Genomic DNA, 55,610 nt, shown 5'->3' with positions numbered 1-55,610 from the left:
CCAATGCTGGGGGAGTTTCCGACATCACCGACGTTAATCATCTTGTGTCTGCCCGTTTGCTGGTTCCACAAAGTCCCGATAAATCAAGACTCTTTACCGTCATCCAGTCCCAAGCCATGCCACCGGATCAGGCTTTGTCGGCCAATGACATAGAGACTCTGCGCCAGTGGATTCTGGCAAACAAAGCACAGACTCCAGTCGTGACTCCACCACCAGTCACCCCACCGGAAGTGACACCTCCGACAACAACGCCACCGACACCACCGGTGGCTGGACCGGAGCCCACGTTTAAATATATTTCGACTGAAATTCTTGGACCCAAGTGCGCGGGTTGCCACCGCCAAGGAAATGCCAAGGGAGGATATGCTTTTGACACCTACACCTCTGTTAAAAAGGCCGTGTCGCTGACTAAACCCACCAACAGCCCCGTGTATCGCGAGGCTCGTGATGGGTCGATGCCGCCTCGTCCGCGGCCTCAGCTGAGCTCCGCCGAATTGAATCTGATTCTTGATTGGATCGAGGCTGGAGCATTAAACAATTAGAAGTCTCAAGGTGAGATTTTTTTGACAGTGCTGTTGACCCCAGTGTGGTTCTTAAGTTCCGCATTGATCAGAACCAGGGAGCTTTGCACCAGTACCGCATCCTGGACTGAGCCACCCACAACAAATATGCGGCTTTGGGTGGATCGAATTTTTCTGATCTTTGAGAACCCACAAAGTACAAGGTCACTGTGAACCAATTGAGAATCATCGATCGCTGCGACCTCGTCCGCAGCCCGCAGAACCACGCGGCTGTGGACCAGAGAAAGTGAAGACACTTTTCCGACAATGGAGTCTAATTTTTCCTGCACCAAATGCATCGTCTGACTTTCACTGTATCCAGAAGCTCGTTCGCTGTCCTGGCAAAGCGCCACAATCTCGGCGATCTCACCTCCGCTCATTGCCGGAGGCTCTTTGTCTGGAGCCCCTGTCCCTGCTCCTGGCTGAGCATTATCAGAGTCTACCACCAGCTGTTCGGAAGGCATCACCACCTCGGAGGGAAGATCCAGAGACTCCCCCTGGAATTCAACTGCATTATGTCCGATTTTGGCGCAGTTCTGGAAAGAAACCACCATCAAACCACTTGCCACTATAAGCATCCAGCGACCTTTTAAAAGCAGCATTCGCCCTCCCCGCAATCAAACATAGCTTTACATACACTATGCAATATCGGTGCATCCCTTCTTTGAGTGAAGTCTAAAACAAGTTGGCTTTCATGTGTTTAACTTGGCTAAATCGCCCAGAAGTTCATCGTACTAAAATTGTATAACTATGATGCCTAAATATCAGCGCTGTAATGTCCGCTCACTTCGTTGCATGAAAGACGGTGTTTTTGTTTCAATAGAACACTGTGGCTCGGAACCAAGACAATGATTCCACAGAGTTGCGGTGACGCTTTGAATCTCTGACATCCTTGTATGTCAAAGAAGCAGACACCCGATATAATTTAAATCTGAGACTGATGGATCGAAACAAGATTTCTTGTGAAATAAAAGCGAATGCCCTCAAAAACTTGGCAGTTCTTGAGGGCTAAAAGGTCATTAACGAATCTATAACTAGCGTACGTTCACACAGTTGATAGCAATCTTCTCATTGCCTCTGACTGGAATGTGGTAATCGATTGTCCCGCTATAAATATCACTGGGTTTGTCAAGGTTACTGATTCTGATTTCAATGTTCCATGGATTATAGAAGAATACTGTCTCTTCACCCTCTTGAACGATGCTTGAAACTTTACCTCTCAAAATTACTTTGTCGGGATTGTTGTTTGCATTATCATTCATCACTAACATGACCGAGTTGTTTTCTTTGATCAGTTTAAATGCCTGCATCGGTGTTTTACAGCTGAGTGTACTGGCAAAAGAGGTCGTAACAGATAATAGCGTTGCCAGTGTTACGATATAGAATTTCATAGCCTTGCTTTCCTTTTTTTTAGGTTTACTTTTGACTCTGCATGCCCGAGTTGACTGTCCTCCAGCATCACAGAACCCTGTTTTCACACATTTCTAATGTCAATCTCGTCTGCCATTCTCGTACCAGTCCAAATTTCCATTTATTTTGAGCTGACGAAGGTCGTTTGTTTAAATAGTGGTCAGAACTAAGACCACTTGAGATGAGATATCGATAAGTTATCGCGTTTTTATCGAGATACAGCCTAAAGTGACAAATTTTGAAAGGAAGTGCTCAAATATTACCAAAAAGATCGCTTTTCCCTTCAGAAACTGGTGAGCCGACAGGGCGTGACTCTTCTATTTGGGAAATGGAACTCAAGGTTTTTAAAATCGCATCCGGACTTAAAGATATACTGTCGATCCCCTGCTCGACCAAGAAAGCCGCAAACTCTGGATAGTCACTTGGGGCCTGCCCACAAATTCCAATCTTGCGGCCCTTGGCCCGAGCCACACGGATCACATGCGAAATCATTTTTTTGACAGCAGGATTTCTTTCATCAAACGCAGATGCCACAAGCTCTGACTCCCGATCGACCCCCAAAATAAGCTGAGTCAGATCATTCGATCCGATGGAAAAACCATCAAAGATCTGCGCAAACTCTTCTGCCAACAGAACATTACTGGGGATCTCACACATCACATAAATCTCAAGCCCCTGATCCCCTTGGTGCAGCCCATTCAACTCAAGCTCAGCAATCACCTTTTTAGCTTCTTCCACTGTTCGACAAAAAGGGATCATCACCTTCACGTTACGTAGGCCCATGGTTTCGCGCACCAACCTTATTGCCGCACATTCCAGTGCAAAGCCCTTTCTGTACCTGGGGTCATAATAGCGGGAGGCTCCACGAAAACCGAGCATGGGATTTTCTTCCTTGGGTTCAAAAAAAGACCCACCCAGAAGGTTTGCATACTCATTGGTCTTAAAATCACTGAATCGAACAATGACGTCTTTGGGATAAAACGCCGCCGCGATCATCCCCACCCCTTCGGCAAGCTTGTCGACGAAAAAGTCAGATTTACTTCGGTAGCCGGCGGTCAGCCTGTGAATTTCAGACCGCAAGCTGTGATCCTGCAGTCGTTCATACTCGAGCAGTGCCAGGGGGTGAACGCGGATCTGGCTGCCAATAATAAACTCCAGCCGCGCCAAACCGACTCCGTCGTTGGGTAGCATCGACAGGCGAAGGGCTTCGTCGGGATTGGAAACATTCATCATGATCTTGGTCTGAGTTGCAGGAAGAACCTGCAGGTTTATCTGTTCAACTGAATACGGCAGGTGTCCTTCATAGACGTGTCCCTCCTCTCCCTCGGCACAGCTTACGGTCAGCTTCTGGCCGGTGGATATTTTAGAAGTCCCATCCAACGTTCCAATGACTGCGGGGACTCCCAGTTCACGACTGACGATGGCGGCATGGCAGGTCCTTCCCCCCCGATTCGTGACAATGGCCGAAACCTTTTTCATCGCAGGCTCCCAGTCGGGATCAGTTCGATCAGTTACCAGAATATCACCGGGCTGAACATCCCGCAGGTGAGAGATGTCTGCAATAATCCGGGCGACCCCATGAGCGATATTAGATCCGACACTTCGGCCTTTCACCAAAGGACTGCCGGGCCGGTCCAAGTGATAAATATCCAAAGTCTGCTGTTCTTTTTGGGAATGTACGGTTTCCGGGCGAGCCTGAACCACATACAGATCCCCTGTCACTCCGTCCTTGGCCCACTCGATGTCCATCGGCGTGTATCGCCCATATTTTTCCGAATAAAGTCTTTCAATTTTGCAGGCCCATTCGGCAAGAGTTAGTACATCAGCGTCGGACAATGAATAACGGATACGGTCCGTCTCCGCCACAGACAACTTTCTGACGCCACCCCCGCTACTTTCATAGATGATCTTGGTTTCTTTGCTCCCCAGAGTTCGTCGCAAAATAGGCCGATAGCCCTGCTGCAAAGTTGGCTTGAAAACCACGAACTCATCCGGATTGACAGCTCCCTGAACAACACTTTCCCCCAGACCCCAGGAAGAGTTGATCATCACAACATCCTTAAACCCCGTTTCCGTGTCGATGGAAAAGATCACGCCGGCAGCCCCAAGGTCCGACCGAACCATCAGCTGAACTCCTATGGAAAGAGCCACTTGAAAGTGATCGAACCCCTTTTCCGTGCGATATGAGATCGCCCGGTCTGTGAACAACGACGCGTAAGATTTTCTACAGGCCTGCAGAACAGATTCCTCCCCTTGTACATTCAAAAATGTTTCCTGCTGGCCAGCAAAACTGGATTCGGGAAGATCTTCCGAGGTAGCGCTGCTTCGAACTGCCACGGCCCGAGGTCGTTGCAGATTCTCCAACAGAAGTTTGTAATGCTGACGAATCACTTCAGCCAAATCCTGGGGAATTTCAGCCTGCAAGATCGCACTTCTGATCAGAGCGCCTTTCGTCTGAAGACTTGCGATATCGCTAACATCAAGGTCCTTCAGAAGATCATGAATTTTTCGATCCAGACCGTTGGATCTGATGAAATGTCGATAAGCCTCGGCAGTGATAGCAAAGCCCGTCGGAACACGAATGCCCTCCCCGGAAAGTTCGCGAATCATCTCACCGAGGGAGGCATTCTTGCCTCCGACACGGGGGACATCGCCAATACCGAGATCTTGAAACGAAACAATGTAGACACTGTCCTTTGCAATCATATCCGGCACCAGTCTACCGACTGACAAATTTAACAAAGTCGGTGTCAGTGATAATTCCCACCAAATGACTTCCTTCAACTACAGGCAGACAACTGATCTTATTATCCAGCAGTATCGTTCCCGCCTCTTGCAAGGTCATTTCGGGTGTTGCTGTTTCAGGTGTTTTGGTCATGATGCTAGAAACCCGCTGATGACTCCAGGACTTCTTCACGTCTTCCTCGGTGATCCAGGAACGATCCGTCAAAAAAACACACAGCAAATCGCGGTCTGAAATGACCCCTTGAATATCACCCCGCTTGTCCACGACGGGCAGATGTCTGATATTGTTTTCAAACATCAATTGACTGGCGACATCGAGGCCCTCTTCAGGCCGAATCGCCACAGGACTGTCCTGCATGACTTCGGCAACCAAAACAGCATTGAAAGATTTAACAGTACTTGAGGTCGCGGCTCTGGCTGTTTGCATCCGCCCTTGCGTAACCCGCTTCATATCCTCCATATCCTTTTGACAGGTCAGACAGTAACGAGCCTCAGGGATGGCCTCAAGGCGGGAAGCAGGAATTTTCTCTCCACAACTCTGGCAGATTCCAAAGGCGCCCCGCTCAAGCCTCTCGAGGGCGTTCTCAATTTCCTGAATGCCTTTAAGGTTCTTCTCAAGCAGAGAGTCCAAGGTTTCCGCCTCTTGCTCGGGCCCTGCCAGGTCCGCCGGGTGGATGCTTATTTTGGAGATGTCGCCCGCCTCTGCCAAAGACAAATCCTTTAGTGTGTGTTTTTTCAGAAAGTCCCCGGCCTGAAGAAAGCTGTCCCTTCGCTGCTTTAAACGGTTTTGCCAGTACAAAGTCTCATCGTTTGATAGCTCATGATTTTCAATTGCCATAAGTGACTGCCCCATCCTTTGAAAAGATTGTGGCAGCATTTGCCTAGAAATTCGCCAAGTCCTTTGACAAGAGAACTTCGATAAAGTCTGATCTTCTGCAAAAATCCCCGACAGCCCCACAAAGTCCAAAGTCTTATAATGAGACAACAGCTCATCCCAGTAGTTCAATTGTCTTTGCGAACGCAAAAAAAAGATGCGGCATTCAGGCCACCTTAAAAGGTGCCGAAACCTAGACTATGAAAAATCGCCAGTGGAAACTACTTCAGCAGTCCGATGGAAACACCCTGATCATGGTTCTGATGGGGCTCGGGCTGACGACCCTGATCGCTTTGAGTTTGGCTGATGTTTTCGCAGGCGCCTTTAAGACAAACAGATCCATAACCCAAGCAGTCGAAGCCGAGCAGATTACAAACTTAATTCAGTTGTCGATGTCAAAGAAGGAGGCCTGTGAACAAGCCTTGCTGCTGGATGCCGCTGGAAATCCGCTCCCCTCCCGCACGGTCACTGAGATCAAAGGTTCCTTCTCGTTGACGGATCTAAGAATTCCTCAGGCTAGTGGAGGAAGCGTATCTTTAGTTAAATCCCTGACGGACGCCGACTGTCAGCTGCCTCAGAATGCGGGGGCCTGCAACGGAACCGTCGTTTCTTCAATCGAAGTTCGACCTAAGAAAGATGCTGCAGGCAATGATATCTCTTCTATATCAAATGACTATCTGATTGGAGAAATTGCGGTTACATATCGCAAGACAGGAGCCGTCACGGGAGCCTCAACCCTTACTCGTGTCATCCCAATCGGCTTCAACATAGACCCCGCCACACAAAAAATCATTTCTTGCCAGGCCGGCGGTGGATCTACAACTGTGCAAGTTCCGGGGACCAATCAGCCGACCAACTCCAATCCCAAACGTCGATGTGCAGCTGCCATCTACGCCGATCGCCCTTGGGCGAAAGAAAGAATATATTGTAAAACGCGCTGGGGTGGCGTCGCGGTGCTTTCTTGGGCTGGTGATAATTTAAAGGGACTGTCTAATTCGATTGCCTACTCTTCTCCGCATGGGGATAAGCCTATGACTATCATTTACGATTCCTCAAGCGGGGCTTTTCGGGATGCTCAGTGGGCTGATGATGGGGACGCCGAATCCTGCGTTGGAAAAAACTTAAAACAAGTCGCGGTGGATGCAGAAAATCAGTGTGTGGATTAAATGAGCCCCACAGAACGAGTCCAAGATCCACATTTATGCGTGTGGGCCCGTATTTCATCCGACAATCCTGTTAAAATACGCAAACCCCTTTCTGGTCGCCGGGAGCTGGGTTGAATATTCTAAAAAAGAAGACTTGGAGCCGCTGACTTCACCCAATTTGGAAGGGGGATTTTATGGCACACATTCTCATCGTTTACGAGTCGAAATACGGTCAGACAGAAAAAATCTCTCGCTTCATTGCGGATAAAATAAACTCTCGTGGACACAGCGTGGACCTTCTGGAGGCTCATGCCAAAAGCACAGACCTGTCGCCCTATCAAACCGTCATTGTTGGGGGCCCCGTCTATGCCAATGGCTATCCTCGGGCTTTAAGCAAATGGGTAAAACATCATTCAGATGCTTTAAACATCAAACCAACGGCGTTCTTTTCAGTTTGTTTGGGGGTTATGCAGAAGGACCAGACAGTCCAAAGAAGTGAAGCCAAAATCGTGCAAGGGTTCTTTCGCAAAACAAATTGGCTGCCAAAGAAGTGGGTGATCTTTGCCGGAGCTCTAAATTATTCGCGCTACGGATGGTTCACAAAAAGAATCATGCACAACATCGCGAAGCGAGCGGGCGCTGACACGGATTGGACCCGGGACTATGAATACACTGATTGGAAGGAAGTATCCCAATTTGCCGACGATGTTCTCGCGGTACAAAATGAGGAACCCGTGAATATGAACCTCGTCTTTTAGGACAGGAAGTTCCATGTCTGGAGCCTCTAGTACCTAAAGTAGTCTTCAATCAGAGGATACTTTTTATGATTCAATCGTTTTTCCTTTTTGAAAGCAGACTCAACCTTAGGCAAAATCATCTGATACTTTTTATTTAGACGAAAGTATAAAGGGTTCGCCACGGAAATACCCTTGTTAAACTTCAAACTTGAGTAACGACTGTCCTTTTTCAGACTATCAAAAACGCGTCCCTCTAAAATAGCATAGTCCGCTCGTTTCGAGATGACCATGTCCAGAGCTCGCTCCATCGATGGTACTCCCACCAACTGTAATTCCAGCTCTTTAATAAACTTCTCAACCCCACCTACATTTAAAGGTATCACACCTTTCATATTGCGGATCTTTTGTCTATCAATCTCTTTTCCGTCTAAATGTACAACACCATAGAGAGAAATAAGTATGGGCTCTGATGTCTCAATGAGATTCTCATACTCCCCTTGGACAAGATGACTGCGAACCAGTTCTCCATCCAGAAGGCCTTGATTTGCCATCAGAGCTCCTCGAGCCAAAGGCAATGACACGTATTCCACTTGTATATTCAATTGTTTTAACGCCTCTTGAGCATAATTCATTGTCTCAATATACGGGGGCGAATTATGAAGTTCGTCATGCGTGGCAATTTTTAGCGTAAGCCCAGAGACAACGACGCCCTGATTTAAATCGAAAGCAAAAATAAGATAAAAAAGACCTTTTTTGTTTATCATAGAGCACCACAGTCATCGTACTCCCCGCTCATCCCATTACCAATAAAAAGTATCGTTACGCTGTGACCACGCTTGTTGCTGTCAAAGAACACCTGGTCAGAACAAGAGGACGCATTACATACTTTGTACAAGTACTGTGCTTCGACGTACGAAAACAAATCATAATAAAAACATTCGTACCCATAAAGGAGTTCAAGATGCCCCACTATGTCGATGGATTTGTAATTCCCATGCTCAAAACCAGTGTCCCAGCCTATAAGAGAATCGCCACGAAAGCCGGAAAAATCTGGTTGGAATATGGCGCACTTCAATACGTGGAGTGTGTGGGCGATGATCTTGTCAAAAATTTTGGCCTTCCCTTTCCAAAGCTTGCGAAACTTAGGCCCGGTGAAACTGTGGTGTTTTCGTGGATTGTGTATAAATCCAAAGCCCATCGCGATCAGGTGAACAAGAAAGTCATGGCTGATCCCCGTCTTGCCAAGATGGGACCTGAAATGATGCCGTTTGACGTAAAGAAAATGTCCTATGGCGGATTTAGAACAATTGTGAATCTTTAGGAGACCTACGACTCTTCTGGGTTCATCTTTTCAGGAACGCGCCTATGGGGCCTGCACTTCGGTGTTCTTGAAAGAACTTTTCTGCAAAAGCAGGAAACTCTTTTGTCTCAAAATAATCTCTTTTAAATGTCGATACTTTCTTTTCTGCAATAAATCTAAACGCGAATCGTTGAATCAAATCACATTCAGGACAATTCACCACTTTTGTCTTTAGCCCGAATGGGCGAGTTCCGACTAGTTATGGGTCCTTACAACAATTCAGGAGGAAGAATGAGTTATCTACGATTGGCACTGGCAGCAATGGTATTTAGCGGGTTGGTCAGTTGCGCGGAGAAGATCGACGAACCCGTCAAAGTGGTTGGCAGTCCTCTGCCTGTGGTCGATGTTAAATGCGGCGAAAGCTCCTGCCTTTAGGATGAGGTGTCTATGAGAAAGTTAGCTTTTCTAAGTCTGGCAGCCTTGTCTTTGCCAATAACTTTATCGATGAAGTCAGATTTTTCCGGGTACTCTGTCGCCGGCCGTTTGCGTGCAACTGAAAACAGCGTATTACAGGTGCAAAAGGCTATGGCTGCAACCGTGCTGGATCCAAGTACTATGAATCTGGGAACTGTTGGTGGTCGTGCTGATTTCATCCGCTTCCTATATTTTATGGTGGTGGGCCCGACGGCGGATTACTCCATTCCGAATGGGCCGGGACCTGAAGGGCTCGTTGGAGTGATCAAACAGCTCATGGGATCTCAGGGAATTGGCGGGGCCCTTTATCAGATGGGGTACACTGATTGCGCTTCTATTCCGAGCAGTGGCTCCACCTCAGCCACAGAGGGGGCCGAGACCTTCACCATTAGCTTCGGCACTCCTGGCAAATCCATTCCGGCCCACCATGGTTCACATGGGGGTGGAAGCTACAGCAAGTCCGTGAGTATCGCCGTGAATTCCGTGCCGATGCTAAAAACAGAGTTCAACTGCGAAAGCGCGGGGTTCAGTTCCGGCTACGTGCGCTTGACGGCGGCGGAGGAAGATGGAGCCCGCGACATGGAACTCTATTTCCTGCGGGATACAACGGCGCAAGATGGGTTCCTTGATTTTTATATGAGTTATACAGGCAGCACTTACACTGAAAAAGCGGCGGTCCAGTTCAAGACCCAGGATGAGACCAACTATGATCTCTTCCTGTTCAGAAACCAGGATAACAGTGCCGGCAATGATGAAGGCTCCGCCTTCGGTTTGCAGGGAAATGCCTCTACAGGGCTGGTCAAGGTCCACTATATCTTTGATCAGGGTGACGCCACTCTGGACAACACTACGGCTATTGCCTCTGGTAGCAGTGAGTGTATCAGTCTTGCCACCAACAACACGAGTGCTGGGTGTGGTAACATCGCTGCGCCAAACAACGTGACCCTAGGAGCATCGTTTACCTGGACAATTGACTCTTTGGCAGATCTGACGCTGAGTTCATTCTAGGCAAGAAAATATTATTTATAACCAAACCCGCGACCTTCAATTGGTCGCGGGTCTTATGGACGATTGACGATTACAAACCGACTGAACTCAACAGCGAACAAACTACCGATCCTGTGAATTTTTTGCGGAAAGCTCCGCTTGGATGGCATCCACCTTGGCTCTCATACTGTCGTAATGAGACCCTTCCCAATAAATTTTTTGACATATGGGGCAGAGATAGAACTTTTCAAAAATCCTTAGAGTCTTGTCGTCGACTCTCCCCTGAAGTTGTGCTTTGGCAACCTCTTCAATCAAAGAGTTGCACAGAAAGCATCGTGTGAAGGGATCTATGACTTCCCGAAGTGAGAGAGCGTTGAGAACTTCAGCAAGTTGGTCTTGTGGGCGGGAACTCTGCACAAGGTAGCACGGCACAGAGGTGCATCTTTCGAAGAGACCTTTATCTTTTGTCAAGATTGTCCTCTGTGTTACGCGAGCCAAGGCGATGAGGTCCTCATCGGTGCTGCCTGGAGCTGTCATCGAGTCAAGCCCCATCATTCTTAAGCGCCGAACCAAGCCTAAAAGATTTTCATCGATCAGAAAGCGTTTTTTGAAATCTTCATTCATCCCTTTATATTAGCTAGGACCGTGGCATTTTAAAGTCTTAGCTGTTCCAAAACATGGTATTCGCAAGTGGGATTTGCGGCAAAATTTGCAGCGTGAGGCGCATGGTCGTTTAGCTAGAATTAACTCGCCTGCCTCATGGCAGCCGGCTGTCGAAGATGACTCTTTAGATCTTTCTTTAAAGAAATAAAAAGCTTTTCTTCCAGATTATCAACAAGCGTATGAAGCTTCTTTTCATGCAATCCAAACCGCTTACGAGCGGGATCGATCATGACACTGACGAACAAACTGCACACCGTCAACAACGCCCCGACCGCAAAAGTTGCCAGCACGATCTGTGTGTTGGTTGGTGCCGGAGGAAACACTCCGTAAAAGACTGAACCCACCTTTTCACCCAGGAAAAAATTCGAAGACGCTTGTTCCCGCGCCATCTTACGGGCAAACCGACTGCCCAACCCCATAATCCCCAGGGACTTGTCCCCAAAATAGATCCACCCTACAGCCACTGTCAAAAGAGAGCTGCAGATATCACTGATCATGGCCTGACTGGAAGTGTACTTTTCTACCTCTTTAAGCACTTCATTTCGGATCCTACGCAGATCCAACTGCACCGATCCTGAGGCCACCATCGGCCCTAACAGTGGATCCTTATGAATATAGTCCATCAGAATCCCTTCACCAATCAGCTCCGTGGCGATCAGCTTTTCGATGTCTTTTTGATAGCCCGTTTTAAAGCTGGCAGGAAGGATATCCATAATCGGATTCAATACCGGCCAACCCAGTTTGTCTGTGGTTTCAACGGTCTTCTTGATCAACAAATAAGGAATCGACCACAGGGCATTGACCGGACTCAGAACAAGATCCAGAGGCAAGTGCCTTTTCTGTATCTGCAACGTTTCAGAAACAGTGAAGTGTTTTTCAATAAAAGGGGAAATGTTCTGCTTTCGGTCTGCGGTGAATTTTTCAATACAGTCATCAATAGCACACAGAACTGGTGCCGCTCTTTGATCCATGAGAAATCTCCTGCAACCATTTTGACAAAATTTTCTATGAAGCGGGATTAAATCTCTCAGTGACGGGCACACATTCATGCGATTCTCGCTTTAAAACATTCGGCCTCAGCGGCAAAGATCAAAATTATGTCGAGCTTTAAGGCAGGTCCTCCTGAAGACCCAGCACATAGAATCGGACCAAAAGTCAGATCACGTGTAAGGCCCTACATGGGCCCTTGTCTAATTCTTGGACAGGGAGTGCCTCCTATTCTCACAGCTAAAGCCTCCCCACCTCGGCACAAGGTTCGCTGTTAAGGTCTGCGAACTTTAATTACAGGGAGTAAATCCATGAAGAAACTGATCGTTCTGGCACTTATTTTTTCCGCGACCTCGTCTTGGGCGGCGGCCACTGATTGCAGTCAACTGCCCGCTGCTGGCGCTATCAACAAAGAGATCCAACTGGCTGATGGTTCTGTCGCTGTTTTCCAGGCCACGCTGGAGATCCGCTCAACCCCGGCCTACGGTGATGAATCCAAAGTCGTGACGGCTCATACTTATCGTCAACCTCAAATCATTGTGAACGGTAAAAGTCTTGTCATGACCAAAAATGCCTCAACCGCGATTGCCCAGCTGTTAGGTTACGAAGGCCAGGAACTGGGTGTGCTGAAACAAAACAGACGCCTCTTTGGTGAAAAGGCCCTGCTGGATGTCCAGAATGGGTCCTTCGTTCTTCGCCCCGCAGAATCTGGAGAAGTTTATCAGGACCGCGAGGGTTACGTTATCTTCTTCCACCCTCAGTGCGCTGACTGGAGATATTAAAATTTGGACGGGCCCACAGATGTCTGCGGGCCCCCTTGTCTCTCGCATTCTCCTGCTGTCGGCTGCTACCTGGACACGCTGCAGTCTTTCATGGGAGGAGCGCCCAATATCTGCGTTAGATCCTGGCCTTGTTTGTATCTGATCTTCAGGATGTAGATGGAACTAAAAGCCGCATTGAACATTTCCTGGGCCCTTCCCACACTATCCTGCACAGACAGGATCGCCCGGTCCGAAAGCACATGATTTGCAGAAAACTCATTCACAGACTGATACCTTCTTACGCGCCCCACTTCCGACTCCAGAAAATTGTTCGAGATCGTCAGTTCTTCATTTTTTCCATAGTTTGCGCTTTGAAACTCGCCATTTTGATCCAGGCGCAACAATTCGATATTTTCGATGTCCTTTGAGTACATCAAATCAACATCCAGCCCCACACGAATGTCGCTGAGAATTTGCATTGCTGAATTTTTCACCGGCAGATACCCACACTGCGTTTGCAAAGAAGCCGCACTGACAGCACGTGATGGGACATGAACAGAAAACGGTGCCAAGACAGGAAGACTGTCACAATTATAGCGTTCAAGACACTCTTCGGCCCGGAATCGCACCTCATGGATCTTCGCTTCAAGAGTCGCCGCCTTCGGTTCAAAGTACGCGCCATAAAGAGCTGGGCTGACACGGGTTTGCAGACTTCTTATTTCTGTCAGCAGTTCATCGTGCTCAAGAATCCAGTCCGCCATGAGCTTAAGTTGCTGCCACTTTTTCTGCCTTGGACGGATGTTTTCTGCCCCTTCAAAAATATCCAGGGGTTTTACCACATAGGCAAACACCGGAGAGTTCTCGATTGTAAAACTTCTGAAGTATTTTTCGGCCGCGTTCTTAATACTTTGCAGATCATCCACCACGATTTCGTTGGCAAAGATGCCCAGGGCCTCCGCACCCTTTCCACCGACAGAAACCACCTTCACTTCAACCGAACCAATCTTGTCCAGCTTGCGGATGAATTCTTTGTACTGAACATTGATATCTGCACCGAAGTTCAGTTTAGGAACTTTCAGTTTATTCTTTAGATCCAGGATCTTTTCTTTGACATCTTCGGTGCGGGAATTCTTAACATGGATCAGTACGACCACCTTCGAACGATGAATCTCTTCTGACACAAAGTGAGTGCCGCACCTTCTCATGACCTCCGCCCACCTGCCACTATCCAACAAGGATTGATATTCGGGCTTCAGGGATTCTTCCGTCAGGCCTTTTCGCCCGTAGGAAAATTCCGCCGTCAGCGCGAAGTTCAGACTGTTCTTGTTTTCAAGGAACTTATGAATCACACGATAGGAATTCTGACTGTCGATGTTCACGGCCTTGATTGTTCCCGCCGCATTCAGTTGAGTATCAAAATTCATTTTTCGTTCCAGCTCACTGGAGGTCTCAATCATACTAAGATCAAATGTTGTTGAAACAGGCGTATTTCCATCCAACCATTCTCGATCGGTGTTTTTAACACAATTGGCCTTGGCTTTATCAGGGTGGTCCATATCCACCCCAGCCCCCAGCCGCAAAGAACCATTTTCACTGTAACTGATGGTTTGCGCAAACGTTTGCACCGACACCAACAACATCACCAAAATAATTTTTTTCATAACTTCACCTGTCCCTTATGGAAGTTTCAGTCTGAGTATTTTTAAATTCTTTTCCGTTCCCAGCTCCGGCAGCTTGTCGAAGTAGTCGTCGGGAACCGATTTCACAAATTTGAATTTGGGATCAAGAATTTTGACCCCGGCCAAGCCGTCCTGTCCCAGGCGTCCTTGCGGACCCGCCAGTCCGGGCTTACCATCAAGGCCTCTTTTACCCTGACGACCGTTATCGCCTTCACAAGGTGGAATCTCGCAACGTGTGGTCACCAGAGCCGCCCCGGAGGACCCGCCTTTACCGCCGTCACCGCCTTTGCCACCCATACCACCTTCGCCTCCCATACCTGGCTGACCTCCTGGGCCTCCGCGATTGTCGAACTCATCCCCGGTCAGCTCCAGCGTGTTGAAGACTTCAGCAACATACAAAGCAATCTTCCCGCCGTTACCACCACGTCCCCCGTCACCCCCAGCACCGCCATTACCACCGTTACCGCCGTGTCCACCATCGCCACCGTCTCCGCCATCGCCCGAGCGATTCCAGATGGCGTACTTCTGATGACCCCCACGACCGCCTTCGCCGCCGACACCACCATTACCACCCTGCTGTCCCCGGCCACCTTTGCCGCCAGTGCCACCCTCGCCCCCGACAGCACGTAGGCGGAATCCGACCGTGCCTTCGATTCTGTTGATTTTCAGCACGAGATCCGAGGCATGACCACCAGGTTCCCCCGGAGCTCCATTGTTCCCATCACGGCCGTCCATGCCGTTATAGCCATTTTGCCCACGGCCCCCATCCTCTGGGGAATCCGTCAGGGTCCCGCCCCTTCCATTTCCACCCCGAGCCCCGGCAGAACCATCATTGGCAAGCTCCAGAACCGCAGCGGCAAAGGCGCCCTGCTGTCCTTTGACTCCCCGAATGCTTTCCACATTCAAAAAGCCTGCGACAGAATCAGCGACGATCTGCAAATTTGATTGAGTCAGAATCCGTCCGCCGTTTTTGAATTCAATTCGCTTGCAGATCAAATCAACATTCAAAGGTTCTTTGCGAAGGTCCTCATTCTTGCGGGTGAATTCCACATCGCCGTTAATCACCAGAGTCTCATCCTGACCGCAAAGAAATTTTTGTTCTTCAAGCAGTACGCGGGTTTTTTCTGTAGGATCGCCCAGAATCCGGGCCCAGGCAGGAATTGCAAATGTCACAGCCGCAGCCAAAGGGATTAGTTTTTTGAAAGAATTTTTCATAGTCATTTTCCTCACTAAAATTGAAAGCTTTCGATAGAGACATCGTTTGAGATATAAATTTCCGCCTTGGTCACAAGTCCCTCGCGTCCCTCGACACCAGGACGGCCCTCTTGACCATCGTGACCATCTTGACCTGGCTGCCCCGCACTTCCGGCAAGACCCGAGTTGCCCCCGTGTTTGAAGATCGATCCATCGCCTCCGTCACCGCCTTCGCCAGCCAGACCGCCACGCCCACCTTTGCCTGCCAGCCCCTTGGCGCCACCTGGTCCGCCTTTGCCACCTGCCACCAGAACATTGATGTTGTCGTTCACTTTCACCATATCCAGAAAACGCGGTTTCACCACGACGACCACCAGGCCGCCGTCACCACCTTTGCCGCCATCACCGCCAAAGCCGCCGTTGCCTCCGTTGCCACCAGCGCCCCCATTGCCACCACGACCACCGCGACTGGCCTTGCGATCATACTTGGCACCGCCACCACGACCGCCTTTGCCACCATTGCCACCCTGCCCACCATCCTGAGCATTAAGACCTTTGAGGCCGTTTAAACCAGCACCTCCACTGGCAACGATTTCCACCCCACTGCAGAGGTCCACACTTTCAAACTGCATAAAAAGTTTGTGAGCATTGAGTCCCGCAACACCCGGAGCTCCATTGTCGCCGTTGCGACCATTGGCCCCGGTCCCTCCGGATGCTCCGGCACCACCATCAGAGCTGGGCGTGGATTGGGGAATTCCCCACTTTATTTTCCCGCCAGCATCGCGGCCATTGCCCCCCGCACCGCCATGACTTCCACTGGCTGCGGCAAGACCTGCACAGGCCATCAGATTGCACCTTTTAAACGGCTCCGCTTGATCGGGATTGTTCTTTAGTTCAGTCAGGGAAACCATCTGGTTGGCATGATCGATTTCAGCGGAAAGATTCAGTGCCGCCACATCCAACAATTGCACTCGCGAGGATTTCATCACCTCGCCAACAACCAGACGCACATTTAGCGCATAGAAAATCATGGCCTTGTTTTGCACAGCCAGTCTGCCGATTCTTGCCGGAGACTGAGACAGATCTTCCGGCAGCACCAGAAGTGTGTCTTCTTTGATCAGAAGATCCTCGCCTTGAAGACGAACCCACAAGGGCTTTGCTGCCTTGGCACGCTCCTTCAGCGATGGCAGTTGTTCGGCCAGAGTTTCGGACGTCCAATTTGTTTGGTATCGGTCGCTCAGACACAAAGACCTTGAGTGGGCTTGTACCTGGGCCAGAACCAACAACAAGAAGATCAGTTTGGAAAACTTCATGATAACTCCTCCTACGATTCATTTCGCATGAGAAGCTTTTTACAGAAGCGGGCGGAGTTCCGCGAAGTCCGGTTGGTTAAAATGGCCGGGATTCAGTTTACTTTTGGTAAAGTCAGTATTCGTACCAGTCGATATTAAGGCAATAGCCGACCTCGGGGCTTCCCTCGCGCGACAGATTGATGATTTCCTTAATGTTTGCACGCAGATAGTCCCGGATCTTCTCGGCCCCTGCGGCCGACAAGGACATGGGGCTTGTATAATGCACATGGGGGTCTTTGTAAAAATCCATCTTTGAAATGGCTCTCTGACGCCAGTTCTGGTGATGTCTTAAAATCATCGGGTGAGTGGAATCCAGGTGAGTAAATCCCTGCTTATAATAAAGCTGCCCGTTCTTTCTTTCACACAAACCCACTTCGATCAAAAACTGAATGGCTGTGTCCACTTTTTCCAAGGGCACACTCAGTTTTTCGGCGATGGTTTTTAGTTCTTTTCCGGCAGGGGTGGGCAACAGATTTCTGACACCGGTATAAAGCCACGACGAATAATAGGTGGCTTTATCCACATCACTCAGAACAACATCCTTTGGAACTCGAGCACTGATGGATTTGGCCTCGGACTGCAGCACCTGGATCTTACTTTTGAGACGCGACTGAAGCTTGACTGAGCCCGCCCGTCCCAGCTCGATCATCAGCATAAACATATCGGTTTCTTTATCGCCAAAGCCGAAAAAGGCGGCGGCCTCCAGCCCCTGCTCGGGAGAAAGATTCTTTTCCCCTTTCAGGATCTGTGAGAACAACGAAGTGCTGATACGCATGGCTTCAACCAGTCGCCCGCGGTACTTCTTATCAACCCGCTCTTGAGACTGAAGAACATCCTTAAAGAAAAGCCTGTAGTCGTCGTAGTTGTAGATATCCAGCATGCCTTTAGTTTACTAACGGTAAACGAAGCCCGACCTGTTTTTTCGGTTTTCCAGCAAAAAATCAGGACCTTGTTCTTGTCTCAGACTGAGATTTCGGGACCTTTGATGAGGCATGGCACTTGCTCCTAAAGATGGCAGGAGTCGAATATGACCATGCAAGCATCGCGAAACAGATTCTTATTGAGCCTGGCCCCCTGGTTTCTTTGCGGCTTCATGACATTTATCGTCGCCTGTCAACCCAATGAGCACACCAGCTCCGGGCCCACAACCGCAACCAGTGGCGGGGGCGGAAACACCGGCGACGGCGGTGGTGGCACGGGCTTTAACTCTAAAATGTACGAGCAGTACATCACCAAACTTGAAACCCTTGGCATCTGGAAAACGGAAATCAGCAAAGTTCTGGAAAGAACCACTTCATTCAACCCGTCTTTACTTAATGTGCTCCAAAAGAAGACCTGGATTTTTGTGCCCCAGAAACTTAATCGTATTGATGCCGAAAAAATGGGGATGGAGTTCCGGGCAAATGACTATGAACAGTATGCCTTTCAGAGTGAAGGAGAAATCTGGATCGATTCCGCCGCCTTCAACACCCTGTCACCGGAAACTCAAGCTTATCTGATTTTCCACGAAACGATCATGGACCTCTTTGTGCTGTCCAAAGTTCGCCAAATCGGCGATAAGAATCCGGAAGATTTCGCACCCTACAAAGAAGCTTACTGCAAACGCCTGAAGGATCTTTTCCCGGAGCCTCAAGTCTGCTCAACCAAAACAACCGCCAAACCAAAATCCCTGTACTCGGCCCTGACCGCCGCTGACTATCCCAAAATCCGCGAAGCGACACACTTGCTGATGGATTCTAATTCAGGAAAGACATCTGACGATATTCTTGTGCATCTTATCGGGCTTGGCTTTGATGAACGAGTCGTGGGTTCCGCGCTGCGAATGAATCCTCCAGAAGAAAGCGGAACCAAAGGTCTACAGGATCTCATCGGCTGGATTAAAAACGAAGCCATCAACGAAAGCTGCGTCACTAAAGATCTTGAAGCCAATCCAGGGAAAAATCAAAAATGTGCGCTCACCTTGAGTGCCGACAAGAAAGCCATTGTCATCAACAATGGTGAGTCGTCGTTTCATTTCCAACTTCCTACCGACGAAAACACGTTCACAGTTCACACCCGACACCTGGTCACCCAGGAATCCACGGTCAAGCTTTCCTATTGGGCAAGGGAACCCGAAGACGCCAATGGCTGGAGTGCAGTCCCCTCTTTCGAGATTCTGATCCATTACGCAGGAAACGGCCAACCAGCTTCAGTGCGACTTGAAACCACAAGCACCCTGACGCCGGTGAAAATCTGGACATTCGCAAAAATATTCTCTCTAGCTCCGGGAGAAGGATTCCAGTTTTAAGTGACATTATGCAAAAGTGGTGAGCTCCCATATGTCTCCTGGGCATCTATCAACACCACTTTTTTGTACCAATTCAAAACAACTGCTTTTTGTTTAAATTTAATTTTATTTATATCTAAAAAATGTCGATCAGTTCGCTATGCGATGGCTTCTGCGAAAACTCTGGCGGCTCCTGATCAGCACGACTCTCTTCCTACTCACGTCGGTCTTTACGATGGCGATGATGTTCATTTCAGGAACGAGCTTATTTTCAAGACTATTCTGGGTTGGTTTAGCCACAATCTCTGCATTCATCTTTATAATCTATCTCAAACGAAGTCTTTCAAAACATGGATCTAAAGACCAACAAGGGTATATCATCCTTAAAGGGACCTACGAATACGAGCATAGATACATTGCCAAAAAAATCTTAAATCGTAATTTGTTCCCTAACGAAGTCGTCCATCACATTAATGGCAAAAGATATGACAACAGACTGATTAACCTGTGTGTGATGGACAGATATCAACACGAATTGTTCCATGCTTGGTTAGATTGGAAGAAAAAGAAAAGCGGTTGCTATCCAAGCTTTGAAGAGCAAAAGCGGCTGCTCAGAGAGAAGCACAACGGCATCCTTTTGGAAAATCCATCCGGCTTTAAAATGAACAATTCCACATTACCAGTCCGACATACTTTCTCGCTTAAAGAAGAAGAGATCCGTCATCCTGAGCAATCAGATGACTATTCTAAAAAACTTTTTCACGATCTGAGACAAGAAAGAAAAAGATTGGCTCTTGAAAGAAATATCCCCGTCTATCTGGTATTCAAAAATTTCACTCTGACAGAGATGGCCCGACGGATGCCGCAAGATGCCCAGACAATGGCAAGCATCACTGGAGTAACATCCGAAAAGCTTCGACTTTACGGGGATCATTTCCTGGAAGTTATCTGTAAATACAAATCAAATACAGAAGAGCTGAAAAGGCGAAATTCGGGCAGCCTCCGGTCTTAAGAGATTCCGGTGGGACCCAAGTCTTGAAATGAGCTTGTATACATTCCGCGTAATCCTGTAATGTGGCCTCATGTACAGACTGCGTGACTATCAACAACAAGCCGTTACGAATACCATCCGGTACTTCCAAAAAACAAGGGAACCGGCTGTCATCGTATTGCCGACGGGCGCGGGAAAAAGTTTGGTCATTGCCGAACTGGCCCGCATCGCCCGAGGCCGCATCCTGGTTCTGGCCCACGTCAAAGAACTGGTTGAACAAAACCATGACAAGTATAGAAGCTATGGCCTGGAAGCCGGTATCTTTTCCGCAAGCCTTGGAAAGAAAGATCACGACCAGAAAGCCATTTTCGGCAGCGTGCAATCTGTTGCCCGCGCCCCGGATGAGTTCTTCAACAATTTCTCACTGCTGATTATCGACGAATGCCACCGTGTCGCTGAAGAGGGCGCCACCCAATATCAGGAAGTCGTCAAAAAACTTCAGGATCGCAATCCCACTTTGTGTGTTCTGGGTCTGACAGCCACCCCTTACCGACTGGGACTGGGCTGGATCTATGAATACAATCAGGGTGGCGAGCTTAAAACTGAACAAAAGCGATTCTTCAAGCAGTGCGTGTACGAACTGCCTTTGTCCTATATGATCCGCCATGGTTATCTAACCATTCCGGTGAAAGTTGACATTCCGGTCACTTGTTATGACTTCTCAGACCTTCTTGGAAAAGACCGCGCCTTTACAACCGCCGAGGTTGAAGAGGTTCTTAAGAACCAAAAACGCCTGACGCCTTTGATTATCAATAACATCATCGACATCACCGAAAAGTACGACCGTCAGGGTGTGATGATTTTTGCCAGCACCATCAAACATGCTGAAGAGATCATGACCTATCTGCCCGCGGATCAGGCCCGGGTGGTCATTGGTGACACTGACATCAAAGAGCGCGCACAGATCATCCATGATTTTAAACAGAAAAAATTCAAGTACCTGGTGAATGTATCCGTTTTGACAACCGGATTTGATGCACCTCATGTCGACGTTATTGCAATCTTGCGTCCAACAGAATCCAACAGTCTTTATCAGCAGATCGTAGGCCGTGGCCTGCGACTGTCCGAGGATAAAAAAGACTGTTATGTTCTGGATTATACAGGCGTGGGCCATGACATCTATGCCCCGGAAATCAGCGACAAGCGGCCTGCAAAAGATACAGTCCCGGTCAAAGTGACTTGCCCCCAGTGTTCATTCGAAAATGATTTCTGGGGATACGCCGACGATGACGGCGTGGTCTTTGAGCATTTTGGCAGAAAGTGCAAAGGGGCTACTCAAGACCCAAATACTTTAAAAATCAAACCCTGCGGTTTCCGCTTCAGATTTAAGCTTTGTCATAACTGTTCTTGTGAAAACGACATCACCGCCAAGTCTTGTGAAAAATGCGAAGCCGTTTTGATTGACGCTGAAGCGAAGCTAAAACAGGCGAAACTTTCCAAGAATGCGCATGTCATGACGCCGGACCGAATTTCATTTGAAGAGCGCAAGGACAAAAACTCTAATCCATACCTGGAAATCCGCTATTACGATGTGGAATCCAATTATCTTAGCGAGGTCCACTTCTTCAACAACACGACGGCTGTTAAGAAGTTCAATATCAACTTCTTAAGGTCCCACCTCAGACGCCCCGAACTGGCCGTGGATTTGACAACCCCCCAGGAAGTCATCAGATTCCAGAAGCTTTTCCGTTCACCGATCTTTGTGATTGCCAGAAAGCAGGATAAGTTCTGGCGGGTCACCGAAAAGGTGTTTGCTGAGGAACTAACACCTTAACTCCTCCAAACTAAAAGGGACATTATGAAAATCAGAACCAGTCCTATCTTACCCTTTCTTCCCCTGCTCGCTTTCATAGCGGTTTTCCTGGGAAGTGGATTCTATTACATCTGGCAAGGCGTCGATTTCGCCTTCTATCAATTGCCCTCTCCTGTGGCGACTTTGCCCGCGGTGATCTTGGCTTTTGTTCTGATGAAAGGAACTTTTGACAAAAAGCTGACAACCTTCATTCAGGGCCTGGGAGATTACAATGTTCTGACCATGTGTATGATCTATCTGCTGGCTGGAGCCTTCGGCTCAGTTGTGAAAGCCATCGGTGGAGTGGACGCCACAGTATATTGGGGAATGAAAGTGATCCCCGACTCACTGATTGTGCCTGGGTTCTTCTTTTTGTCTGCGTTGATTTCGACTGCGATCGGCACTTCCATGGGCACAATCTCGGCATTGGGACCGATTGCTTTGGGTCTGGCGACCTCGGGTGGTCTGGATAAGACCGTGGTGTTTGGAGCCCTCGTCGGTGGCGCCATGTTTGGTGATAACTTGTCGTTTATTTCAGACACAACCATTGCGGCGACAAGATCCCAAGGGGCTTCTATGCGTGACAAGTTCCGCGTGAACTTTGGGCTGAGTATGCCGGCCGCGATTATAACAATGACATTGCTTTATTTCACTGTGCAGTCAGGCTCTGCCGTGCCGGTTGCTCCGGGGGACTGGTACAAGGCACTTCCTTATTTGGTGGTTCTGATTCTGGCTTTGCTGGGAATGAATGTGTTTCTGGTATTGGTCCTGGGAATTCTTCTGGCGGGGGCACTGGGATTGTTCTTCGCGAATTACACCTTCCTGCGCCTGGGACAAGACATCTATGCAGGCTTCAAAGACATGCAGGAAATCTTCCTGCTTTCGATGATGATGGGCGGCCTGGGGCAGATGATGAAAGAACAAGGTGGCATCGACACTTTGAAAACCCTTCTGAAAAAGATGCGCTTTCGCAGCCCAAAGCTTGAAAAACTGTGGGCCGAATTCAGCATCGGTCTGTCGGTGATCATCGCCAATTTTGCCGTGGCCAATAACACAGTGGCGATCATCATCACCGGGGACTTGGCTCGGGAAGTGGCTAAAGCCGAAGGCGTGCCTCCGGACCGCAGTGCAAGTATTCTGGATATTTTTTCGTGCGTCGTGCAGGGAGTGATTCCCTATGGAGCACAGATTCTGTTGGCCAGCCAGATGGCAAAGCTCTCCCCGCTGGCCTTGGCCGGCAGTATTGAATACTGCTATATTTTGGGAGCGATCACATTTGCCTCCATGGTCTGGAGAAGCTGGCGTCAGCGCTGATCGTCAGGTGGACTTTACGTCGCTGCAAAGAGGGGCCGTATGGGACGAATTTAGAACTCAGTTATATTGCGAACTTCGAGAGCCCTTGAGCTTTTTATATTCCAACACAAACTGCTCCAGCTTGTCCGCGTGCCCTTCTTTTTGTGCCCATCTTTTAATTTTATCCAGCGATATAGAATGCTTCTCGCATACCCATAATGCATGAATTAAACTGCGGCGATCATTCCAGTGAAACCAGGCGACAAGACGATCCATCACACATTGGGTTGGTGAAAACATCGTCACAGTTATTTTACCGACTTTCATTTGTCCTTCGGGTTTTACAGGAATTTGTTCCCCAATTGCAACGGGACCTTATGGAAACTCTACATACAGTTCTGAATTTGAATGGTGAAAGTATCTGCCCTCTTTCTGAAAGCCTATTGCGGCAAGAGCCTTTGTAATGGCTTCATGAGAATAGGGCGAAATAAAATCAAGGTCGCGCGAAGCATGTTTTTCTTCAGTATAGATTGAAACGCAGGCTCCCCCAACCAACACACAAGAAATACCGTGCTTTTCAAGTTGCTGAACCACAGCCGCTGCAAATTGCTTGCGGTTCACTGATTTTGTTATCTTCATAAAGCCTTATTCTTTTTTCTGGGACGCATGCGCTTCATGAAATACTTTTCTTGTTGGTCCAATGGAATATTGGAAAGTGCCTTTTGCAGAAGTGCGTTGAGCTCTTTAGAAAGAAACCAGGTCTTATTAAGAGAATAGACGCGCGTTCTTCCCTTTTCTTGACCTATTAGAATATCGGCTTGCTCCAGCTTCAGAAGAGTTCTGGTCACCTGGGTTTTACTTATCTGAAAAGTATTGGCGATTTCCAGCGCATAGCTTTCACCTATGGCTGCGATAAATAGAAGACTCTTCTCTGTTGTTTGACTGCCAAAAAGCTCTGCGAGCATAATCACCCCTATTTAGGGCAATATAGTCCTAATTTAGGACTCTATCAAGTCCAGCTACAGTAAAAGACCTAATTTAGGACCTTTTTGACCTATTTTAGGACTAAAACAATACCCTGGAAAATAGAACTTACCAGAACATGGTTGATATGAACCACTTTCTGACTCATCGAACTCTTAATTTTGCTTCTACCGATAACGAGCTGCTATACTGCGATCCCCGCCCGATGGGAAAAACCAAGAAAATAATTTATTGTTTATTATTTAAACATAAAAAAACCGAAGACTTAGCTTCGGTGATTTTGGCCATGTTTTCAGAGAAAAAATGGCGGGGTGGACGGGACTCGAACCCGCGGCCTTCCGCGTGACAGGCGGACGTTATAACCAACTTAACTACCACCCCAGTGGCGTTTTGGAGAATCTTTTATAGCCAAGCTATCCGAGCAATACAACAAGATTTTTTAAAAATCTTGTAACCAGCCGCTTAATGCCTGCTTTTTGTGCAAAAACCCACCTCCACCTCCCCAGTTTCACCTATTCAAGGCCCTAAAGTGGGTATAGTCTCAGGAAATATTAAGGAGTCTCCCCATGAAATTGCTATTGGCAGCTACAGCCCTACTCTTCTCTCAGGCCGCTTTGGCCGAAACCATCACCTACAATGTGGAAGGCATGCACTGCGGTTCCTGTGCTCGTGCCATCAAAGCCCAGGTGTGCACGATGGAAGGCCTGGAAAAATGCGATGTTACCGTCGGTAAAGTTGTGATCTCCCCTAAAGCCGGAGTGAGTATTTCTCAAGATCAGATTCAGGCGGCGATTTCCAAGGCTGGTGAGTATAAGATCACCAACTCTACAAAAAGCAAATAAGCTCTTAAGCGAATCACACCTCCGAACACGGGGGTGTGATCAAGAAAAATTGACCACTCTTTCGCCTCTAGAACCATGACCCCAAGACCATTCTTTGTCATAATGGGGACATGCTTACGAACTCCTCCGCACCCATGAAGGGGCGCCTTCTTATCATCGACGACGAATCTGAACTACTTGAGGTCCTTTCCGCCTTACTTGAAGACAGTGCTTCTGAAATTCATCGTGCCAACAACGGAATTGAAGGAATCGACCTTTTGAAGTCCCACCAGTTCGACGCTGTTCTGTCGGACGAAAAGATGCCGAAAAAATCCGGCTTGGACGTGCTGAAATGGATGCGTGAAAACGGCCTGCACATCCCGTTCATCATTCACACGGGCTACGGTCAAAAAGACATGGTCCTTGAAGCCCAGCGCCTGGGTGTTTATGCCTTTATCGACAAACCTTGGGATGAAAACGCCCTGATCACCACGGTGGAGCGCGCCCTGAAAGCTGGGATGGAGCAACAGAAGGGCTAAAGGCCTTGTCTCCCCCACCCCCGACCCCTCATAATGAGAGCAGCCGAGCCATCAAGAATCCAGTGGCTCTAGAATAGGATACTCTCATGAATAAGCTCTTTTGGATCGACATGGAGATGACCGGTCTTGATGTCGAGAAGGAAGTGATCATCGAAGTGGCGGCCATCGTCACGGATCTAAACTTCAAAGAACTGGCCACTTTTGAAACCGTGGTCAAACAACCGCAAAAATATCTGGACAATATGGATGCCTGGAACACCGAGCACCATAAAAAATCCGGCCTGACAGCCAAGGTGCCGTTCGGTATGGAGCCAGATCAAGTCGAAGCCAAACTGGTGGACATGGTGAAAAAACACTTCCCGGATCCTAACGAGCGCCCCGTTCTTGCTGGGAACTCGATCATGCAGGATCGCCTGTTCATCAACAAGTACATGCCAGATCTGGCTGCCCGCCTGCACTACCGCATGGTGGATGTGTCTTCCTGGAAAGTGATCATCAACAACAAGTTCAAGTACGTCTATCAGAAGTCCAACAAGCACCGCGCCCTGGAAGACATTCGTGAAAGCATCCAGGAACTGCGTCATTATTGCGACAACCTGAAGTTCTAGAAAGTTCAGCGAGCCATGCCTCAGAAAAAATCCACTGAAAATGAATCTGCATTTAAAAACTGGATTAACGAGGCGCTGGTTCGCCGAATGGCCGCGCACATCCAACAGCACTATCCCCATTTCGACTCCAAAGGCTTTATCAAAGTCAGCCATGAACTGCCAAAGCTTGAGATGAAGCCGCGCATGCGCCTGATCTGTGACTTCCTGAAAACTCATCTGCCGGCAGAGTATCCCAAAGCTTTAAAGATTCTTTTGAAAGCAGCCACAAAGCCCAAACCTGGCGTGGATCCCTTAAAAGGTTTTGATCTGTGGGCCTTCACTGAGTTTGTGCAGCGCTATGGTCTGGAGCACTTTGAGGAATCCATGAGTGCTCTGCACACGCTGACACAGAAATTCACAGCCGAGTTTGCTGTCCGACCCTTTATCATCCACGACCAGGACCGCACACTGAAGCAACTGATGTTATGGACCCGGGATCCCAGTGAACATGTGCGCCGCTGGGTTTCAGAAGGCACCCGTCCCCGTCTGCCCTGGGGCGAGCTGCTACGAAGCTTTATTAAAGACCCCAGCCCTGCGCTGGAGCTTCTGGAAGAGCTGAAATACGACGACTCACTGTACGTCATAAAGTCTGTCGCCAATCATCTGAACGACATCACCAAAAATCATCCCGAACTGGTGATTAAGACTTTGAAGCGCTGGCTGAAAGATTGCCCGAAAGAACATCAAGAGAAAATCAACTGGATCACTCGCCACGCCTTACGCACACAAGTCAAAGCGGGCAATCCCAAAGCTTTGCAACTTTTGGGTTATCACACAGAGGCCGCAGTGAAGCTGCACAACCTGACGCTGAGCCCGCAGACAGTTAAAACCGGCGGTCATCTGGAGATCAGCTTCGCCCTGTCCTGCGCGCAGAATGCAACCGTGGTTGTCGACTATGCGATTCACTATAAGAAATCCAATGGCAGCCATTCTGCCAAAGTCTTTAAGCTTTCAAACAAGGACTTAAAGGCGAAAGAGCGAATGGATTTCACCAAGAAACATTCCTTCCGCCCGGTGACAACGCGGGTCCTTTATCCCGGAGCCCACGTTCTTGAGATCTTCGTCAACGGAAAAAGTCTGGGGAAAGCCTCGTTCACGCTGAAGTAAAACGCGCCAAGGCACCCTTTCTTTAGAGGGACTTTTTCATTTCCTCTAAAGATTTCAGAAGATTTTTGTAGCGCTCCGTTTTAATTTCCGGATCGGCCAAAGCGACCTCGATGGTCTTTTTGGCTTGGTCTTTTTGTTTTAGCTCTTTGTGAATTTCAGCCAAAGTTTTTAGATTGTATAAACGCATGTCCGCGCCCAGCTCCACGGCTTTTTCTGCCTGTGGCAAAGCCTTGTCAAAGGCCTTTTGGCGAACATAGTAATTCGCAAGCTTCATATAAGGCACATAGCTGCTTGAATCTTCTTTGAGCAGCTTCAGCAGCCAGGCTTCTTCTTCAGCGGGCATTTCGGCAGTTCTGAAATAGTAAAGAACGGCCATCACTTCGCCGGGACGCTTTTCTGAAAGATTCATAGTGGCCATTTCTTTTTTCAGCTCACCTTGAGCCAGCATGGCCTCTTCTTTGTTTTCCAAAAGATCCGCCGCCGTCTTCCACATCGACAAAACCTCGGCGCGTTCCGCCGGGCTGATGGCGCTGACATCCCACGCGGCCACCCATTTGACGGTGTCCGACTTTGAAGACGCCAATTTTTTCAGAAATGCCATATTGGCCGTCAACTTTTCTTTTAAGTCTGCCGGAAGTTCCTTTTTATTTCTTTTAAGGTAACCACCCCAGTCGTTCGCTGCCGTCACAGCTGTGAATGTTTGAGGTTTCGCTTCAGACCATTTTTTCAGAACCGCCAAGTATTCAGCGTCTTTCTTTTCCGTTTCAGCCTTGTCCGCCCACAAACCCATCTCAGACATGGCGTAACGATCCGACTCTGCGCCAGCTGCCGCGTACCACTTCACAGCCTTTTCGTAATCCAGAGCATTTCGAGCCTGTTCCGCCAACGCCAGCATCGCGGCCTTATCCCCGACAGCAGCCAGCTTTTCAAGTTCTTCACTGGATTTCAGGTTCTTTTTGGCGGCTTGAAGTCTTTTTGCAAATTCATCTGCAGGAACAAAATCCAAAGAGCGGTAAAGTTCAGACCCGTCGGGTTTTAGAATCAGCACAGTGGGGATGGCCTTGATGCCGTACTTTTTACCGAACTCTTTATTCACCGCCATGTCGGCATTCAAAGCCACCAGAACATAGTCCTTGGCAGCAGCCTTAAACTTCTTCGTGCCAAATACTTCCGTTCCCAAACGCACGCAGGCCGGGCACCAAGGAGCACCATAATCCACCAGCAAGTTCTTCCTGGATTTCAGCGCCAAAGTTTTGGCGGCTTCCAGATCGTTCACGATAAAACCGTGATGATTTTTCTCAATCTTGCTTGAAGACTTCCCGGACACGACGGCTGCGACTTTGGCTGTTTCAACCTTCGCAGCTTCTTTGGCCGTTTTGAGTTTTCCGCCTGCGACGATATAAGCCACTTTATGTTCTTCACAGACAGTTTTTTTGTCATCGCAAACATAGAAGCCCAACTCGAACACTTCATTTTCTTTAGCGGGTAAAGCAAAGACCAACTGCTGCTCTTCTTTGACCAGCGGAGCAATTTCAGCCCCCTTCATGGCAAAGCTGGCCGGAGCCTCCTTGTTGAAATGAAAGCCTTGTTGGACTGTTCCCAGAATCTTTCCACCTGACACAGCAAAAGAAACCTTGCCGTCAGAAAGACGCGCCCACGACGCAAACGAAAACATCAATGTGAAAACCAGAAAAAGACTCTTCATAGATTCTCCTTACCCGGAAAAACCTATCACGTCTTGCGCTCGTGACAATCCTAAAAACTCCTCAAGATCACAAGAAGCACAAAACTCCAGCTTGGCGGGCAGAGCCTAGGACTTAAAATTGAGTTCCGCAGCGCCTGAAAAAAACGGCGGCAGCACACAGAGAACTGAAAAGAATAAAAAAAGGGAGCCATGACAGGCTCCCTTTCCCGTAGCGGGTGGATTAGTAGCGATAGTGTTCTGGTTTGAACGGCCCCTGCGGGCTCATGTGCAAGTATTTAGCTTGCTTGCCAGTCAACTTCGTCAGCTTCACACCCAGTTTGTCCAAGTGCAATGCCGCCACTTTTTCGTCCAAGTGCTTAGGCAAACGGTAAACAGCGATCTCTTGGTATTTGTCGCGGTTGTTGAATAGCTCCATCTGCGCCAACACCTGATTTGTGAAGGAGTTGGACATAACGAAGCTTGGGTGACCCGTAGCACAGCCCAAGTTCACCAAACGGCCTTTGGCAAGTACGATCACTTGTTTGCCGTTTTTCAAAGTGTGGATGTCCACTTGTGGTTTCACTTCGCGGATTTTGGAATTCTTGTTCAACCAAGCCATGTCGATTTCGATATCGAAGTGACCGATGTTGCACACGATCGCGTTGTTCTTCATTTTAGTGAAGTGCTTTTCAGTGATGATATCGCAGCAGCCAGTTGCTGTTACGAAGATATCACCCAACGGAGCCGCATCTTCCATAGTGGTTACTTCGAAACCTTCCATTGCCGCCTGAAGCGCACAGATTGGATCGATTTCAGTCACAAGAACGCGGGCACCCAGACCACGCAAAGAGTGCGCAGAACCTTTACCCACATCGCCGTAACCTGCAACAACGCAGATTTTACCGGCAACCATCACGTCCGTTGCACGCTTGATACCGTCGGCCAAAGATTCACGGCAGCCGTACAAGTTGTCGAATTTGGATTTTGTCACAGAGTCATTGATATTGATCGCAGGAACTTTCAACTTGCCTTGTTTCAAAAGAACTTCAAGGTTGTGAACGCCTGTCGTTGTCTCTTCAGAGATACCGATGATCTTCTTCATTTCTTTGGCGAAACGAGGCTCGTGCATCATGTTCGTCAAATCACCACCGTCATCCAGGATCATGTTGAAGCCGTCTTTACCCCAACCAACAATCGTCTGTTCGATGCACCAGTTGAATTCTTCTTCAGTCAGACCTTTCCATGCAAAGACCGGGATGCCCGCAGCAGCAATAGCCGCCGCAGCGTGATCTTGAGTGGAGAAGATGTTGCAAGAAGACCAGCGGATTTCCGCACCCAGCTCAACAAGCGTTTCGATCAAAACCGCTGTTTGGATTGTCATATGAAGGCAACCCGCAATACGCGCACCTTTCAAAGGCTGCTGTTTTTTGTACTCTTTACGAAGAGCCATCAAACCCGGCATTTCTGTTTCAGCAATCTTGATTTCTTCACGACCCCATTTCGCAAGTTTTGCGAACACTTCAGGGTTTTCCATCGCCTCTTTGCTGACTCTGTAGTCAACAGTAGCGGCCTTAGCAATCGCAGGAGCTTTCATTTTCGCATTCTTCTTCATAGCGGTTTTTCCGTTCGTCGTAGTCAATGACATTGTTTGAAGTCCTTGTTTTAGTTTAAGTTTTTAATTTCAAATCTGCTTCAGCTTGCGTGCCTGTCTACACTCCGGCTTCGCCGGAGTAGTGGCACTCAATCTCTGCCTGCTAAGGCAGAGTCAAAATTTCGTATCCAGTATCTGTCACAAGCACCGTATGTTCAAACTGTGCCGACAATAGACCATCTGCGGTATTGTAGTACTTAATACTGGAGCCCGGAATGTCGAACTCGATGATCTCGTCCGTCCCTTGGTTCACCATCGGTTCGACGGTGATACAGTGGAAAGGCACCAGGCGCTCGCCCTTGCCCTTTTTACCATAGGATGGAACAAAGGGTTCTTCATGGAACTTGCGTCCCACACCGTGGCCACCGATCTCTTTCACGGCCACATACCCCTTGCGAGTCACAAGTTTATTTGTTTCAAAACCAATGTCCCCGGTAAAACCATTCGGACGAATGGCTTCAATACCCACATCGCGAGCCATGCGGGCTGTTTCCACAAGATCTTTGGCCTCTTCGGACACATTGCCAATCATATACATTTTAGATGTGTCCCCAAAGAAACCATCAATCCAAGCTGTGACATCCACATTGATAATATCGCCGTCTTTCAAGATGGTTTTATCATCAGGAACGCCATGGCAGACCACCTCATTGATGGAAGTACAGGTGTACTTGGGGTAGCCGTGGTATCCCAAACAAGCCGATTTGGCCCCTTTGGTGGCCATAAAATCGAAGCAAAGCTGGTCGATCTCGTTCGTGGTCATACCAATTTTGATATATTTATCGAGGTAGGTCAGAGTGTCGGCTGCAATACGGCAGGCAACAGTCATTTTTTTGATTTCTTCCAAAGAAAGCGGCTTAATTCCCATAGGGGATGGTATAGCACATGCCCCCACCCTTGAACAGGCCGAAACGAAAAAACCCAGGATTTGAGCCCTGGGTTTTTTAGTGTTCAACTCAATTTGAGTCTAAGACCTATTTAAGGTGCTTAGAAACCAATTTAGTCATGTCGAACATAGAAACTTGAGATTTGCCGCCGAAAACTTCTTTCAATTTAGCGTCAGCATTGATGTTTCTTTTGTTCTTAGTGTCTTGAAGGTTGTTCTTCTTGATGTAAGCCCAAAGTTTTTTAACAACTTCAGTGCGTGGAAGTGGAGAAGCACCAACAACTGCTGCCAAAGCTGCAGATGGAGTCAACGCTTTCATGAAAGCTGCGTTTGGTTTACGAGCAGTTTTAGCTTTTTTAGGAGCTGCTGCTTTTTTTGGAGCTGCTTTTTTAGCTGCTGCTTTTGGAGCCGCTTTTTTAGCTGCTGCTTTAGGAGCTGCTTTTTTAGCTGCAGCTTTTTTTGGAGCTGCTTTCTTAGTAGTAGCTTTTTTAGTAGCTTTTGCTTTTGCCATTCGAAATTCCTCCGTTAGGTTTTTAGTCTTGTTTATCTCGAATGAACTTAGTGTGTATCTAAGTCGAGCCGTTTGTCCAAAGGAAAATGCAGGGAAAATCATTTTTTTTTGCGCTCAGAGAGCGGAAAAGACCCGATTTCACCCCCTTTTCCCCTCGGAAAACGACTTTCCCCCCTGGGAAAAGCCCCCCTCCCCCTCTGAAAAAGTCGGTTTTTTACAGGGAAAACACCTTCTGGACTGAGCCATTCCCCTCTCGTGCCGATAAGAAAAGCATGAGTTTTCAGGCAAGCTTTAAGCAAATTCTCAGAGAGAAAATGGGTTCCGAAACCTTCGTGAACGCCTCCGAAGCCAGCCTGCTCAGTGCCGACCCCTCTCACCTTGCGTACTTGATGGGTCAGGTCGGCAAGCGCGAATTCAATACTCCACGCGGCCACTACCCACGTCCGACAGTGCGCCCCCAGCGCAAAGCCCACAGTTTTTCCCCTGCGCAAAAAGAGGCTTTTGATTTCCTAAAAAACTGGATCCTGGATCTGTCCGAAGGTTTCACTGCGAACGAATTGAAGAAAGCTTTCCGTCAGGCCGCGCTGGTTCTACACCCAGATCATGGCGGCAACACCCAGCAGTTCATGGCATTGAAAGAGCACTACAACTGCCTTCGCCCCCTTGTTTCACTCTGAAACAATAAACAAGATTACATTGTTGAAATTTCCTTAGGCCTTTAGTTTCTACGCCGATATTGCATAATGGAAGCAACCAGGAAAAAGCAGCATGAGGGATCTCAGTTTCAAATCTGAAGATGCTTACAAGAAGCGGCTGACTTATTTTAAAGTCATCTACCTCTTAGGCCTGGCTGTCACCCTGGTCTATCTGCTGAAGTTCAACTTTCAATACGGTGTCAGCGAATACAACCCCATCCTTATTCCGACCTGGATCACCCTACTTCTTATTCCGCCCCTTAGTCTTAGATTTATTAAAAACTACCTGGTCTCCGCATCTATATTGTGCGTCATGGCGGTCGTCATCGTCTCTTACTTCCTGTACTTGTCCGGAGGCATTGATGCACCGGGGATCTTTTGGTTGACGGCCATCCCTTTGATCTGCGGAATTCTTGTCGGCGTCCCAGGGGCCGTTCTGGGCTACACTATCGTCACCCTGGTCCTGATCTTTTTTTGGTATGCACGCTCTTCCGGATTCGGCCCCAACATCATTGCCCAGTACGGCGACTATGGTCAGGAAAAGCTATTTAATATCATCATCTTCCTGATCTTCTCGGGCTTTAACACCCATTACTATATCCGCGGCGAAAAAAGCCTGATGAAAAATCTTGAAGAAAAGAACCTGGACATTGAGAACCTGCTCCGCGTCCTGATTCACGACATTGCCAACACACTTTCAACAATGACCTACAACCTGGTTAAGGCCAAAGAGGATCGTGAAGAACACAGCCTGAGCTCTTTGGAACTGGACAAGATCGAACGTGCCGTGGATGACATCGTCAATCTACTGGCCCAGGTTCGCCACCTGAAATCCGTCAAGGATGGCAAAGCGGCCATGCCCTTAAAGCCTCTGAATCTGACCATGGTACTGAATGAGGTCTATGAAAACACGGTCGCCACAGCCCAGCAAAAAGGCATCAAATTGCATCTGGACATTTCCCGCGACCGCATGCCCATCCAAGGCGAAAAGACCATCCTTAGCAATGTGGTCCTGTCCAACCTGATCAACAATGCCATCAAGTTTTCCCACCCCGGAGAGCGCATCGAACTTCGCGCCTATCCCACGGAAAGTGAAGTGGTCATTGAAATCCGCGACTATGGCATCGGCATTCCAAAAGAAATTCTGGCCAACATCTTCAGCCTGAACTCCCAAACCACCCGCCCCGGCACCCAAGGGGAAAAGGGCACCGGCTACGGGATGCCCCTGGTGCGTGAGTACCTGCAAATGATGGAGGGTACCATCGAAATCTTCTCCAGCGAGGAAGCCAGCTCTTCGACCCCAAGCGGGACTCATATAATTCTAAAACTCCCCTTGGCGAAAACAGCTCATTAAAACGTCTCAACTTTAGACATCTTGATCCTCGCATTTCAAAAAAATACTGATATTCCCAAGGCAAAATGCCGATAAGTTCTACATGAAAAACTGGAACGTATCTGCAATAACCTTCATGCTTTTGCCCATTTTTGCGTGGGCCACCCCAGGATCACTGACTTACCAAGGGCGCATTAAAAACTCCCTGGGGGACGCACTTGAAGTCAATGGCGTGCGCTTTGAGTTTTCGATCCTGAACCCGTCCGGCACCTGCATTCTCTACCGCGAAACCTCCGGCGCTATCGACATGCGCAACTCGTCCGGCATTTTCGATGTCCCCATTGGCACTGGCACTAAGAACTACCCCGCCTCCGCGAGCTTTAAACTGCTGGATAGCTTTGACAACAGCGCCACTCTCCCCTGTGAAGGTGGAGGAAGCTACACCCCTGTCGCTGATGCAAAACGTCTTTTGCGCGTCCAATTTCATGATGGCACGGGCTGGAAACTGATCACCCCTGACAATGAAATCCGCTCTGTCCCCTATGCAGGCCACGCCCAAACGGCGCAAATCGCCCAAAAACTTGGAACCAACTCCGCCAGCGACTTTGTGGCGAAGGCGTCCCTTCCACTGTGTACGGCAGGTCAGTATCTGCGTCACATCGCTCCAGCGGGCACCTTTGAGTGCGCGGCACCCGCCGTCAGTGGTGCCGATGTCACCGGAAATATTTCCGGCAGTGCTGCAGGTTTCACGGGCAACCTGACCGGCGATGTCAGCGGAACTCAAGCCAGCACCAGTGTCGATAAGATCAAAGGGGTTGCCGTGGATATGACCGGCATCGGCCCTGGTAAGGTGCTTAAATACGATGGCGCCAAGTGGGCGCCCGCAGATGACCAGGGAACCACGGGCGCATTGACCAGCCTGACCGGAGATGTATCTTCAACAGGAGCTCCCGCTGCCACAGTCGCTCTGAATGACAACGTGGTGACTTCTGCCAAAATTGCCGACAGCACCATCGTGAATGCTGATATCTCCCCAGGGGCCGCCATTGCCGACACCAAACTTGCCACGATCACAACCGCCGGCAAAGTTTCTGGAAGTGCGATCACCTCCGGCACTATCGGCGGCACGGCCGCCATCAATACCAGCGGGCTGATTCAAACCTCCGCAGGCTTGCGTGTGTATTCGGGCTCTAACTACGTGGAACTCAAAGCGCCCACATTGTCGCAAAACACAAGTTATGAACTTCCCGTCACTGACGGCGGCAATGGCCAACTTTTAACCACAGACGGCAACGGGAAATTATCATGGACCACAGTCACCTCCAGTGGGGGAACAGTGACAGGCGTTACGGCTTCAGCCCCACTGGCAAGCTCGGGCGGAACTGCTCCGGTGATTTCCTTAAACGATTCAGGCGTGGCTGTCGGCACCTATTCGAAGGTGACTGTGAACGCCAAAGGCCTGATCACGGCAGGGGCCAATGTCACCGCTGCCGAGCTTCCTAATTTAGCGGGCGATGTGACCTCCACCGCAGGTCTTAGCAATACCAAAGTTGAAAAGATCCAGGGGGTTTCTATCGCCAACACCGCCCCTTCCTTAGGACAGGTCCTGCTTTATGATTCCAGCAAATGGAATGTGCAATATTTTGGCTTTGGTGAGTTGCGATCCACCATCACGGGAACAGCGCAAATGCCTGCGTCATGTTCAACAGCAAATAAAACTCTGAACTGGAGTGCCATCACCGACACCTTCACTTGCGTGGACATTGCTATCGCCAACACCCAAGTTTCAGGCCTTGGAACTGCTTCCACCAAAAACTTCGGAACGGCCGCTGGCAACTTGGTCGAATTAGATGGCACAGGCAAAGTTCCCTCTTCGGTTCTGCCTGCGATGGGTGACAATCTTGGAAACCACACCGCGACCTCCCACTTAAATATGGCGACCTACAACATCACTGGAGCCGGAAGAGTTTATCTGGCTGATGGGGCGTGGAATGCTCCGTCGCTTACATTCAACAGCAGCCCGTCGACGGGACTTTCGAACAACGGAAGCAATATCGCCTTCACCTCCAATGGCAATCTTGCCATGACGTTGTCCCAAAGCAGTTTGAACTTAAATGGATCTTTTGCCCCGTACATGCGACTGGGCGGTGGTGCCTTTGGCGCTTCCAATCCGACGTATTCCTTCGGGGGCTACACCACCACGGGGATTTTCACGTCCTCGGGGGCTTTGGGATTCAGCTTGGCTGGCACTGAAAGAATGCGCATTGATTCTGCTGGCAATATGGGTTTGGGCACGACATCGCCTGCGTCCCTGTTGCACGTCGAAAAAAATCAAGATGCCGACACATCCGTCACTGTGCGAAACACTGACGACACCGGAACCTCCGCCGGCGCCAGATTCATAGCCAGCAACGAAAAAAATGGCGTCTGGTTTGGGATCTCTGGATCTGCCAACACCAACACAGGACTGGGAAATCCTGGCGACGCTTACATCTATAACGCCGCTGGGACCGCCACAGGCAAAAACTTTAATGTCATCAATAATCAGAGCGGGAACATTCAGTTCTTTGCCGGTTCAACTGCGGCATCTGCGCCCCGCATGGCAATCACCAGCGCAGGACAATTGGGTATCGGAACAACCACCCCCATTCAAAGACTGCATGTTGAAAATGGAAACATGCTGATCACGGGGACCGGCCCGGCTTACCAACTGAAGGAAACCGACACGACGGACCAAAACTGGCAGATCGGTATCAACGCTGGCAACCTGCGCTTCGCAACCCAAAACGATACGATGAGTTCTTCCTCGGAAAAGGTCACAATCAAACAAGACGGCAGCGTCGGTATCGGTGTCCCCGCACCCACAGCCAAGCTGGAAGTTGCAGGAACTATTCACTCCACTTCAGGTGGGATCAAGTTCCCTGACGGTTCGGTTCAAACGACAGCTGCAAACTCGGTCACATGGACCAGCCTTGGGCTGACGAGTTTGGGAACCGTCTCTATGGCCACTACGGCCGAGCAAAGCTTCACACTGCCGGTGGCGGCACAGACGGCGTCGCAGATATTGGTCTATTTACGATGCCTCAGTGGCAACACGACCACAAGTGGCGCTGACGATATTCGCGTCTATACGAAAGAGGGAGCGGCATCCTATGATCACTACCTCTTTGTGTACCCCTATTCCGGGCAACCAGCCGTGAGCTATAATTCAGGATCCTTCTGGCTACCAAAGACATCTGACAATAAGGTCTATTTGGCGCACTCATTTGCGCCAGGATCCACCAACACTTCATGCTACTTCTATATCACGGGGTACAAATAGAAAATTCTAAAGGACGTGGATCCAGCCCAGTAAGTGAAGCACTAAAAACAGCATCGCTGGCGCCAGAGTCATCAACGCCCGTTTGCGGAAGCCCGGGTTGGAAATTACCGCTATCAACGCGAACTTTGATACGTAACTTGCCAGGAGCGACGTCTCGATCAGACGCTCGTATTGAGCCCCGTCGATTTTACCAGCTGCCAGAAGTTGGGATGTGGAGATCAATGAACCATGCACCTCAAACAACGAGATGATGAACGTCAGAAGCATCAACCCCTGCCCCCCGGCCCACTCTTGCACGATTTTGGAAGCCGCAAGAATCAGAACAATGAAAACAGTCAGCTTCAGGGATGATTTCACATCCAAAATATCTTCAGTTCCCGTCATCACAGGATGAGGCTGGCGAGATTTGCGTCGCCAAAGAAGTGCAATCATCCCCCCCGTGATTAAACCCAGAATCGCAAAGTGAGGTCCCACAAGTTGAAATGCCTCCAGACCACCGGCGCTTATTAGAACGCCCGCCTGAATCAACATCGCCAGAATCGCACTTTGCATCGCGGCCATGCGCAAGGTCTGAGAACCGTTAGCCTCGTGACTTTCCTTGGCCAAGGTCACCGTGGTCGCGGTGCTGGAAAGAATTCCCCCCAGAAAGCCCGTCATGATGATTCCCGCTCTAGGTCCCACCCACAAAGTCAGCACCTCACCTGCAACCTGCAAGGCCGAAAGGGCAAAGAACATAAAAAGAATCTTCTGAGGACGGAAAAGTCCCCAGGGGTCTACCGGATGTGGTGGCACCAGTTTAGAGGCAACAAAAAGAAAGAGCAGGAATAACCCTGCTCTCACCCACTGATTTTTCATCAGGCCTTACACCATTTTGAAGCGAACACGTTTTGGACCTGCATTTTCGCCCAAACGGCGTTTGCGGTCTTCTTCGTACTCGGTGAAGTTGCCAGGGTAGAACTCAATTTTTGAATCCCCTTCAAAAGCCATGATGTGCGTACAGACGCGATCCAGGAACCAACGATCGTGCGAAATCACCACGGCAGATCCACCGAACTCAAGCAGCGCTTCTTCCAGTGCACGCATGGTGTTTACGTCAAGGTCATTCGTCGGCTCATCCAGAAGCAACAAGTTCGCGCCTTGTTTCAGAATCTTAGCCATATTCACGCGGTTTCTTTCACCCCCGGACAACTGACCAACTTTTTTCTGCTGGTCAGAACCCGAGAAGTTGAACCAGGACACATACTGACGAGCATTGATTTCACGCGTGCCCAACTGGATCACGTCGGCCCCACCGGAAAGCTCTTCATAGATCGTTTTATTAGGATCCAGAGTTTCACGAGTTTGATCAACGTAAGCGATCTTAACCGTGTCACCGACTTTGAAAGTGCCCCCATCAGGCTGTTCTTTGCCCGTGATCATACGGAACAACGTGGATTTACCCACCCCATTCGGCCCGATCACACCCACGATAGCCCCTTTAGGAATCGTGAAGCTGACATCATCCAGAAGAACTTTGTGGTTGTACGCCTTGGTGATGTTTTTTGCTTCGACAACGATATCACCCAAACGAGGTCCTGGTGGGATGTAGATAGACATCTCCTGGATTTTCTCTGGAGAAGCTTCTTTCAACAGGTTTTCATAGTTGGAAATACGTGCCTTGGATTTCGCCTGACGAGCCTTCGCCCCCTGACGGATCCAGTCCAACTCGCGCTCCAAAGTGCGCGCCTTGCGAGCCTGATCTTTGGCTTCGTTCGCCTGGCGTTTGTCTTTTTGCTCAAGCCAGCTTGTGTAGTTTCCTTTCCAAGGGATGCCTTCACCACGATCCAATTCAAGGATCCAGCCAGCCACGTTATCCAGGAAGTAACGATCATGCGTCACCGCGATGACAGTTCCCGGGAACTTGGACAGATATTGTTCAAGCCAAGCCACGGATTCCGCATCCAGGTGATTCGTCGGTTCGTCCAAAAGCAGGATATCTGGTTCAGACATGATCAAGCGGGCCAAAGCCACACGGCGCTTTTCACCCCCGGAAAGGTTTGTCACCGGGGAATCCCCGTCTGGACAGCGAAGAGCGTCCATGACGATTTCGATCTTTTGATCGACGTCCCAAGCCCCCAAAGCCTCCAGTTTTTCCTGAAGCACACCCTGTTTTTCGATCAGTTTGTTCATTTCATCCGGATCCAGATCCGGGTCAGAGAACTTGTCGTTGATCGCGTTGTATTCTTTCATCACTTTCGGAAGTTCGCCCATGCCTGCGAAGATGTTTTCTTTCACAGTCAGGGTTTCATCCAATTGCGGTTCTTGCTCGAAGTAACCGACTTTCATTGTTTTGGAAGGAAACGCTTCACCCAGGAAGTCCTTGTCCACACCTGCCATAATTCTAAGCAAAGTGGATTTACCAGAACCGTTCAGACCCAAAACGCCGATCTTAGCGCCATAGAAGTAAGAAAGATAAATATCCTTCAACACATATCTTTGTGGAGGATATACTTTACTTACGCCCTTCATTGTGTAGATAATCTCTTGAGACATGATGTCACACTCCTAAAAAGACCGTTTTCGGCAATGGTATTGATATACGCGAAGTAATCTACCAGCCCAAAAACGCTTGTCAAATGGAGTTCCATTTATCAGACTATCGGCCCCAGTGCAGGACGCGCTTTCAGATAGAAAAATCGGATTTCCGGTTTAAAAAGTGAGCAAACAGCTTAAAATAACGGATAGAAACTAGCATTTAATGAGTGGCAGCAACCTAGAACGGCAGCAAAATTTGAATACTGACACGCCGAATTCACCGGAGAAACCGGAGAAGCGTGAGACGTCGTCCAAAAAGTCCCTGTTCGGAAATCTGAACTCAGAGCTGAAACACGCCCTCAATGCCTGGGAAACCCTGACCGAAGAAGCTGCTAATAAGATCTCTCCAGACGAAGAACAGCTGCAGGAAGTCAAACGTCTGTTGGGTGAGCTTAAATCCAAACTGAATCAGTTCGACGAATAACTCGCTTCCTTTTTTGGACCTTGTTTTCACGCAAACTCTAAATAATTTAGGGCCTCTCATCTGCAAATTGGTCAATACTGGTGCAAATTTCATAAGAAGGGATTTGTATGCGTATTGCACCGGCAGTTCTTTTTGTACTTTCCTTGATAGGCTCAACATCTCACGCAACGGTTGACGCCAATACCCGCGTGGCACTCGTCGTGCAAGATATTCAATCAGAAGGCTCTGAGACTGATGCGTTCTTTATCGAGCGTGCACCTATTATCGGATGCTACGGGTTGCCCCAAGGGCCGGCTTTACAACAGTGGACAGCGGCATATAAAGTGCCAACAAATGTCGGCTGTGGCAGCCCCAACACTAAAGTAAATATCAACGCTTTAACTTGTGCCAAGGTCGTGAGCGCCAAAGAAGCTCCGGACTATATGTCATTTTCAGAAATCACTCTCGACATCTCCAGATGCAGCACTAAACACAATCCCGGCTTCATCAAAGCCGTTCGCGCGTCAGCAAAAATCAACTTCCCCCAATCCAACAAAAAGAAGGTCGTGAAACTAAATCTGATCAAATAAATCGAAGATTTCAACCTGAGGCCGGCACATCGTCATGCTTGGCAAGTTTTGACTGGGGCTTGGGGATGTTTGAAGCGGCAGGGGCCTTTGCCGACGCCACGACGGCACGAACCGCCGAAGGCGGCGGCAACCGAGCCCGGAAGGCGCGCCCCAGAGCTTCAGACAACCCCAAGACCCAGCCAAAACCGGCGCCCTAGGAACGATGATCGTGCTTGCTGCCCCCAAGGCATTCGGGACTGACGAAGTTCAAGGTGTCTTTTTGAGCTTCCCATTCTTTCGGAGTCAGGGCTTTTTGAGTCAGCGCATGCAGACCTGTCTGAAGTTCAGACTTTAAAAGTTCATTCACCAGCCTTTGACGGTCGATGCGGGATTTGCCTTCGAAGACCTCCGAAACCACCAAAACCTTAAAGTGAGTCTCACTGTTGGGTGGGACTGAGTGCATGTGACTTTCGTTTTCCACCCCCAGCTCCAGCGGAGCCAGGGATTGACTTAAAATATCACGAATTCTTTGTTCTCGAGATGACATGGACCTAGTGATTTCTTTTGTCGATTTTGGACTTGATCAGATCAATGCCCATTTTAGCCATGGCAAAGACACCTTTTTCTTCCAACTTCTTTTCCACGTCCTTGGCTTTGCGCAAAGCTTTTGCTGCCGCGACCTGCGCCAGAGGATTTCCCACCGGCAGACCTTCAAACTGCCCGTCTTTCACCCACTCATCGGCCACAGAGTCCGCCAATTCCATGACTTTGGGAGCCTTCTGACGGATCATCTCACTGCCGTAGAAATCCAGATGAATCTTCTGCGGTTCTTCCGATTTTGTATATTCCGGAGTTTCTTCCGCAAAGACCGGCGCTCCTTCAGAAATCATGTCCTTGGCTTCCAGAACAGTCTCTTGTGCCTTGACGCCTTCGTTCTGAGCTTCCGTGTTGATTTCCTGAGCTTCCTCCATCGTCACAGCAGCTTCGGCTTGAATTTCCTCGGCATCAGCCATGATCTCTTGCGTCTGCGCCTCATGATGAGGGCGACGTTTTTTGGAATGTTGGTGCTTCTTTTTTCCGTCGTAATCTTTGATCTCTGGCATGACACTTCCTTTTAAACAAATCCCAGCATTTCGCGGGTCACAAAATCATAATCGGATTTTACCGGAGATTTTCCGGCAAAAAGACTTTTTCCAGAACGCACGGTGTTTTTCACCTCGGAAGAAGTTCGAATATACCCCTTCATCAGAGAATCTTCAAAAGACTCAATGCACTTTTGTAAAAGCTCATGACTGAAGTTCTCACGACCGTCAAACTTGGTAAAGAGAACTTTCTTTTTAAACCCAAGACCGAAGTCCGCCTTAATATCCTCAAGCTCGCTTAAGTTCTTTTGCAACCCCAAAAACGCAAACTTATCCGGGTTCACCGGCAAAATGACCTCGTCCGAAGCCACGGTCACAGCGGTATTGGTGGCGCTCAGTGCGGGGGCGGTATCAATCAAAATCAAATCGTAGCGGTGTCTGATTTTTTCTAACGGGGTTTTCACGGCCTGCGCCCAGTTGCGATTGGAGTTCAAAAGGACACGATCCAGCACTGAGTTATTCAAACTAGACGGAATCAGATCGACGTGCGGCTCAACAAAGCGAACACACTCTTCGATGTTCTTTTTCTTTTCGACCACATCCACCCACACCGGAAGACTTTCGTCCTCAACTCCCAGGGCGAAACTCAGGTTTGCCTGCTGATCCAGATCAATGAACAACACACGTGCGCCGTACATAGCCGCACGCAAACCCATGTTCAGAACTGAAGTGGTCTTGGCCACCCCACCCTTCAGCATCTGGATGGAAATCACCTTCTGAGGATATTTATAACCCTCTGCCAACAGCAGAGTGCGGACCTCTTCCGGAAGAAGCCATGGGGATTTCAATTTCTTTTGCAGAACCACTTCAGCCTTGGCCTTCACTTGATTGGGAGCCAGCTCCATGAAGGAGGCTAAATCGCTGAGAGTGATGCAAAACTCTTGTTGCGCCAAAGTGGACATGAAAGACCTCCATCAGTCCCTCAAGCGTACAAGCGAGTTTTTGCCTTGAAAACACGCAGCGCACCAACCTGACCCTTCTCGTTATCGGGGTTCGGGAGCGCCCTCCAAATGCTGGGCTTCGTAGCGCAGAAGAGAGCGCATTTCTTCGATATCAAATTTGTAGGACCAAAGTAATTGCTCTCGCATTCGCTGAATTTGCAAGCGTTGCTCGGCACTTAGAGGACGCAGGGACTCGGCCATATGGACCAAGTGCAGATCCACCTCGCGCTTAAAGTCCCCATAATCCGTGTCATCTTCCTTGTCTAAAAACTCTAGAAATTCATCAATACTGGGGTTCATAGATCACCTCACCCCTCTCATTTTGCCAAAGCCGCCAGTCCCTGCACCACTTTGCTGCCCCATATTGCCAACAATCACCCCCCGGGCTAGACTGGCTCCCCAAGACACAAATACCTCCTGAAGGAGCTCCCGTGAATCTGCCGATTTTGGCACAAAGTCCGAAATGGATTGCAATTGATAAACCCGCCGGCGTCTCTGTTCACAACGAAGCCAATGATGTTTTGCACCTTCTGCATCGCCAGCTCGGTGTCCCCTTGGACAAATTGCACCTGGTTCATCGCCTGGACAAAGAAACCAGCGGCGTCCTCTTGGTCGCCAAGGACGCCACCACCGCCGGAAAAATGGCCGAGCAGTTTCAGAACCATCTGACTGAGAAAACTTATTACGCTGTTTTGCGCGGAAGTCTGCCCTTCAGCTCCGACTGGCTGGAATGGAATCAGCCTTTAAGTGACAAAGCCGAAGGGCGAAAGAACCCCCAGGGTATGAGCAAGGATCGTGTTCCCGCACAAACCCGGTATCGCATCACCCAAGCCAATATGTACTTTTCATTGGCGGAAGTTCGCCTGCTAACCGGACGCCAGCACCAGATTCGCAAGCACTCGGCCTTGGCCAAACACGCTATTCTTGGTGACTCCCGATATGGGGATCCAAAGTACAATGAACGCATTGCGGGAATATATCAGACCTCTCGCATGTTCCTGCATGCCGCAAAATTAGTGATCACTTTTGAGGGGGCCACCTTAACTTTTGAAGCCCCCTTGCCGGAAGAGTTCTTGAGACTAGTCCACCAGTGACGTCGGCAGGGCCCTGAAGATCGCACTGAGCATTTCAGCGCCCGCCTCTGGCACCACCTTATCCACTGTGTTGCGATGGGCGATGGGTGCCACTTTCAAATTCGACGTGTAATAACCCAGAGCCATGGCATGCGGCCCATAAATCGGCACAATCAGCTCTTGAAAGCCTGTGTCCGGTGGCAACACCGAAGCCGCCGACTCCACCAGTCCGTCCATCGGCGAAGCTTCCTCCGCAAATCTGTAACTGGGGGTTTTCAAAAAACCTTCCCACAAACTGCGATGAGTCACCCCATCCAAGCCTTCGGGCACGGCGGGCATGCTAAGCCACTTCATATTCGGGAAAAGGCGTTGAACAGTCTTTGGATCATGACCTTGCCAAGGGTCCTCAGCCAAAGAGGAAATACCCTCTTTGGTCTCGGATCGCCCCGTCACCGTCAGTGTGGTTTTTACGAACCGTGGAATCAGACCTTTGCTTTCCATCACATAGTTCGCAACAAACGACGGACGAATCACTCCAGCCAGGGACACCATCAGCTTCACTTTTTCACGTTCTTGCAACGGCAGGGATTCACCGTGATTCAGGAAGAAGGTGATAAAATCAGCGACACCTTTACTCGCGGCCACCAACACAACTTTCTTCAGCCTTGGCAAGCGCTGCGCCAGCATCCGCTTTAGCATCACGGCATTGTAATCACTGCCAAGCTCAGCATCGACCCTCAGCATTTCAGATGCAAATCCCATCCGCCGCAGTTCTTCGGCGGCCCTTTGGATCAAAGCGGCGTTCTTGCTTTTTTCCCCACCAATGCCCAACACCAGATACACCCCAATGTCTTGGCGTTGATCTAGGGGGATGGTGGCCAAAGAATCAGGATATGTTCTATGAATGTCGCGAGTGGTTTCGATAATACGCTTACGCATCTCGCCCTTGGAAGCATCCCTGTCACGAATCAGATTTACAAAGACATCGCGGGAAACCGCCAGACCATTGTGATAGGCCACGTGGCGGGCATATTTTAACAAATCCAGTTCCCCTTCGCCGGAATAGTGTGTCGGTAGCGGCGAAACGACCTTCTTGCCGCAAGCTCCTCCACTGACGAAAATGCCCCAACATTGCCTTATTTCCCAAGGAGCATCGGCTCTGACAGAAATTTTATTCCAATCTATATTCACCACATGACTGTCCCGGGCCATCAGGCGGTTGACCCGAAACTGGCGCAGAAATTTAGATTCGGCATTGTATTCCAGATGAGAAGCTTTGCTGGTCAGATAAGGCTGAAAGACCGGGGGGATTTCATGCCAGCCTGTTTCCGGTAAGTTCAGTTGGGGCATCGCTGCACTCACGGTTTGACTTAATAACATCGTCGCCATCAATGTTTTCAGATTCCAAATCTTCATACTGCTTTACCAGAAAGAGCGTCTCACAATGAGACACTCTTTGCTACCGCCTCCATAGGGCTTTTAAAACTGCGAAGACGGTGCCAGACAAAATCCTGACGGCAATCAAATGAACGAGGTTTTACTGATGAAGACTTGTTGAACGCCTTGACAGCGGGACGTTTGCAGCGCCTGTTGTTTCAACGGAGCTTGCGAACGGTGATTTATTTTTTGGTGTTACTTCCAAGCTTGCTATCAAGTTTGGACAGGAAACTTGCCACAAGATCTTCGCGTTCTTGCCCCACCACAGGGCGTGCGCCCATGGGGAACTCGGTGTAAAGCTCTTTGGGAAGCTCTAACAGGAATCGCGACGGCGCCACAGGTTTTACAACCCCATTGCGCTTGCGCTGCTGACAGCGGGACATCACCAGACGTTTCTTGGCGCGAGTCACACCGACATAGAACAACCGGCGCTCTTCATCGATGTCCGATCCCAGATTTTTATGCGGCAGAAGGTCTTCTTCCAGGCCGGCCAGAATCACCACCGGGAACTCCAGTCCCTTCGACGCATGCAAGGTCATCAGTTGAACTTTATTTTCCAGCTCTTCTTCGGACAGATCATCACGCAGAAGCATTGAGTCCACAAAGGACTTGATGCATTCCACATCATAAGAACGACGACCCAGATAAGAATCCAGAATACGGCCTAAAATTTCGACCACCATCCATTTTTTTTCGGCACTGGTCGGATCCGCCGCGGTCCCATAAACGTACTCGCGATAACCGATATCCTGGAAGATCTGCACCATCTTGGCCCCCGGCGAAGACCCCACCTGGAAATCCAAAATATTCTTGGGAAGATTTTCAATGAACAACATCAGGTCTTCAATCGCAGCACCGGCTTTGTCCTGCACGCCTGCTTCTTGCCAGAAACGGCACGCATCAACGAAATTGATGCGTTTTTTCAAAGCAAACTCACCGAGCTTTTCAATCGTGGTGTCACCGATTCCGCGTGAAGGGACATTGATGATACGACGAAGAGACACTTCATTCGGAGCCAGGGCCTGCTTCAGGTAAGCCATCAGATCCTTGATCTCACGACGGTCAAAGATCGAAGTTCCGCCCGAAATATGGTAAGGAATGTTCGCCCGGCGCAATGAGGATTCAATCAGCCCCCCTTGCGTGTTGGAACGATAAAGCACGGCCATGTCCTTGTAGGTATGGCCCTGCCTTTGGAAGTTCAGAATTTCACTGACGACGAACTCACACTCGTCCTCTTCCCGCTCCAGAATAAACAGCTCTGGCTTCTGACCAGTGTCTTCTGCGACCTGCGGACGCAGGATTTTGCCATGACGATTTTTATTTTTGGAAATTGCGGCGTTCGCCACCGCCAAAATTTCCGCCGAAGATCGATAGTTGCGTTCAAGCTTGATCACTTCACAAGGCGTGAATTCCTGCGGGAAGTTCAGAATATTCTTCACCTCCGCCCCACGCCAGCCGTAAATGGACTGATCATCGTCACCCACCACAGCAATGTTGTTGTGGCTTTTTACAATCTGAGCAATCAAATCCATCTGCAGACGATTGGTGTCCTGAAACTCATCAACCATGACCTGCGTGAACATCCCCTGCACTTTTTCCAGAATGTCGGGGTTTTCTTTAAACAAGGTGATGGGCTTGATCAGAAGGCCCTCAAAATCCACCACACCCAGATGTTCCAGGCGCTTGATGAACTTCGGCGTCAGCACTTCGACCATCTCATGGTATTCATCAAAAGCTTCCGTCTGCGGGGCCATGCCCGTACGACGATCATTGATCATGTTCAAAATCTTGTCGGCATCAAACTTATCTTTGCCGGAATTTTTGATGTCTTTGATCAGATCTTTAACAATGGAATTGCAATCGCTTTGATCGACAATGCCAAAATATGGAGAAAGTCCCGCATGCTTGTGAAACCGACGCAGAATCTGCAATCCGAAGGAGTGAAAAGTACCGGCCCACATACCCGTGCCGGAGCTGCCCAGTTTGGCCCCCACGCGATGCTTCAGCTCGCGCGCGGCTTTGTTGGTAAAAGTCAGCACGCAGATTTCCTGAGCCTGTGCCACACGCTCGGAAATCAGTCGCCCGGTTCTGGAAACCAGAACTGTTGTCTTGCCTGAACCGGCCCCCGCCAAAATTAACAAAGGCCCGAAGTTGTGCTTCACGGCCTTTTGTTGTTCGGGGTTGAGCCCCTTAAACCAATCCATTAATTTTTATTCTTTCAAAAACTACTGACGATTGTGGATCAAAGTACGAACTTCGTCTTCAAACACAACTTCAATTTTATCAGTCAATGCATCCTTGATGAAACCCATACCGAACTTAGGATGTTGAAGTTTGGTGTTCTTTTCGAACTTGCCCTTCATATTGTAAGTCGCGGTGGCTGCGTTTTCATTCGCCATCAGCATTTCGTATTCGTTGCGGTGGCTGGATTTACGTGAACTCATTGTCTGCTCGCGCTTTTTCGCAGCGGCACCAGTCAATGGCTTACCTGTCTTCGTCTGAGCTTTAGGAAGAGAATACGTCTTTTGAGAGCCACAGATTTCGCATTTGATTTTTGCGGAAGTCGCTGAAGTGTGAGCCAAAACAACGTGGTATCTATCAGCATCACATTTTTTACAGAACGCAAAAAAGGATTTCGCGACGGGTGGCAGGGTATTCATCGACATGGTTTCTTCCTATCTAGTATTGTTGTTTCAAACTGTAAATCATCAACTGTTCATCAAGCTTCTTCTGGGCGATCTCTCCGGCGCTGAGATAGAACGGCCCTTCGTTGCGCTCAATGCGCTGCTGGAAGCTCAACATGCTCTCTTCCTTCTTCGGATCGATAAAGGTGCCGGTCGGTCCGTAGTTTTCCAAGAACGCCAGGTCCGGTTCCTTATTGAAGAACTTTTCCCAGCACTGAGTGTTTACCTGTACACGGTAAGTAATAGTTTTAGCATGAGAATGCACCGGAGCGTAAGCCCCAATTACTTCTAAATGGCCATAATGCGAGTGCAGCTTCAAAGCCGGACTTCCCCACTGAGTCATTCCGGAGCATTGCTCCACGTTCGCGTACCAAAGCCCAAAGGCCTTGGACAGGAAACCTAGACCATAAAACTGTTCTTCCTTTGGCAACAGGGAGTTTATAGAGCACAGGTTGTGGGCCACCCACTCGCCCTTGTGCATGGTCGGGATGATGATAAACAACGACAACGGAATCCAGTCCATGTCATCCAGGGATTCCACCTCTTTCAAGACGCCAGAGGTTTTAATGGGCGACAACGACGCTGGGAACTTTTTAGGGTCCAGCGCCTCACGCGCCGCCTTGGAAAGAGCTGATGGACGAGCGGCAAAACCCGCCACGAATCCCGGCATCACCGCACAGTCGTAAAAAACCCAACGCGGCATGGCCATGTTCGAGGGCCCGAAAGCACGCTCTTCCAGGGAGTAAATACGGTCAGCAAAGGCGAGTTCTTTGACGTCCAGAGGGTTCTTGATGACCGGAGCCTGAGTAAACCAGTTCAGACGATGCACCGACCCCGGTTGAGCGATCTGATTTTCCGGACGTACAAAGACGTAAGGTCTGATGTCATCCTGATTCATCCAGTTCGCTTTGGCCAATAGTGGGTTCATATCTCTCCAGTTCTTAAGTTGCTTCAGCTTGCGCGCCTACCGGCGCTCCAGCTCTGCCGACTGCCGCCGATGCCTACCGGCGCTCCGGCGGGGCCGAGCCGACCATGCTTTCTGGTTTTACTATGTTATCAAACTCTTCGCCAGAAAGGAGTCCAAGATTGATGGCTTCTTCGCGCAGTGTTGTGCCGTTTTTATGGGCAGTTTTGGCAATCTTGGCGGCATTGTCGTAACCAATGTGAGGATTCAGAGCTGTTACCAGCATTAAAGACTGCTCCAGGTGCTTCTGAATTTGTTTATGGTTGGCTTCAATGCCAGAAACGCAGTGATCGGTGAAGGATTCGCAGGCGTCTGCCAGCAGGCGAATCGAGTTGAGCACATTAAACACAATCAAAGGCTTAAAGACATTCAGCTCAAAGTGCCCGGTCGCCCCACCGATGCTGACAGCCACGTGATTTCCCATCACCTGGGCACAGACCATCGTCATGGCTTCACTTTGCGTCGGATTGACCTTCCCCGGCATGATGGAGCTTCCCGGTTCATTTTCTGGCAAATGCAGCTCCCCGATGCCGCAACGAGGGCCCGAGCCCAAAAGACGAATGTCATTGGCGACCTTCATCAAAGACACGGCAGCGGAGTTCAGCGCACCACTGACCTCCACCAACGCATCATGCGAGGCCAAAGCTTCAAATTTATTTTCCGCCGAGACAAAGGGAATTCCTGTTTCTTTGGCGATCTCTGCCGCCGCTTCCACGGCAAACTTCGGATGTGTGTTCAGCCCCGTCCCCACAGCGGTGCCACCCAATGCCAATTCGTACAGATGAGGCAAAGTGTTCTTCACACGCTGAATGGTGTGCTTTAGTTGCGTGGCATAGCCAGAGAACTCCTGCCCCAAGGTCAAAGGTGTTGCATCCATCAAATGCGTGCGACCGATTTTAACAATGCTTTGAAACTCTTTTTGTTTGTGTTCCAGGGCTTTATGCAGTTTTTCAAGCATCGGCAACAGGCGATGATGAATCTGCTCGCCCACGGCAATGTGCATGGCTGTGGGGAAGGTGTCGTTGGAAGACTGACCTTTATTGACGTCATCATTGGGATGCACTTCCTTGCTGGGAAGTTTCACACCCATCATGTCCATCGCCCGATTGGCGATAACTTCGTTGGCATTCATGTTCGTCTGAGTGCCAGACCCCGTCTGCCACACCACCAGCGGGAAATGAGCATCCAGCTTCCCCTGAATCACTTCGTCAGCAGCCTTCACGATCAGGTCGGCTTTTTTTGTATCTAAGATCCCCAGTTTTTGATTGGTCAAAGCAGCTGATTTCTTCAAGATCCCCAGAGCACGGATCATTTCACGCGGAAAGCGATCCCCGCCGATACGGAAATTCTGCGTGGATCTTTGAGTCTGAGCCCCCCAGAACTTGTCTGCGGGAACCTGCACCTCACCCATGGTGTCTTTTTCAATTCTAAATCCGCTGCCTGACATACCTAAACTCCTTTGCGAGCGACCTGGCCGACATGGGCCTGATCGGTGGGATAAATCACAAGTTCCTGAATGTTCACATGGGCCGGCCGCGCCGCACACCACGCGATTGTTTCTGCAATGTCCTTGGCCATCAATGGCGTCATGCCTTCGTAGACCTTGTCGGCTTTGGCCTGATCTTTCAGCCTCACCACAGAAAATTCCGTGTTCACCATGCCCGGTTCAATATTCGTCACCCGAATTCTGGTGCCCAGCAAATCCATGCGAAGCCCCTCGGATAAAGCACGCACCGCAAATTTGGTGGCACAGTACACTCCCCCGCCCGGATAGGTCCATCGGCCCGCGACCGAGCCTAAGTTTATAATATGGCCCGAGTTCTTTTTCACCATGTGTTCCACCACTCCGCGGGTCATGAAAAGCAACCCTTTAACGTTGGTGTCGATCATGGTTTCCCAGTCATCTAATGACGCTTCCTGCATTTTTTCGACTCCGCAGGCAAGACCGGCGTTGTTCACCAGAATTTCGACCTGAGCCAGGTCCGCCGCATGCGCCTTCATGAATTCACTGACTTCAAAACGATCTGAAACATCGAAACTGGCCAGCTTCACCTGCACTGCTGGAAATGCGATCTTTAGTGCCTTTTGCAGCTCTTGCAATTTTTCGTAGCGACGCCCGGTCGCCAGAATAGAAAACCCCTGCTCTGCCAAAGAGTGAGCCGTGGCCCAGCCAATGCCCGAAGTTGCCCCGGTAATAAGTGCCCATTTTGTCATAATTCACCTCACCCCCCGACGATAGCAGGCAGTGAGGTCCTTGGGTATGCCACATGGTTTTCACAACCCCGCGCGACGCGGCGCCTTAGCAAAAGTTCCGGCGTACCTCTGAGGGGGAAATTCTGATAGTTTCGCGGACTATGAAATGTCCTTGTGGTTCTGAAAAAAATTATTCTGTGTGCTGTGGTGTTTATCATTCAGGTGAGGCTTTGGCCCCAACGGCGGAAGCACTGATGCGTTCGCGCTATTCTGCTTTTGCGAAAAATCAAATGCAGTATCTTCGTGATACGACCGATCCTCAGACTTTGGATCTGATCGACGATGAGGCCAATAAAGAATGGGCAGAGCGTGCCAAGTTTCTAAAGCTGGAAATCGTCAGCGCCGAAGAAAAAGGCACCAAGGGCCTTGTTGAATTTAAAGCCTATTACAGCATCGATGATGAAGAGTACATCCATCACGAAGTCAGCACGTTCCGCAAACAGGCTGGCGAATGGTTCTTTAAGTCCGGTAAAATCAAAGGGGAAAAAACCAAATGAAGTACTGGTTGATGAAGTCAGAGCCTGACGTTTTTTCTTTGGATCAGCTTAAAAAAGACAAAACCACCTGGTGGAATGGCGTGCGCAACTATCAGGCGCGCAATTTCATGATGAAAGACATGCAAGTGGGTGATGCGGTTTTGTTCTATCACTCCAATGCCACGCCCCCCGGAGTTGCGGGGTTGGCTCGGATTTCCAAGCTGGCGGAGCCGGATCAGGAACAATTCGATAAAAAGTCCGAATACTTTGACCCAAAAGCCACCAAGGATAAACCCATCTGGTACTGTGTTCAGGTCGAATACGTCGCGCACTTTAAGAACTTCGTCAGTCTTCAGGACCTGCGCGACAATGAAAAGCTTTCTGAAATGCTGGTTCTGCAAAAAGGTTCTCGCCTTTCCATTCAGCCTGTTGATAAAAAGCACTTCGATATCGTCAAAAAAATGGGCGGTAGCACGCCGTAAAATTCATTTCTTCTTTGTCGCTGCGTCGTCGCCGTACAGTAAGTACGACTTCCCCCTCGCTTCGCGAATAAATGAATGTTACGGCATACTCTTAAGGCAGGAAAATGAAGTTGTTTTTAGCTCCGATGGAAGGTGTGGTGGACTGGGTGATGCGTGATACGCTGACCCGGATTGGTGGCATTGATCAATGTGTCACTGAATTCCTGCGCGTCACCGATCGTCTGCATCCTGAAAGTGTCTTCTATAAAAACTGCCCGGAACTTAAAACGGGATCCCGCACTCGCTGGGGCACTCCGGTCTTTGTCCAACTTCTTGGCGGTCAGGCCGAGCCTTTGGCTCTCAATGCCCAGCGGGCTGTCAAACTGGGGGCTTTGGGTGTGGATCTGAACTTTGGTTGCCCGGCAAAGACCGTCAATCGGCATGATGGAGGCGCCAGTCTTTTGAAGTCCTGCGATCGGGTTTTTGACATCGTCAAAACAGTTCGCCAGGCCGTGCCCGCAGAAGTTCCCGTCACCGCGAAAATCCGTCTGGGTTTTGACGACCCGACAAAATGTCTGGAAATTGCCCAGGCAGTTGAAGAAGCCAATGCCACTTGGTTGACGGTTCACTGCCGCACGAAAACCGATGGCTACAAACCACCGGCTTACTGGGACTGGATTCCGAAGATCAAAGAAAAGACCAAGATCAAACTGATTGCCAATGGCGAAATCTGGAACGTCAGTGACTTTAACCGCTGTGTGGAAGTCACCCAATGCGAAGACTACATGATCGGCCGCGGGGTGATGTCCAATCCATTCATCTTCCGCCAGATCAAACAAAGTCTGCAACAAGAACCCGTCGAGGAAATGAGCTGGGAACGCGCGCGCCCTCTGCTGCCACAGTTTTTTGACGCCAGCACCTTATACATCAACGACTACTTCGCTGTTTCACGCACCAAACAGTGGCTCAAAGCCCTGTCTTTGAAAAACCCGGAAGCCAAACAAGTCTTTGACGAAATCAAAGTCCTAAAAAAGCCCTCCGAATTCAAATCAAAACTAGAATCCATCTGCCTCTAGGAAAAGGTGCCTGGTTGTTTTTTCTGGCTACTACGCAGCAGCCACACAAAAAACAAAACAACCTCATCGCCCCTAGCACCGAGAGCACCCCCAGCACGCAAGGACGCCGCCTGATGCGTCGTAGCCAGAAAAAACAACCAGGCACCTTTTACGGAACGGCTTGGTAGGCAGAGGCTGTGCCCTTGGCGCGGGCGTCTTCGTTGAAGCGCTTGATGGCTTCTGCGAATTTCTTTTGAATCAGAGCGCGCTCACCAGTGGTGAGTTTAAGATTCTGGGCCTCACCGATCAGCAACTGAACCTGGCCCTTGTTGAGCTCTTTGGTTTTCATATCCACGCCAAACACCAGCCCCTTCAATCGTCGTGGCTCCATGCTGGTGCTCAGAGTCTGGCGCAGAATCTTTTCCACCGACTCTCCATGATTGGCCAGAGCATTACGAGCTTCGGCCACCTTCACCCCGTCAGGGATAAAGGCCATACGGAAGGAACTTCCCATTTCATCATTTGCCATGAGGTTCTTTAAGATCTTTTTCTTTTCAGCCTCGGTCAGGGGCTTCGTGGCCACGGCCACACAATCATCCCCGGAGCAGACGGACTTGAGCTTTCCAGGATCCACCGAGTCCTTTAGAACTTCCTGGAAATACTTTTTCTGGGCGTCGAATCTTTTGGTGACCGCTTTTTCACCCTTGCGCACATTTTCCAAAGCACCATTTAAGTTCTTGGAATTTGCCAAAGCCTCGGCTGTTTCCTTCAAGTTGGCAGAACCCAAGCCAATCACGTCGGCCGACAGTCCACCATTTTGCGCCTTGTTCAGATGCGCAATTTCCCGCTTGCTGACGTGAATCCCCGGCGAAAACTCGTCCACGGACTTCACATACTTTTCCATCTTCTGAACTGTACTGGTGGAAAGCTCCGAAAGACCAAAACGGTTCTTCAAGCCAGCTTTGATCTGTTCAGTGTTCCCGCCCCCTTTACGGACGATATCATAGACATCCTGATGAAAGGTGTTGCCTTGAACCATCGAGGTCTTTGCAACTTCTGAACGCAACTGCGTGCGCTGAGTTTCCAGGGACTTCAAGCTTCCCTGCAAAGCCGTTTGAACAGTGCCATTTTTGAAACTCTGAAGATCGTTGGTGCTGGTTTGTCGCGAATAGCGAGCCGCTATATTGGCCTGATCCGCCGACACACCCGTTCCACCGCGGAACCAGGTTTCAGCCTTATCACCGGCTTTCAGGACGCCGGACTCGCGCAGCTTCGACGTGTATTCACTGTTGGCCTCGGCAAAGACTTTCTTCAGTTGAGAATCCAGATCCGCAGGCACCTTTCCTGAAAAGGCAAAACGCGACGACTTAAAATCGGAATACTTATCAATCACCAATCCGGGATTGGCGGCTTCAAGCTTTTCGATTTTTTTGAACAGAATCTCTTTATGATAGTTCGTAAGACCCGTGACAAGGTTCTTATCCTTCAACGTGTCGTTCAAAGTCTTCATCTGGCTGTTTTCAATGTCCAGGAACGTGATCTTAGAGTTCGTCCCCTTTTCTGCCAGGCTGATCCATTTTTCATTCTGAGCCACCGTTGTGGGTGAATAGCTCAGGTACTTCCCCGTCAGCTCGGCACGAGTGACCTTGCTTCCCGCAGCCGCGACAGTTGATGCCGCATGCACCTCGCGCTCGGCCTTGGTCAGACGGCTTGCCGCCACAGCCACGCGGGCCCCTTTTACAAAGTAGCCCGCCACCAAGGTCGGATCCACGACAGTTCCGATGGCATAACATTGCAATTCTTCCCGCGCGACGGCGTTGTAACAGGAGTAACGCTGATACTGCTCTTTGATCTTATCACCCACGACACTCATCAGGCTTTTCAGTTTTGAGGCCTGTTCTTTGGTGAGTTCCACCTCGTCACGAACTCTTTCTGAAATCGGGACGTAGGGTTTGGGGCGCATGCGGTCCAACGAGGCCTGATAGGCCTTCATGTCTTGAGCTTGAGTATATAAAAACACTGCTGGCATTTTCGCCAATTTTTCGTCAGTGAAGTCCCGGTAGCGGTGATCGTCTTTCACCAGATCTCGTTTGCAGGCAATGGACTTGTCACATTCCTTTAGGAAGGC

Annotated in this window: 55 protein-coding genes and 1 tRNA gene (2 of these 56 running past the window's edge); 24 read left to right on the top strand and 32 right to left on the bottom strand. The window is 49.4% G+C overall.

From position 1 onward, the window contains the following. Positions 1-542: the 3' portion of a c-type cytochrome domain-containing protein gene (locus ACZ5ZZ_RS05825; protein WP_464141683.1), read on the top strand. Its footprint begins 199 nt before the window's first position; the window shows 542 of its 741 coding nt (coding positions 200-741); its start codon lies off the left edge, out of view; its stop codon occupies positions 540-542. Between the two features lie 5 nt (positions 543-547). Here the strand turns inward: ACZ5ZZ_RS05825 and ACZ5ZZ_RS05820 are convergent, their stop codons facing one another. From ACZ5ZZ_RS05820 to ACZ5ZZ_RS05805, 4 genes are all read right to left on the bottom strand, one after another. After that, the gene (locus ACZ5ZZ_RS05820; protein ID WP_464141681.1) at positions 548-1,162 is read right to left on the bottom strand and encodes a hypothetical protein; all 615 of its coding nucleotides are present in this window, start codon (positions 1,160-1,162) and stop codon (positions 548-550) included. 432 nt (positions 1,163-1,594) lie between these two features. Further along, positions 1,595-1,951, bottom strand: coding sequence for a hypothetical protein (locus ACZ5ZZ_RS05815; RefSeq protein ID WP_464117588.1), 357 nt, complete (start codon positions 1,949-1,951; stop codon positions 1,595-1,597). A 271-nt stretch (positions 1,952-2,222) separates the two neighbouring features. After that, on the bottom strand, positions 2,223-4,676 hold the full coding sequence (gene ppsA, locus ACZ5ZZ_RS05810; protein ID WP_464142369.1) for a phosphoenolpyruvate synthase: 2,454 nt from the start codon (positions 4,674-4,676) through the stop codon (positions 2,223-2,225). Between the two features lie 13 nt (positions 4,677-4,689). Continuing rightward, positions 4,690-5,553, bottom strand: coding sequence for a CBS domain-containing protein (locus ACZ5ZZ_RS05805; protein WP_464141679.1), 864 nt, complete (start codon positions 5,551-5,553; stop codon positions 4,690-4,692). 236 nt (positions 5,554-5,789) lie between these two features. On the opposite strand from ACZ5ZZ_RS05805, the gene ACZ5ZZ_RS05800 reads away from it, so the two are divergent. Together ACZ5ZZ_RS05800 and ACZ5ZZ_RS05795 are read left to right on the top strand one after the other, a co-directional pair. After that, positions 5,790-6,755 (top strand): hypothetical protein, encoded by a 966-nt coding sequence (locus tag ACZ5ZZ_RS05800; protein WP_464141677.1) that lies wholly within the window; start codon positions 5,790-5,792, stop codon positions 6,753-6,755. Positions 6,756-6,928: 173 nt separating this feature from the next. Further along, a complete protein-coding gene (locus tag ACZ5ZZ_RS05795) occupies positions 6,929-7,492 on the top strand; it encodes a flavodoxin domain-containing protein (protein WP_464141675.1) in 564 nt (187 codons plus the stop codon). Positions 7,493-7,518: 26 nt separating this feature from the next. Here ACZ5ZZ_RS05795 and ACZ5ZZ_RS05790 read toward each other — a convergent pair whose 3' ends face one another. Beyond that, positions 7,519-8,235 carry a hypothetical protein gene (locus ACZ5ZZ_RS05790; RefSeq protein ID WP_464117592.1) on the bottom strand — a complete coding sequence of 239 codons (717 nt, stop codon included), beginning with the start codon at positions 8,233-8,235 and terminating at the stop codon, positions 7,519-7,521. Positions 8,236-8,432: 197 nt separating this feature from the next. Here ACZ5ZZ_RS05790 and ACZ5ZZ_RS05785 point away from each other — a divergent pair, with 197 nt between their 5' ends. From ACZ5ZZ_RS05785 to ACZ5ZZ_RS05775, 3 genes are all read left to right on the top strand, one after another. Next, positions 8,433-8,792 (top strand): DUF1428 domain-containing protein, encoded by a 360-nt coding sequence (locus ACZ5ZZ_RS05785; protein WP_464141674.1) that lies wholly within the window; start codon positions 8,433-8,435, stop codon positions 8,790-8,792. A 270-nt stretch (positions 8,793-9,062) separates the two neighbouring features. Then, on the top strand, positions 9,063-9,206 hold the full coding sequence (locus ACZ5ZZ_RS05780) for a hypothetical protein (RefSeq protein WP_464141672.1): 144 nt from the start codon (positions 9,063-9,065) through the stop codon (positions 9,204-9,206). Between the two features lie 12 nt (positions 9,207-9,218). Then, a complete protein-coding gene (locus tag ACZ5ZZ_RS05775; RefSeq protein ID WP_464134262.1) occupies positions 9,219-10,253 on the top strand; it encodes a hypothetical protein in 1,035 nt (344 codons plus the stop codon). A gap of 102 nt (positions 10,254-10,355) precedes the next feature. Here the strand turns inward: ACZ5ZZ_RS05775 and ACZ5ZZ_RS05770 are convergent, their stop codons facing one another. Together ACZ5ZZ_RS05770 and ACZ5ZZ_RS05765 are read right to left on the bottom strand one after the other, a co-directional pair. Continuing rightward, a complete protein-coding gene (locus ACZ5ZZ_RS05770; RefSeq protein ID WP_464134260.1) occupies positions 10,356-10,856 on the bottom strand; it encodes a Mut7-C RNAse domain-containing protein in 501 nt (166 codons plus the stop codon). 119 nt (positions 10,857-10,975) lie between these two features. Next, entirely contained in the window at positions 10,976-11,866 is an 891-nt protein-coding gene (locus ACZ5ZZ_RS05765) for a DUF6635 family protein (RefSeq protein ID WP_464141671.1), read from the bottom strand. A gap of 327 nt (positions 11,867-12,193) precedes the next feature. Between ACZ5ZZ_RS05765 and ACZ5ZZ_RS05760 the strand changes: the two genes are divergently transcribed. Further along, positions 12,194-12,664: a hypothetical protein gene (locus tag ACZ5ZZ_RS05760; RefSeq protein ID WP_464141669.1), complete on the top strand. Its 471-nt coding sequence runs from the start codon at positions 12,194-12,196 to the stop codon at positions 12,662-12,664. Between the two features lie 65 nt (positions 12,665-12,729). Here ACZ5ZZ_RS05760 and ACZ5ZZ_RS05755 read toward each other — a convergent pair whose 3' ends face one another. From ACZ5ZZ_RS05755 to ACZ5ZZ_RS05740, 4 genes are all read right to left on the bottom strand, one after another. After that, positions 12,730-14,304: a hypothetical protein gene (locus ACZ5ZZ_RS05755; RefSeq protein ID WP_464141667.1), complete on the bottom strand. Its 1,575-nt coding sequence runs from the start codon at positions 14,302-14,304 to the stop codon at positions 12,730-12,732. Positions 14,305-14,319: 15 nt separating this feature from the next. Continuing rightward, positions 14,320-15,537 (bottom strand): hypothetical protein, encoded by a 1,218-nt coding sequence (locus ACZ5ZZ_RS05750; protein WP_464141665.1) that lies wholly within the window; start codon positions 15,535-15,537, stop codon positions 14,320-14,322. Positions 15,538-15,551: 14 nt separating this feature from the next. Then, positions 15,552-16,829, bottom strand: a complete 1,278-nt coding sequence (locus tag ACZ5ZZ_RS05745) for a collagen-like triple helix repeat-containing protein (RefSeq protein ID WP_464141664.1) — start codon at positions 16,827-16,829, stop codon at positions 15,552-15,554. 112 nt (positions 16,830-16,941) lie between these two features. After that, positions 16,942-17,748 carry a TIGR02147 family protein gene (locus tag ACZ5ZZ_RS05740; RefSeq protein ID WP_464134248.1) on the bottom strand — a complete coding sequence of 269 codons (807 nt, stop codon included), beginning with the start codon at positions 17,746-17,748 and terminating at the stop codon, positions 16,942-16,944. A gap of 147 nt (positions 17,749-17,895) precedes the next feature. Between ACZ5ZZ_RS05740 and ACZ5ZZ_RS05735 the strand changes: the two genes are divergently transcribed. From ACZ5ZZ_RS05735 to ACZ5ZZ_RS05720, 4 genes are all read left to right on the top strand, one after another. Next, the gene (locus ACZ5ZZ_RS05735; RefSeq protein WP_464141662.1) at positions 17,896-19,155 is read left to right on the top strand and encodes a hypothetical protein; all 1,260 of its coding nucleotides are present in this window, start codon (positions 17,896-17,898) and stop codon (positions 19,153-19,155) included. Between the two features lie 139 nt (positions 19,156-19,294). Continuing rightward, positions 19,295-20,146 carry an HRDC domain-containing protein gene (locus ACZ5ZZ_RS05730; RefSeq protein ID WP_464117607.1) on the top strand — a complete coding sequence of 284 codons (852 nt, stop codon included), beginning with the start codon at positions 19,295-19,297 and terminating at the stop codon, positions 20,144-20,146. A gap of 70 nt (positions 20,147-20,216) precedes the next feature. After that, entirely contained in the window at positions 20,217-21,959 is a 1,743-nt protein-coding gene (locus ACZ5ZZ_RS05725) for a DEAD/DEAH box helicase (protein ID WP_464134243.1), read from the top strand. A gap of 24 nt (positions 21,960-21,983) precedes the next feature. Further along, the gene (locus tag ACZ5ZZ_RS05720; RefSeq protein WP_464141660.1) at positions 21,984-23,291 is read left to right on the top strand and encodes a Na+/H+ antiporter NhaC family protein; all 1,308 of its coding nucleotides are present in this window, start codon (positions 21,984-21,986) and stop codon (positions 23,289-23,291) included. A gap of 57 nt (positions 23,292-23,348) precedes the next feature. Here ACZ5ZZ_RS05720 and ACZ5ZZ_RS05715 read toward each other — a convergent pair whose 3' ends face one another. The 4 genes from ACZ5ZZ_RS05715 to ACZ5ZZ_RS05700 all read right to left on the bottom strand — a co-directional run bounded on the left by ACZ5ZZ_RS05715 (position 23,349) and on the right by ACZ5ZZ_RS05700 (position 24,635). Then, entirely contained in the window at positions 23,349-23,597 is a 249-nt protein-coding gene (locus tag ACZ5ZZ_RS05715) for a hypothetical protein (protein ID WP_464134239.1), read from the bottom strand. Between the two features lie 48 nt (positions 23,598-23,645). Further along, positions 23,646-23,909, bottom strand: a complete 264-nt coding sequence (locus ACZ5ZZ_RS05710; RefSeq protein WP_464141659.1) for a nucleotidyltransferase — start codon at positions 23,907-23,909, stop codon at positions 23,646-23,648. Continuing rightward, positions 23,906-24,235 carry a winged helix-turn-helix domain-containing protein gene (locus ACZ5ZZ_RS05705; RefSeq protein ID WP_464117611.1) on the bottom strand — a complete coding sequence of 110 codons (330 nt, stop codon included), beginning with the start codon at positions 24,233-24,235 and terminating at the stop codon, positions 23,906-23,908. Before ACZ5ZZ_RS05705 ends, ACZ5ZZ_RS05710 begins: the two co-directional genes overlap by 4 nt. Before the next feature lie 323 nt (positions 24,236-24,558). Beyond that, a tRNA-Asp gene (locus tag ACZ5ZZ_RS05700) sits at positions 24,559-24,635 on the bottom strand. A gap of 185 nt (positions 24,636-24,820) precedes the next feature. On the opposite strand from ACZ5ZZ_RS05700, the gene ACZ5ZZ_RS05695 reads away from it, so the two are divergent. From ACZ5ZZ_RS05695 to ACZ5ZZ_RS05680, 4 genes are all read left to right on the top strand, one after another. Then, positions 24,821-25,096, top strand: coding sequence for a heavy-metal-associated domain-containing protein (locus tag ACZ5ZZ_RS05695; protein WP_464117613.1), 276 nt, complete (start codon positions 24,821-24,823; stop codon positions 25,094-25,096). A gap of 110 nt (positions 25,097-25,206) precedes the next feature. Further along, positions 25,207-25,614: a response regulator gene (locus ACZ5ZZ_RS05690; RefSeq protein WP_464141658.1), complete on the top strand. Its 408-nt coding sequence runs from the start codon at positions 25,207-25,209 to the stop codon at positions 25,612-25,614. An 86-nt stretch (positions 25,615-25,700) separates the two neighbouring features. Next, positions 25,701-26,222 (top strand): oligoribonuclease, encoded by a 522-nt coding sequence (gene orn / locus ACZ5ZZ_RS05685; protein WP_464117615.1) that lies wholly within the window; start codon positions 25,701-25,703, stop codon positions 26,220-26,222. 15 nt (positions 26,223-26,237) lie between these two features. Continuing rightward, positions 26,238-27,368, top strand: a complete 1,131-nt coding sequence (locus tag ACZ5ZZ_RS05680; RefSeq protein ID WP_464141656.1) for a DNA alkylation repair protein — start codon at positions 26,238-26,240, stop codon at positions 27,366-27,368. A gap of 22 nt (positions 27,369-27,390) precedes the next feature. On the opposite strand, the gene ACZ5ZZ_RS05675 is transcribed toward ACZ5ZZ_RS05680, so the two are convergent. The 4 genes from ACZ5ZZ_RS05675 to ACZ5ZZ_RS05660 all read right to left on the bottom strand — a co-directional run bounded on the left by ACZ5ZZ_RS05675 (position 27,391) and on the right by ACZ5ZZ_RS05660 (position 32,100). After that, the gene (locus ACZ5ZZ_RS05675) at positions 27,391-29,073 is read right to left on the bottom strand and encodes a thioredoxin family protein (RefSeq protein ID WP_464141655.1); all 1,683 of its coding nucleotides are present in this window, start codon (positions 29,071-29,073) and stop codon (positions 27,391-27,393) included. A 220-nt stretch (positions 29,074-29,293) separates the two neighbouring features. Further along, a complete protein-coding gene (gene ahcY, locus ACZ5ZZ_RS05670; RefSeq protein ID WP_464134228.1) occupies positions 29,294-30,697 on the bottom strand; it encodes an adenosylhomocysteinase in 1,404 nt (467 codons plus the stop codon). A gap of 109 nt (positions 30,698-30,806) precedes the next feature. Beyond that, positions 30,807-31,571 carry a type I methionyl aminopeptidase gene (map, locus tag ACZ5ZZ_RS05665; RefSeq protein WP_464141653.1) on the bottom strand — a complete coding sequence of 255 codons (765 nt, stop codon included), beginning with the start codon at positions 31,569-31,571 and terminating at the stop codon, positions 30,807-30,809. Positions 31,572-31,677: 106 nt separating this feature from the next. Beyond that, positions 31,678-32,100: an SWIB/MDM2 domain-containing protein gene (locus ACZ5ZZ_RS05660; protein ID WP_464141651.1), complete on the bottom strand. Its 423-nt coding sequence runs from the start codon at positions 32,098-32,100 to the stop codon at positions 31,678-31,680. Between the two features lie 272 nt (positions 32,101-32,372). On the opposite strand from ACZ5ZZ_RS05660, the gene ACZ5ZZ_RS05655 reads away from it, so the two are divergent. The 3 genes from ACZ5ZZ_RS05655 to ACZ5ZZ_RS05645 all read left to right on the top strand — a co-directional run bounded on the left by ACZ5ZZ_RS05655 (position 32,373) and on the right by ACZ5ZZ_RS05645 (position 37,450). Further along, positions 32,373-32,777, top strand: coding sequence for a J domain-containing protein (locus tag ACZ5ZZ_RS05655; RefSeq protein WP_464141649.1), 405 nt, complete (start codon positions 32,373-32,375; stop codon positions 32,775-32,777). A gap of 91 nt (positions 32,778-32,868) precedes the next feature. Next, complete coding sequence (locus tag ACZ5ZZ_RS05650) at positions 32,869-34,149, top strand: sensor histidine kinase (RefSeq protein WP_464141647.1); 1,281 nt, start codon at positions 32,869-32,871, stop codon at positions 34,147-34,149. Positions 34,150-34,231: 82 nt separating this feature from the next. After that, the gene (locus ACZ5ZZ_RS05645) at positions 34,232-37,450 is read left to right on the top strand and encodes a beta strand repeat-containing protein (protein ID WP_464141645.1); all 3,219 of its coding nucleotides are present in this window, start codon (positions 34,232-34,234) and stop codon (positions 37,448-37,450) included. A 6-nt stretch (positions 37,451-37,456) separates the two neighbouring features. Here the strand turns inward: ACZ5ZZ_RS05645 and ACZ5ZZ_RS05640 are convergent, their stop codons facing one another. Together ACZ5ZZ_RS05640 and ettA are read right to left on the bottom strand one after the other, a co-directional pair. Beyond that, entirely contained in the window at positions 37,457-38,305 is an 849-nt protein-coding gene (locus tag ACZ5ZZ_RS05640; RefSeq protein ID WP_464141644.1) for a DUF4010 domain-containing protein, read from the bottom strand. A 6-nt stretch (positions 38,306-38,311) separates the two neighbouring features. Next, a complete protein-coding gene (gene ettA / locus ACZ5ZZ_RS05635; protein ID WP_464117625.1) occupies positions 38,312-39,982 on the bottom strand; it encodes an energy-dependent translational throttle protein EttA in 1,671 nt (556 codons plus the stop codon). Positions 39,983-40,187: 205 nt separating this feature from the next. Here ettA and ACZ5ZZ_RS05630 point away from each other — a divergent pair, with 205 nt between their 5' ends. Both ACZ5ZZ_RS05630 and ACZ5ZZ_RS05625 read left to right on the top strand, forming a co-directional pair. Continuing rightward, positions 40,188-40,448, top strand: coding sequence for a hypothetical protein (locus tag ACZ5ZZ_RS05630; protein ID WP_464134215.1), 261 nt, complete (start codon positions 40,188-40,190; stop codon positions 40,446-40,448). A 107-nt stretch (positions 40,449-40,555) separates the two neighbouring features. Then, the gene (locus tag ACZ5ZZ_RS05625; protein WP_464141642.1) at positions 40,556-41,017 is read left to right on the top strand and encodes a hypothetical protein; all 462 of its coding nucleotides are present in this window, start codon (positions 40,556-40,558) and stop codon (positions 41,015-41,017) included. A 193-nt stretch (positions 41,018-41,210) separates the two neighbouring features. Here ACZ5ZZ_RS05625 and ACZ5ZZ_RS05620 read toward each other — a convergent pair whose 3' ends face one another. The 4 genes from ACZ5ZZ_RS05620 to ACZ5ZZ_RS05605 all read right to left on the bottom strand — a co-directional run bounded on the left by ACZ5ZZ_RS05620 (position 41,211) and on the right by ACZ5ZZ_RS05605 (position 43,379). Next, entirely contained in the window at positions 41,211-41,543 is a 333-nt protein-coding gene (locus ACZ5ZZ_RS05620; protein WP_464141641.1) for a BolA family protein, read from the bottom strand. Positions 41,544-41,547: 4 nt separating this feature from the next. Next, on the bottom strand, positions 41,548-42,099 hold the full coding sequence (locus ACZ5ZZ_RS05615) for a hypothetical protein (RefSeq protein ID WP_464134209.1): 552 nt from the start codon (positions 42,097-42,099) through the stop codon (positions 41,548-41,550). Between the two features lie 11 nt (positions 42,100-42,110). Further along, positions 42,111-43,040 (bottom strand): ParA family protein, encoded by a 930-nt coding sequence (locus tag ACZ5ZZ_RS05610; RefSeq protein WP_464141639.1) that lies wholly within the window; start codon positions 43,038-43,040, stop codon positions 42,111-42,113. A gap of 81 nt (positions 43,041-43,121) precedes the next feature. Next, on the bottom strand, positions 43,122-43,379 hold the full coding sequence (locus ACZ5ZZ_RS05605) for a hypothetical protein (RefSeq protein WP_464134207.1): 258 nt from the start codon (positions 43,377-43,379) through the stop codon (positions 43,122-43,124). Positions 43,380-43,510: 131 nt separating this feature from the next. On the opposite strand from ACZ5ZZ_RS05605, the gene ACZ5ZZ_RS05600 reads away from it, so the two are divergent. Continuing rightward, positions 43,511-44,173 carry an RluA family pseudouridine synthase gene (locus tag ACZ5ZZ_RS05600; protein WP_464141637.1) on the top strand — a complete coding sequence of 221 codons (663 nt, stop codon included), beginning with the start codon at positions 43,511-43,513 and terminating at the stop codon, positions 44,171-44,173. On the opposite strand, the gene ACZ5ZZ_RS05595 is transcribed toward ACZ5ZZ_RS05600, so the two are convergent. The 6 genes from ACZ5ZZ_RS05595 to ACZ5ZZ_RS05570 form a co-directional block, all read right to left on the bottom strand. Continuing rightward, positions 44,159-45,568, bottom strand: coding sequence for a hypothetical protein (locus ACZ5ZZ_RS05595; protein WP_464141636.1), 1,410 nt, complete (start codon positions 45,566-45,568; stop codon positions 44,159-44,161). The genes ACZ5ZZ_RS05600 and ACZ5ZZ_RS05595 overlap by 15 nt on opposite strands. Before the next feature lie 203 nt (positions 45,569-45,771). After that, the gene (locus ACZ5ZZ_RS05590; RefSeq protein WP_464141634.1) at positions 45,772-47,793 is read right to left on the bottom strand and encodes an ATP-dependent helicase; all 2,022 of its coding nucleotides are present in this window, start codon (positions 47,791-47,793) and stop codon (positions 45,772-45,774) included. A 21-nt stretch (positions 47,794-47,814) separates the two neighbouring features. Then, on the bottom strand, positions 47,815-48,255 hold the full coding sequence (locus ACZ5ZZ_RS05585) for a hypothetical protein (RefSeq protein WP_464117639.1): 441 nt from the start codon (positions 48,253-48,255) through the stop codon (positions 47,815-47,817). Positions 48,256-48,268: 13 nt separating this feature from the next. Further along, positions 48,269-49,201 (bottom strand): hypothetical protein, encoded by a 933-nt coding sequence (locus ACZ5ZZ_RS05580; protein WP_464117640.1) that lies wholly within the window; start codon positions 49,199-49,201, stop codon positions 48,269-48,271. Between the two features lie 73 nt (positions 49,202-49,274). After that, positions 49,275-50,684, bottom strand: coding sequence for a class II fumarate hydratase (gene fumC / locus ACZ5ZZ_RS05575; RefSeq protein WP_464141632.1), 1,410 nt, complete (start codon positions 50,682-50,684; stop codon positions 49,275-49,277). A gap of 2 nt (positions 50,685-50,686) precedes the next feature. Beyond that, positions 50,687-51,454: an SDR family NAD(P)-dependent oxidoreductase gene (locus tag ACZ5ZZ_RS05570; RefSeq protein ID WP_464142367.1), complete on the bottom strand. Its 768-nt coding sequence runs from the start codon at positions 51,452-51,454 to the stop codon at positions 50,687-50,689. Positions 51,455-51,591: 137 nt separating this feature from the next. Between ACZ5ZZ_RS05570 and ACZ5ZZ_RS05565 the strand changes: the two genes are divergently transcribed. From ACZ5ZZ_RS05565 to ACZ5ZZ_RS05555, 3 genes are all read left to right on the top strand, one after another. Further along, on the top strand, positions 51,592-51,987 hold the full coding sequence (locus tag ACZ5ZZ_RS05565; RefSeq protein ID WP_464117643.1) for a YchJ family protein: 396 nt from the start codon (positions 51,592-51,594) through the stop codon (positions 51,985-51,987). Then, positions 51,984-52,448, top strand: coding sequence for an EVE domain-containing protein (locus tag ACZ5ZZ_RS05560; RefSeq protein WP_464117644.1), 465 nt, complete (start codon positions 51,984-51,986; stop codon positions 52,446-52,448). The genes ACZ5ZZ_RS05565 and ACZ5ZZ_RS05560 overlap by 4 nt, the downstream gene beginning before the upstream one ends. 104 nt (positions 52,449-52,552) lie before the next feature. After that, complete coding sequence (locus ACZ5ZZ_RS05555; protein ID WP_464117645.1) at positions 52,553-53,503, top strand: tRNA dihydrouridine synthase; 951 nt, start codon at positions 52,553-52,555, stop codon at positions 53,501-53,503. Positions 53,504-53,651: 148 nt separating this feature from the next. On the opposite strand, the gene ACZ5ZZ_RS05550 is transcribed toward ACZ5ZZ_RS05555, so the two are convergent. After that, a protein-coding gene (locus ACZ5ZZ_RS05550; protein ID WP_464141630.1) for a hypothetical protein crosses the window boundary here: on the bottom strand, positions 53,652-55,610 show its 3' portion. The gene runs 414 nt beyond the window's last position; 1,959 of the gene's 2,373 nt are visible here — the last part of the coding sequence; the start codon falls outside the window, past its right edge; its stop codon occupies positions 53,652-53,654.

It is taken from the genome of Bdellovibrio sp. HM001 (assembly GCF_055397275.1).
This window is presented reverse-complemented; position numbering and strand designations above follow the sequence as displayed.

Excerpts from the sequence above, each read along its gene's own strand:
- ACZ5ZZ_RS05655 (WP_464141649.1), top strand. The coding sequence starts at position 32,373 with ATGAGTTTTCAGGCAAGCTTTAAGCAAATTCTCAGAGAGAAAATGGGT.
- ACZ5ZZ_RS05645 (WP_464141645.1), top strand. The coding sequence starts at position 34,232 with ATGAAAAACTGGAACGTATCTGCAATAACCTTCATGCTTTTGCCCATT.
- ACZ5ZZ_RS05740 (WP_464134248.1), bottom strand. The coding sequence starts at position 17,748 with ATGCTGGATATCTACAACTACGACGACTACAGGCTTTTCTTTAAGGAT.
- ACZ5ZZ_RS05755 (WP_464141667.1), bottom strand. The coding sequence starts at position 14,304 with ATGAAAAAAATTATTTTGGTGATGTTGTTGGTGTCGGTGCAAACGTTT.
- ACZ5ZZ_RS05770 (WP_464134260.1), bottom strand. The coding sequence starts at position 10,856 with ATGAATGAAGATTTCAAAAAACGCTTTCTGATCGATGAAAATCTTTTA.
- ACZ5ZZ_RS05710 (WP_464141659.1), bottom strand. The coding sequence starts at position 23,909 with ATGAAGATAACAAAATCAGTGAACCGCAAGCAATTTGCAGCGGCTGTG.
- ACZ5ZZ_RS05750 (WP_464141665.1), bottom strand. The coding sequence starts at position 15,537 with ATGAAAAATTCTTTCAAAAAACTAATCCCTTTGGCTGCGGCTGTGACA.
- ACZ5ZZ_RS05560 (WP_464117644.1), top strand. The coding sequence starts at position 51,984 with ATGAAGTACTGGTTGATGAAGTCAGAGCCTGACGTTTTTTCTTTGGAT.
- ACZ5ZZ_RS05815 (WP_464117588.1), bottom strand. The coding sequence starts at position 1,951 with ATGAAATTCTATATCGTAACACTGGCAACGCTATTATCTGTTACGACC.
- ACZ5ZZ_RS05785 (WP_464141674.1), top strand. The coding sequence starts at position 8,433 with ATGCCCCACTATGTCGATGGATTTGTAATTCCCATGCTCAAAACCAGT.
- ACZ5ZZ_RS05630 (WP_464134215.1), top strand. The coding sequence starts at position 40,188 with ATGAGTGGCAGCAACCTAGAACGGCAGCAAAATTTGAATACTGACACG.
- ACZ5ZZ_RS05580 (WP_464117640.1), bottom strand. The coding sequence starts at position 49,201 with ATGAACCCACTATTGGCCAAAGCGAACTGGATGAATCAGGATGACATC.
- ACZ5ZZ_RS05650 (WP_464141647.1), top strand. The coding sequence starts at position 32,869 with ATGAGGGATCTCAGTTTCAAATCTGAAGATGCTTACAAGAAGCGGCTG.
- fumC (WP_464141632.1), bottom strand. The coding sequence starts at position 50,684 with ATGTCAGGCAGCGGATTTAGAATTGAAAAAGACACCATGGGTGAGGTG.
- ACZ5ZZ_RS05725 (WP_464134243.1), top strand. The coding sequence starts at position 20,217 with ATGTACAGACTGCGTGACTATCAACAACAAGCCGTTACGAATACCATC.
- ACZ5ZZ_RS05735 (WP_464141662.1), top strand. The coding sequence starts at position 17,896 with ATGACCATGCAAGCATCGCGAAACAGATTCTTATTGAGCCTGGCCCCC.
- ahcY (WP_464134228.1), bottom strand. The coding sequence starts at position 30,697 with ATGTCATTGACTACGACGAACGGAAAAACCGCTATGAAGAAGAATGCG.
- ACZ5ZZ_RS05695 (WP_464117613.1), top strand. The coding sequence starts at position 24,821 with ATGAAATTGCTATTGGCAGCTACAGCCCTACTCTTCTCTCAGGCCGCT.
- ACZ5ZZ_RS05745 (WP_464141664.1), bottom strand. The coding sequence starts at position 16,829 with ATGAAGTTTTCCAAACTGATCTTCTTGTTGTTGGTTCTGGCCCAGGTA.
- ACZ5ZZ_RS05585 (WP_464117639.1), bottom strand. The coding sequence starts at position 48,255 with ATGTCGATGAATACCCTGCCACCCGTCGCGAAATCCTTTTTTGCGTTC.
- ACZ5ZZ_RS05590 (WP_464141634.1), bottom strand. The coding sequence starts at position 47,793 with ATGGATTGGTTTAAGGGGCTCAACCCCGAACAACAAAAGGCCGTGAAG.
- ACZ5ZZ_RS05680 (WP_464141656.1), top strand. The coding sequence starts at position 26,238 with ATGCCTCAGAAAAAATCCACTGAAAATGAATCTGCATTTAAAAACTGG.
- ACZ5ZZ_RS05795 (WP_464141675.1), top strand. The coding sequence starts at position 6,929 with ATGGCACACATTCTCATCGTTTACGAGTCGAAATACGGTCAGACAGAA.
- ACZ5ZZ_RS05555 (WP_464117645.1), top strand. The coding sequence starts at position 52,553 with ATGAAGTTGTTTTTAGCTCCGATGGAAGGTGTGGTGGACTGGGTGATG.
- ACZ5ZZ_RS05775 (WP_464134262.1), top strand. The coding sequence starts at position 9,219 with ATGAGAAAGTTAGCTTTTCTAAGTCTGGCAGCCTTGTCTTTGCCAATA.
- ACZ5ZZ_RS05675 (WP_464141655.1), bottom strand. The coding sequence starts at position 29,073 with ATGAAGAGTCTTTTTCTGGTTTTCACATTGATGTTTTCGTTTGCGTCG.
- ACZ5ZZ_RS05790 (WP_464117592.1), bottom strand. The coding sequence starts at position 8,235 with ATGATAAACAAAAAAGGTCTTTTTTATCTTATTTTTGCTTTCGATTTA.
- ACZ5ZZ_RS05640 (WP_464141644.1), bottom strand. The coding sequence starts at position 38,305 with ATGAAAAATCAGTGGGTGAGAGCAGGGTTATTCCTGCTCTTTCTTTTT.
- ACZ5ZZ_RS05820 (WP_464141681.1), bottom strand. The coding sequence starts at position 1,162 with ATGCTGCTTTTAAAAGGTCGCTGGATGCTTATAGTGGCAAGTGGTTTG.
- ACZ5ZZ_RS05780 (WP_464141672.1), top strand. The coding sequence starts at position 9,063 with ATGAGTTATCTACGATTGGCACTGGCAGCAATGGTATTTAGCGGGTTG.
- ACZ5ZZ_RS05690 (WP_464141658.1), top strand. The coding sequence starts at position 25,207 with ATGCTTACGAACTCCTCCGCACCCATGAAGGGGCGCCTTCTTATCATC.
- ACZ5ZZ_RS05620 (WP_464141641.1), bottom strand. The coding sequence starts at position 41,543 with ATGTCATCTCGAGAACAAAGAATTCGTGATATTTTAAGTCAATCCCTG.
- ACZ5ZZ_RS05565 (WP_464117643.1), top strand. The coding sequence starts at position 51,592 with ATGAAATGTCCTTGTGGTTCTGAAAAAAATTATTCTGTGTGCTGTGGT.
- ACZ5ZZ_RS05730 (WP_464117607.1), top strand. The coding sequence starts at position 19,295 with ATGCGATGGCTTCTGCGAAAACTCTGGCGGCTCCTGATCAGCACGACT.
- ACZ5ZZ_RS05660 (WP_464141651.1), bottom strand. The coding sequence starts at position 32,100 with ATGGCAAAAGCAAAAGCTACTAAAAAAGCTACTACTAAGAAAGCAGCT.
- ACZ5ZZ_RS05610 (WP_464141639.1), bottom strand. The coding sequence starts at position 43,040 with ATGTCCACTTTGGCGCAACAAGAGTTTTGCATCACTCTCAGCGATTTA.
- ACZ5ZZ_RS05765 (WP_464141671.1), bottom strand. The coding sequence starts at position 11,866 with ATGGATCAAAGAGCGGCACCAGTTCTGTGTGCTATTGATGACTGTATT.
- ACZ5ZZ_RS05760 (WP_464141669.1), top strand. The coding sequence starts at position 12,194 with ATGAAGAAACTGATCGTTCTGGCACTTATTTTTTCCGCGACCTCGTCT.
- ACZ5ZZ_RS05805 (WP_464141679.1), bottom strand. The coding sequence starts at position 5,553 with ATGGCAATTGAAAATCATGAGCTATCAAACGATGAGACTTTGTACTGG.
- ettA (WP_464117625.1), bottom strand. The coding sequence starts at position 39,982 with ATGTCTCAAGAGATTATCTACACAATGAAGGGCGTAAGTAAAGTATAT.
- map (WP_464141653.1), bottom strand. The coding sequence starts at position 31,571 with ATGGGAATTAAGCCGCTTTCTTTGGAAGAAATCAAAAAAATGACTGTT.
- ACZ5ZZ_RS05720 (WP_464141660.1), top strand. The coding sequence starts at position 21,984 with ATGAAAATCAGAACCAGTCCTATCTTACCCTTTCTTCCCCTGCTCGCT.
- ACZ5ZZ_RS05715 (WP_464134239.1), bottom strand. The coding sequence starts at position 23,597 with ATGAAAGTCGGTAAAATAACTGTGACGATGTTTTCACCAACCCAATGT.
- ACZ5ZZ_RS05625 (WP_464141642.1), top strand. The coding sequence starts at position 40,556 with ATGCGTATTGCACCGGCAGTTCTTTTTGTACTTTCCTTGATAGGCTCA.
- ACZ5ZZ_RS05605 (WP_464134207.1), bottom strand. The coding sequence starts at position 43,379 with ATGAACCCCAGTATTGATGAATTTCTAGAGTTTTTAGACAAGGAAGAT.
- ACZ5ZZ_RS05800 (WP_464141677.1), top strand. The coding sequence starts at position 5,790 with ATGAAAAATCGCCAGTGGAAACTACTTCAGCAGTCCGATGGAAACACC.
- orn (WP_464117615.1), top strand. The coding sequence starts at position 25,701 with ATGAATAAGCTCTTTTGGATCGACATGGAGATGACCGGTCTTGATGTC.
- ACZ5ZZ_RS05705 (WP_464117611.1), bottom strand. The coding sequence starts at position 24,235 with ATGCTCGCAGAGCTTTTTGGCAGTCAAACAACAGAGAAGAGTCTTCTA.
- ACZ5ZZ_RS05595 (WP_464141636.1), bottom strand. The coding sequence starts at position 45,568 with ATGAAGATTTGGAATCTGAAAACATTGATGGCGACGATGTTATTAAGT.
- ppsA (WP_464142369.1), bottom strand. The coding sequence starts at position 4,676 with ATGATTGCAAAGGACAGTGTCTACATTGTTTCGTTTCAAGATCTCGGT.
- ACZ5ZZ_RS05615 (WP_464134209.1), bottom strand. The coding sequence starts at position 42,099 with ATGCCAGAGATCAAAGATTACGACGGAAAAAAGAAGCACCAACATTCC.